A 49,299-nucleotide genomic window follows, 5' to 3' on the forward strand; every position below is an offset into this window, starting at 1 on the left:
TCCCTCAAGTGGCCTGGGCGCCCGTGACCCTGGGCCGCCTTTCTTGATCTCGCCCTCGCCAGTGCCCCTCTCTCGGGCTCCCACGATCACTCTCGTGCCCTGCAGCAGGTACTGACGTCTATGGGAATGGAACTGGCAGGCCAGCCCATCGTCCTAGACGGCTGCACCGTGGACCGAGGAGCGTGGTACTCGTGAACGACATGATCAGGGACGCGGCACGCGGGATGGCGGTGAGCAGCGACGCCACGGCGCAGTGGCCTACCCTCGCTGCCCGTGCTCGGGAGCGACCTGCGGGCGCCGACACCCGTCACCTTCGCGTTCGGCGCTGGCACCTCGGCCAGGCCGGCTGCTCATGGAGGATCCGACCGGCCTGGCCGATCTGGCCCCGCGGGTGGCACCCCTCCTGGCCAGGCCCAACGCTAATATCCTGCGCCCAGGCGAGTGGATACGGTACTGGCCCGACGGCGCCGACGGCAGCGCCCGCTACCAGCCCGGCGGCCATGTCGTCCTGACCGGGGCGCTGCTGGAAGCCAGCGCCCAGGCCGTGTCCGACGCCGCGCTCGCGGCACCGGCCTGGGTTGACGGGATCGACCGGGCGCTCCCGCCGGCGTTGTCCGGCGCGCCTGACGGGACGCCGGATCTCGCGGCCCGGGACGCGGCCGCCGGAACGCCTCCGCGACTGGGCGCGGTCCTGCTTCGGCCCCTCACTGCCCGCACTGACGCTCGGCCCGCACGCCGTGATCGCTCTCAACGACGCCGGCCTGTGGGGAGACCTCGTCGCCAACCTGCACTGGGCCCTGGGGCACCTCATGCTGGCCGACGACCCGCAGCGGGGGCTGGCCCGCCTGCTGCTGGTGCTCTGGACTTGTGACGCACCCGGCGGGAACGGGTGATGGCCGTCGTGCCGCTGCCGGACAGGATGGGCGTCCACTACGTGGAGATCCCGATCGACGACCGGCCCCACCGCATCCGGCTCAGGGGAGAGGTCCTGCAGGTGACCATGACCGCGGCCGGGAACACGATGCGCCTGTGGACCGCCGCCCACGCCGCCGGGCCCGAGCGTGAGCGCACCTTCCAGGTCTACCTCTATCCTGCCGGCCTGCTCGGGCGGCAGCAGGAACTGCCTGGCGACGCGGTGCTGCGTGGCGACCCGGGGCTTCGGCGCGACGGGTGGCGTTGGTGCCTGTACGAACTGGTGGACGGCCGATGACCGGAACCGGCCACCCGCATCAGCGACGGCTGCGCCCTGCGCCAGTACGTCGCATGACTGCGGGCCCGGCACGGCGGCGACGCCATCGGCGGCCGAACTCCTCTGGGCGGGGACGCACCAGCCGTCTCCCACGCGCAGGCATGGCCGTCCCCGAGGGCTGAGCCCCATCGGCTTCCGCTCGGTCGCCGAAAATCCCGGATGATGGACCGATGGACCTTCCCCCACGGAGGCGAGTGTGACCGGCACCGACGAGAGCGCGCCGTGTCAGGTCTGCGGCGATCCGTTCGATCCTGCGCAGATCCGCGTGATCCCGGACCGGCAGCCCGACCGGGGCGTGTCCCACCAGGCGGCGCCTGGTGGGACACGCTCGTGCAGCGTGGTTGGCTGGAGATGCCCGCCCCCGGCACGACGCCCATGCGCTACCTGGTCAGCCAGGCCGGCTGCGATGTCCTTTTGGCCGCCCGCCGTGCTGGGCGGCTGCGCCACCGGTCGCCGGGCACCTCACGCGATGGCACCGAGACGTCGACGCAGCCCCCGCACATCAGCGAATCGGCGGCACCGCGGCGCGGGGAGGGCCTGCCGCGTGCGGCATTGCCTGGGGCGTCTGCCCCGAGCACGGGGTGACGCTCGCGGTCAGCGGCAAGAGCACCCGATGCCAGGAGTGCGGCCGCGCCTGGCCGGGCGACCGGCTGAACCAGCGTGCTCGTGCCCACCGCGGTGTGGCATCCCGGAGCCAGCCCCCAGCCCCCAGCGCCCGAGCACCGCGACGCTCGCGGGCTCGGGCGGGGACGGTGGCAGGCATGGTGGCGGGGGGAGCGGTCGGCGCGTTCGGGCGGGGGGCCGAGCCGCTGCCGCCGCCCGCGCCGCTGGTGGACTCGGTCGGCGACATCGCCGGGCTCGTGACGGCGGCGAGGTGCCCGGTACCGACGTCGACCTCATCGACACACTGCCGCGTACCGACGACGAACCGCTACCCGGCCAGCTGGCCGACGGTGGCGGTCTGGCTGCGCGCGGGCAAGAGCGCCGCCACCCCGCTGTGCCCGGCTGAGCGACCTGGCCAAACATGAAGCGACCTTCTTTGGTGTCCAATCAAAGTTCTCAGTGAGGGAGACGACCTTGATGCGGCGCTCGCGCAGTTCAGTCACCACGGTCAGAAGTTCGTGCGCTGGTGGCCCGCCACCGCGCCGGGCGCCGGGCGGCGTTTGGCGGCGGGGATTCCCCTCGGACTGCCGCTCGGCGCGCAGTTCCAGCTCATACTCGGCGGCCGCGGCCAGGACCGCGTAGGGCTTGTCCCCCAGCCGCCCGCAAAGGGGCGAGGTCGCCGCCCACGTCGGCAGCCGGCGGCGTCGTGTCCTGGCGTGGTGATCGTGCGCATGTCAGGGTGCGCACGGCAGAGGCTCGGGAGCGTCTTCCCGTTCTGCCCGTGCTCACCCGCACCGCCGCCGAGCGCAAGACCGCGACGGGCGGCCAGCTGCAGGCCGCCGTGGCGACACCGCCCGGGGGGATCATCGAGGGCACCGACGGAACGCTCCGCCGGGCCGTGGCGCCCAAGGCCAACGGCAGGCACGTGTGGGCGGAGGACACCGCCACCGGCAGGCGCCGCAACCTGTCCTATGAGGAAGAAGAAGCGTTCTGGGCCTTCGCCGCGATCGAGGTGCTGAGGCTGACAGGCATCCGCTGCGAGGAGCTCCTGGAGCTCACCCACCACAGCATCACCGAGTACCGCCTGCCCACTACCGGCGAGCTCGTCCCGCTCCTGCAGATCGCCCCGAGCAAGACCGACACGGAAAGACTTCTCCTGGTCAGCCCCGAGCTCGCCGACGTCTTGTCCGCGATCATCAGCCGACTCCGCGGACCCGGTGGCACCGTCCCGCTGACCGTCTCCTACGACGTCCGGGAACGGGTCTGGAACCCGCCCATGCCGCTGTTGTTCCAGCGCTCCATCGGCAGCGAGACCCGGGCACACACGCCCAACGCAATCCGCAACCTGCTCATCAACGCACTCGCCGCGACCGGCCTCACCGACGCCGCCGGCGACCCGCTGCATTACACGCCGCACGACTTCCGGCGCATCTTCGTGACCGACGCCATCATGAACGGCCTGCCACCACACATCGCCCAGATCATCTGCGGCCACAAGAACATCGACACCACGATCGGATACAAGGCCATCTATCCGGTCGAGACGATCGAGGCGCACAGGGCGTTCATCGCCCGCCGCCGAGCCACCCGACCCAGCGAAGAGTACCGCACCCCCACCGAACAGGAGTGGGACGCCTTCCTCGCGCACTTCGAGAAACGCAAGGTGTCCATCGGCACCTGCGGCCGCGCCTTCTCCACCCCTTGTATTCATGAGCACGCTTGTGTCAGATGTTCACTCCTCAGGCCGGACCCTGCCCAACGCATCCGCATCGAGGAGATTCGCGACAACCTCATCGCCCGCATTGCCGAGGCCGAACGCGAAGGCTGGCTCGGCGAGGTTGAAGGACTCCAGGTCAGCCTGGCTGGCGCCGAGGAGAAGCTCTGCCAAATCGATCGGGGCCACGGGCAGCATACGGCCGTGGACCTTGGCATCCCCACCACGCGCGGTGATCGATGAACCCCACGAAGGTGGGCTGCCGCATGGCCCTCAACCAAGATCGAGAACAAGTTCAAGAAGTGTGCATCAAACGCCCTTCAGGACACGATCAAGTGCCGCCCGGCCTGCAGGCCCCCAGTGCGGCTTCCCGCCGGGAAGTCCCCGATCTCCGTTCTGCCCCATGAGCATCAGGAAGAGGCTCTTCAAGACTGCCAGCCCGCGGGCGCGCCGGATCGCCGCCTCGTTCGCGTGCGCGTACGCGTCGAAGAACCGTGCGGCCGCGCCCGCGGGGAGCAGCACCCATGCGGCGGCGAGGTCCCACGCGGGATCGCCGGCGAACAAGACACCGAAATCGATCACGCCCGAGAGCGTTCCGTCCGAGACGACGACATTCGAGGGATGGAGGTCGCCGTGCACCCACACCGACGGGCCCTCCCATTCGGGGGCCGCGACGGCATCGGCCCAGACGGCCCGGACGGCGCCGACATCGCCGACGGCGTCGGGGTCAATGCCCTGCAAGAACTGCTCGAAGCCGTCCGTGCACCTCTTGGGGTGAGCGCCGAAGTTCGAGCTGGTCGGGGCCTCGGCGGGCGCCTCCACATGGAGCGCCCGCAGGAAGCCCGCCAGCGTGTCGGCCGCGTGGGCGCCGCGGCTGATCGAGCTGTGGTCCAGCGGCTCGCCGGGAACCCACGTCATCACGGTCCAGTGCTTGGGGAAGCGCTCGGACGGTTCGCCGAACCGCACCGGGGTCGGCACCGGGAGCGGCAGGCGCGGGGCCAGCACGGGTAACCACCGCCGCTCTTTGAGCTGGAGCTCCGGGGTGGGGTCCATGCGCTGCATGCGCACGGCCAACTCGTCCCCGAGGCGCCACATGTGGTTGCCCCAGCCGCCCGCCACCTCGCGGATGGCCAGCCCTGCAAGGTCTGGATGTTGCTCCTGCAGCAGATCGCGGACCAGGTCTGCGGTGATCTCAATCTCGGTGTCGGTCATGCGAAGTCACAGTACTGAGGCGGCAGGCGGAGCGGCTCTCGCTCTCCGGAGTATCTCGCTGTGATTCCTCTGGCATCGCCGATTCGGTTTCAGAGAGCTGCAGATCAGAGGCTTTGGGGACGGACCGGCCCCAAGTTCAGAGAAGACTGCACCAACTGCGACAAGTTCGTCCTGTCCGGCGCCGACCTGCTCTACTGGCGGCGCAAGCAGGAGCAATGGCGCTCCATCGGACGAGATGGCCGACTGGCTGCACCAGGCCTTTGAACCCACCGCCCGCGCCATCCAGAGGCTCGAGAAGGCCCTGTCCGGGCTTGGACTCCTCGACCAGGCGCTCGCCCTGGATCTGCGCCGGCCTCAGGACTACTTCCAGCGGATCTGGAGCATGAACTTCCGAGCCAACGACCTGGCCGGCCTCATCGACCAGGAGAGTTCCGCATGAACAGCGACGAGGCCCGCACTCAGGCCGCCCTCCAGGCCCGGCGCGACAACACCGAACGGATGCTTCAACGTGTCCGCGACACACTCCGCCAGATGGGCCGCGACAAGCTCCCGATCAAAACGGCTATAGTCGCGCGCTGGGCCGATGTCTCTCGGACGTTCCTCTATCAGAACGCGGAGGCCAAGAAGCTCCTCGCCGAAGCCGCCGCTGCGGGCGAGCCCATCTCAACAGCCACCAACCGGGGGCAGCCTGCAGAACAGGCCAGCCCCTGGAAGGACCGCGCGCTCAACGCCGAAGGCGCTCTTGAGAGCCCTCAAGATCGACCTGGACGGACAGGTGACCGAGGTCCACTTCCACCTGCCCAAACGAGGTCGGACCGGCGCGGCGATCCGCGGCCTCATCGCTGCCGCGGCGGTCGAGCCGCTGGCTGTCACTAACCGCTGGGATATGTGGGTGGATGAGAACGGGCGCGCCAACAACCAGCCCCTCAATCCCTACGCCACCGCCCTCGCCCAGCAGCACGGCGTTCGTTTCGGCCTGTTCGGGCCCGTCGTCATCACCGGACCGGCCTCGCCGACAGACGGCGCAACTGGACTCACCCCAGAGAACATCACCGCGATCCGGCAGCAGGTCGCGAGTCTCGTCAGCTCGGCATCGTGATCGGCCGCACCCGGCCTTTCACCCTGCCGATAATGAGACCAGCACGACAGCCCTCAATGACAGCGACCAACTCGCCACGAATTCGCGTGCAATTACCGCCAGATCGCCCGGCAAAGGCGAAGATATCGGCGTGAACAGACGCAAGATCGGCTGGCGAGTCCTCTTCGCCGCGCTAACGGCCCTGGCGGCAGGCACGGTGGTAGCTGGGGTCTGGCGGGTCTTGGATCCAGAAGACCCGGTCAACCGGGCCGATCTTGCCGCCGTGATGCTAGCGGCCGCCACACTGGCGGGCACAGTGGTGGTCTGGGCCCGCCGCTCCGCAACCATCCGCGCCGATGCCAGCACCGACACGCGCAGCGCCGTGGACACCGCCGCGCACGTGCTGGCCGGTCTGGTGGAGCAGCAGTGGCGCACCGAAGCCCGCCACCGGCTGCTGGACGACCCTGAACCGATCCCGGTGCGCTGGCAGCTCATCGCCGACGAGACGGTGATGAGCCAGCCCCGCCTGATCACCACCGAGGCCAAGCTGACCCTGACCGGCCGCAGCGACGACACCGCGGCCCTGGCTGACGCCTTCCGTGCTCTGGCCAGGCGGCGGCTGGTCATCACCGGCGGCGCGGGCATGGGCAAGACCACCTTGGCAATCCAGCTGCTGCTGCAGCTGCTGGCCACTCGCGCGGCCGACCAAGCCGCCGCCGGTGAACGGGAGGTCGTGCCAGTGCCGGTGCTGCTGCCGGTCTCCGGCTGGGACACCAGTGCCCATCCCCGGCTGCAGGACTGGCTCGCCATCCGCCTGACCCAGGACTACCCGGCCCTGAAAGCCTCCCAGCTCGGCCCAGGCGCCGCCGCCGCGCTGACCGACGGCGGCCACATCCTGCCCGTTCTGGACGGCCTGGACGAAATCCCCGCCCCCGCCCGCGCCCAGGTGATCGCCGCGCTCAACGCCTCGCTCACCGCCCAAGACCAGCTCATCCTCACCAGCCGCCGCACCGAGTTCACCACCGCCATCCACGAAACCGGCCGACCGCTCACCGCCGCTGCGGTCATCGTCCCCCAACCCCTTCCCCCGCGCACCGCCGCTGACTACCTGACCGCCTGCCTGCCCGCCTCCCCGACCCAGGCCTGGACGCAGACCCTGGCCGCGCTGCGCTCCGACACCGTGCCTGGCCTGACCCGGCTCGCCGCCACCCCGCTGGGACTGTGGCTGATCCGCACCGTCTACGTCACCCCCGGCACCGACCCCGCCCCCCTGACCGGCCCGCTCGGCGCCGAGGCCGACGCGCTACGCACCCACCTGCTCGACCACGTCATCCCCGCCGTCATCGCCGCCCGCCCCCCCAGCACCGACCCCGCCGACCACTTCCGGCCCCGGCACCGGCTCGACCCCGACACCACACGTCGCCACCTCACCTACCTGGCCCACGCCTTTCCCCCCGCCACCACCCGCGACATCACCTGGTGGCACATCGCCCGCACCACACCCCACATCCAGTCAGCAGTGGGGCTCGCGGTTGGGATCGCATATGGGATCACGTTCGGGCTCACGTTCTGGCTCACGTTCGGGCTCGCGTTCGGGCTCGAGGCCGGGATCACGTTCTGGCTCACAGACGTGTTCGGGCTCGTGTTCGGGCTCGTGTTCGGGCTTGTGCGCGCCAGGTCCTGGGTCAACGAAAAACCCGGCTATGCAGCCCTGCGCCTGCGCGGACGAACATCCTCTTTCTTCCGCTCTATTAAAGGCACCCTCGTGTTCAGACTCACGGTCGGGCTCACGGTCGGGCTCACGGTCGGGCTCGTGTTCGGGATCACGTTCCCTGCCGTGACCGGGCTCACGCTCGGAATCACCGCCTGGCTCGGGAGCATACTGGCATCCGGGCTGATCACCTGGGCGGAACAACCCACGCTCGAATCGATCAGCACACCCCGCTCCAGTTGGCGAGCCGACAGAGCACTCGCCCTTCTGCGAATGCTTGTGTTCGGGCTCGGAGGCGGGCTCATGTTCTGGCTCATGTTCTCGCTCGTGTTCGGGCTCGTAGACGGGCTCGGAGGCGTGCTCGTGCTCGGGCTCGTGTTCGGGCTCGGGGCCGGGGTCGTGATGGGCAACCACCATGCGTGGCTGGTCTGCACCATCGCGATCGCCCGGCTAGCCCTCCAACGCCGGCTTCCCTGGCGCATCATGGACTTCCTCGACGACGCCCACCGCTTGGGGCTGCTGCGTGCCGTCGGCCCCGTTCATCAGTTCCGCCACGCAGCCCTGCACGACCACCTCGCCGCCGCCGCGGACATGTCCCGTGGGGGCTTCTCAACGGATCGGACACAACTTGTGAGCTGACGTCGCAGACATGCTCGCGACGTGAAGCCCCAGGTCGGGACGATTCTTACACCGCGATCGTTCGGCAAAATGTATGCGCAGCAGGAAGCCCCGCGTGGTGAACGCGCGGACCTCGGCGGCGGAGTCACGTTCGGCCAGCAGCCTGCCGACGATCCATTTGCGGCGGCGCACCGGAATCAGGGCGTACTCGGTGGTGTAGCGCATGCGGGCGGCGCGGACCGCGGCCCACGCATCAGGCAGGACGGCCAGCATCAGGAGCGGCAGCAGGACAGGATGCAGCACGCCCAGGACCCCGGCCACGGCAACGAGCCCGATGGCGGCGGTCAGCACGTCGATCGCGGAGGTGACCACGGTGGAGGCGATGTACATGCCGCGCGAGGTGGCGCGCTCGAGAGCGTCGTGGAAGTCGGGATCGATGGTCACAGCGCTATGACCACCTGCGCGAGGTCACCCGGGAGGACGTTCTGGCCGCCCTGGACGACCTGACCGGCTCACATCGGATCCGACTGCTGATCTCGCTGCGCTCGCTGTTCACCTTCTGCAGGAAGACCGGGAAGATCTTCCGCAACCCCACCCGCGGCATCAAAGTCGGCCAGCAGCCCTACCGCCTCGCGCAGCCACTCACCCCGGACGACGTCGACCAGGCTGTCCAAGCGGCCACCACCCTGGCGGCCCGGCTCGCCCTCATGCTCGCCGCCGTCCACGCCGCCCGCCCCGGCGCGATCCGCGCCCTGCTGCTGGAGGACGTCAACCTGGGCAACCGCCGGCTCACCATCGCCGGACGCCCCCGGCCGATCGACGACTTCACCCACCAGATCCTGCTCGAATGGCTGAAGTTCCGCCGCACCCGCTGGCCCAGCACCGCCAACCCGCACCTGCTCATCAACCAGATGAGCGCCCACGGAACGGGCCCGATCAGCACCATCCACTTCGCCAAGACCCGGCTACGTGGCCAGGCCGTGACCCTCGAACGCCTACGCGTCGACCGACAACTCGAAGAAACCCTCACGCACGGCCCCGACCCGCTCCACCTCGCCGCCGTCTTCGGCCTGGACCCCAAGACCGCCATCCGCTACGCCGAGAACGCCCGAGCCCTCCTCGCGACCATGATCGAGGAACAAGACCCCGCCAGTCGAGACGAACCCAAGGATCCAGACGCCCTATGAAAGCTGAAGACCCATAGGTTCATCCTGAAGACCCTTCAGTTCGCCTGAACTCTGGGAAATCCGCGGGTCCCCGTAGCAAACGGCGGAAATCCAGCGGACTCAGGTCTGACCTGTGGCTACTTGGGTTCCGGTGAGACGGTGCGTTCCGGGAACCTCGCGGTTGGCGGAGTCGTTGCGGCCCCCGCCTGCCGGTGACTGTCGCCCAAGGGTGGGTGGAGACGAAGCGGGCGCGGGACCAGCCGTTGTCCGCAACTATTCATTGAACGTATAGTCGCGATCATGTCGACCGGTCATGTGCTACTCGGCTTCCTCGCCGAGCGCCCGAAGCACGGTTACGAGCTCAAGAAGGAGCACGATCACCGTCTCGCCGGCGCCAAGCCGCTGGCGTACGGACAGGTCTATGCCACGCTGCAACGCCTGGAACGCGACGGCCTGGCAGAGGTCGCCGAGACACAGCAGGAGGGCGGACCCGAGCGCACCCTGTACGCGATCACCGACAGCGGCCAGGCGGAGCTGGAGCAGTGGCTGAACACCGTCGAGCCGTCGGCGCCATACGTCGCCAGCCCGCTGTTCGCCCGGGTCGCCGTCGCGGGGAGGGCCGCCGACGGCTATCTCCTGCGGCAACGCGAGGCGCACCTGGCCCGCATGCGGGAGCTGACCGCCGAGAAGGCATCCGGCGCGCCCGCCCAGGTGCTGGCGGCCGACTACGCGCTGCAGCACCTTGACGCCGACCTGCGCTGGATCGAGACTGCGCTCGCCCGGATGAAGGAGGACAGCAATGCTTGAGGCCAGGGGCCTGGGCAAATCGTTCGGCCAGACCAGGGCGTTGACCGGTGTCTGCCTGGAGATCGCGGAGGGTGAGATCGTCGCCATTACGGGACCGAGCGGCGCGGGCAAGTCAACGCTGCTGCACTGCCTGGCAGGGGTCCTGCGGCCGGAGTCCGGCGAGGTCGTCCTGGACGGCCGGCGGATCGACACGCTTGCCGAGGCGGAGCTGACCAGATTACGGCGCGAGAGCTTCGGCGTCGTCTTCCAGTTCGGTGAGCTGGTGCCCGAGCTGACCGCGGTGGAGAACGTCGCGTTGCCGATGCTGTTCAACCGGCACGGCAGGCAGGAGGCGATGACCGCCGCGGCGCAGTGGCTGGCCCGGCTGGAGGTGTCCGACTGCGCCGACCAGCGCACCGGTGAGCTGTCCGGGGGGCAGCGGCAGCGGGTGGCCGTCGCGCGGGCGCTGGTGACCGGTCCGCGCGTGGTCTTCGCCGACGAACCCACCGGAGCGCTGGACACGCTCGGTGGCGAGCAGGTGATGAGCGCACTGCTCGGCGCGGCGCGCGCCAGCCGTACCGCCGTCGTCCTGGTCACCCACGACAACCGAGTGGCTGCCTACGCCGACCGGGAGATCGTTCTGCGCGACGGAGCGGTGCTGGCAGGGGCGAACCGGTGATCGCCGTATTGCGGATGTTGAACAGGGGACGCTCGCGGGCTGAGCGGGTACGCGCCAGGCTGGTCGTCGCGGGCGCGGCGGTGGCGACGTTCCTGGTCTGCACGGCCGTCAGCCTGGCGGATTACCGGGACGAGGGCGGCTCGCTGACCGGGCTCGGCCTGGCCCTGCTGGCCGTGCCGGTCGCAGGTCTGGTCCACCAGGCCAACCGGCTGGCCTCGGCCACCAGGGAGCGGCGGCTGGCCGTCTTGCGGCTGGCGGGGGCGACGCCGGCTGACGTGCGAGTGCTGGGCGCTCTGGAAGGAGGCTTGCTGGCACTGGGCGGGTCTCTCGTCGGCAGCGCGCTCTACGTGGTCACCCATCTTGCCGGGCCGCTACCTCAGGTGCCGGTGGTGATGGCTTTGGTGACGCTCGGCGGGGTCTTGTCGGGGGCGCGCGCCGGTCGGCACGTCGTCGCCTCGCCGCTCGGAGTGGTCCGTCGGACACGCGTGCGGGGGCCACGCGTGCGAGACCTGCTCCTCCTCGTGGCAGGGGTCGGCTTCTTCGTTCTCGGCGCCGTGGTGAAGGGCAGTTTCCCGGTCGTCGGCAAGTACGGCTCTGCGGTCGCCATGGCAGCGGGGCTGGTGCTGCTGCTGTTCGGCGTGACTTTGGCCGCGACCTGGCTGATCAGGGTGTACGCCCGCCGCGCCGGCCGGCGGGCCCGGTCACCTGAGACACTGCTGGCGGCACGCCTGGTCGAGGCCGACCCGCGGGCGTGGGCCAGAGCCCTGTCCGTGGTGAGCCTGACCGTGTTCTTCGGCGCGGGAGCCGGCGCCCAGCAGGCCAGTGTCGGCTACTCCCAAGCCCACGCGCTGGTGGACGTCGCGCTCCTGGTCGCCCTGGTGACCTCGGCGGCCGCTCTGGTGGTGCACCAGGCGGAGGAGCTGATCGACCTTCGCCGCTCGTTCGCCGCGCTGGCCGCCTCCGGCGTACCGGAGCGGGCGCTGGGCGGGGTGCTCGTGCGACAGGCGGTCATTGCCGCGCTGCCGGTCTGCGTGGTGGCGGCCGTCTCCGGTGTCGCGGTGGTGATCTCGACCGGGTCGGACGTCTACCAGGTCCAGTGGCTCGGTTGGGCGGTTGCCAGGGCCGTGGCCATGGCAGGCGTCGGAGTGCTCACCGCGGCGCTCGTCGCCCTGGCGGCCTGCCCCCTGCTGCGCGGCGCACTCCGTTTCGAGACGCGGACATGACTACGATCCCGTAGAAGACCGTGGGAACGTGCCAGTCGAACGGCGGCTTGCTCGGCTGTGCCGGCGCGGAAATACCGAGCCGAGGTGTCGAGGAAGCGTGGCCGAGAAGGGCCTGGACCTGAGCGACGTCGGCACCGCCTTCGCGCAGCCGGGTGGCGTAGATATGGCGGAGCCGATGGGGGCGCAGGCCGGGGAGCTGGCGTCGTCGCCGACGGCCAGCACAACCTGCACGATCCCGGAGATGGTCAAGGGCTCCGCGCTGGCCGGTCCACGACGGACCGGGTTGGCGCCGCGGATGTCGAGCCAGGCTGAGATACGGGCCCGGGCGGTCGGTGGGATCGGGACCGTGCGCACTTGGTCGCCCTTGCCGTGCAGGCGGACCGTGCCGGTGCGGGCGGTGATCGCGATATCGTCGACCTCCACCCGCGCGCACTCCTCCTCGCAGGCTCCGGCGTACAGTAGGACGGCGATGATCGCCGCGTCGCGGACGCCGCGGCGGGCGGCGGCGCGTTCGACGGCGCCCTGCTCGGCGGTGGTGAGGGCGTCGGGTTCACCGGTTTGCGGACGGTGGCGCGTTTGACGTCGATGCGCAGCCATATTTGGGCGTACATGAGGGTGAGCGCGGCGATCCCCTGGTTGATGGTGTCGGGCGCGGCCCGGCCGTCGATCAGGTGCCGCCGCCAGGCGGTGACCGCGGCCTCGGCGAGCGGCTGCCGACGGGCAGCAGGGCGCCGGTCTGCCCCACCTGCAAGTCCTCCTTCCTGCAGGTCGCCTACACCGGCCCGGTCGTGCACGCCCTGGTCAAGCCCGCCGACCCGGCCAGCGGCGCGCAGGACGTCGGCGTCGAGCCCCACGTCGCCCAGTTGGCGGTGGTTATCTAGGGTTGGAGGACCCTTCCAGCAGGTCAGAGGACGATGATCTCTTCTTCCACGTAGGCCAAGTTGACCGAACGCAGCCCGGACCCAAGAAGAGCCGAGCGTGCGGAGAGCGCCTGGAGGTCGTCAAGGGCGCGTCGCAGCACTCCGACCTCTGGCGTTTAAGTGATCTTGCTGGTGGGGGGCGGAGGTGAACCGTGGCCCCGCCCTTGGCGGGGCCACGGTGGCGCGCTTGTGGTCAAGCCTTGATCGGTGCGGCCGCCCTGGCGGCCAGTTCGATCTTCGCGCGGTAGGCTGCACGGGCTTCCTCGTCGATCTGCTTCTCGTGTTCGGCGCGCAACCCGGTCCGGCCGTCGAGGCCCTCGCGCAGGATATCGGCGTGCCCGGCATGCCGGATGGTCTCGCCGAGGACATGGACCATGATGGCGAACAGGTTCGTGTCGGCATAAGGCTCCGGCCACCACGGCACGTGGCCGAGGGCGTCGAGGGGAAGATCGTTGATCATCGCGTCCGAGTGTCCCCACGTGCGCCGGTAGAACCCGGTGATCTGATCGCGGGTCTCGTCCGCGGCCGCCCACAGATCGCTGCCGTCGGAGTCCTGCCACCGGGGCAGCGGTTCCGGGGAAGGGCGGTCGAAGACCTCGCCGAAGTATCTGGCCTCGACGGTGGCCACGTGTTTGACCAGGCCGAGGAGGTTGGTCCCGGTCGCTGTCAAAGGTCGGCGGGCGTCGTGTTCGGACAAGCCGTCGAGCTTCCAGAGCAGCGCCTTGCGGTCCCGCCGCAGTCTCCCGTGCAGGTTGTCTTTCGCGAAATCGTCGATCATGGGTCACGATTCTGTCAGGCTGCGCCGGTGGGCTCAGATTGCGAGCTGCCTGGCGTCGGCTCCGCCAACCATCGCTCACAGCCACACTGCTTGCCGAGGTCCTCGCAGCGATCGTCGCAGAGGACGGGATCAGGCTCCCCGCGGTGCCGAGCGCTCTTCGGTCCTTCATGGGCAGGTCCTGAAACAGGGCGATCAGAGGGTTCAGCACCGCCATCGACGCCTCGGGCGTGATGACGTCGTCGTCGCTGAGGTCGAGCTGGATGACGATCTCGTTGAGGGCTTCGCAAGGGTGCGTTCGAGAACGGTCACGATGAGAGCTCCTAGCCAGTTTGCCGCGAGGGGCGTCTTTCCTGGTCAGTCTGTGGGTTTCAGTGAGACGAGCTAACAGGGCGGCGATCATCTGAGCGACCAGGCCGGTGTTCTCCTGCTTGACCACCTGGGAGCCGATCTTGTCGATGCCGGAGACCTTGGTGATGCACTCGTCGACGGCCGGGCCATCGTGCCGAACTCCTGGCGGGCGATCGACTTGTCGTTGCCGGCCCTGAAGGTGGTGGCGCGGTGCATGTCCTTCATCGCGGACATCGCGTCGCGGGCGCCGAACTCATCGCCCGCCGCAGGCGGGCGCCATCCTTGATGCCGACGCCTTAACTGTCCGTCACCGGCCATCTTGGGCAGGGAGGAACTGGCTCCGCCAGCTCCACCAGTGGACGTTACCGGTCGCGGCGCGGTTGCATGGTGACCATGATGCGCAGAAGGTCGTTCGTCGCCGTCGCCGTCGCCGTCGCCGTCGCCGTCGCCGTCGCCGTCGCCGTGGCCGTCGCGGTCGTGTTCGCCGCTCTCACATCGTGTTCCTCGGATTCTTCGAATGTGTTTCCCGCCGAGGACCAGCCCCGTAGGTCCGGCTCCGGGTCGCCGGCGTCCGACCCCGCGCCGACTTCCACAGAGACGGCCACGCCATCGCCCTCGCCGACCGGGCCGTGCGCTGACGGGACGTGCGAGATCAAGGTCGCCGTGGGGGACATCGTGACAGTGCCGAAAGAGTACGGCCTCGGGCCGATCAGGGTGACGGCGATCGCTCGCGGTGAGGTGGAGATGGTCGCGCCGCTGACAGGGCCGGGCTTCAGCATTTCGGGCTGTAATGGTGGCGGTGGCGTGTCGTCGGAGGGCGGCGGCGGTGTCCGGTTGAGTTGCTCCCGGGGAACCATGGCGACCATCAACGACGCCATGAGCCTGAGGGTCGTCAAGATCCTCGACACCGCTGCCGTCCTCCGTATCCAACCCGCCAAGTGACGAGCAGTCCGGGCCTGGTATCTACGCGCGCGCGGCCATCGATGCGGCCTTCAGTGCCGGTCAGCGACCTCGCGGCGGAGATACGGGAGGACCTGAAGCACGAGGGCCGCGGGTGGCCAAGCTGCTCACCGACCAGACGGCCCTGACCTCCTACCTGCTGGGCCACACCCACGCCGCCCTGGGCCGCCTGCTGGAGGTCCGCGGTATGTCCGGACGCTTCGACGCCCGCCACGGTCGACCCCGGCTCGCGGCCGTACGCCTGGGCGCCATGTTCCACCTGGCCTTCGACGGCGGCCTGCTGCAGCTGCCCGCCCAGGGAGACGCTCCCCGCTCGGCGAGGTAGGCGCCGGCGACACCCCGGTTCAGGCGGCCGCAGCAGTCGTGCACGTGCACGTGCTTGCGCGCGCCTGCCCGCGTACAAGGCGCCCCGCAGCAGAAGATCTCACATGCCGGTCAGGTTATCCGGTGCCACCAGCACCGGGGTCGGCCAGCGTGGCCATCGTCTCGAGCAGCGTCGTGTATACAGGGCCGGGTTCAGCGGATTCCTCCCAGCTCGACTCGTCCTCGGCCGCCGGACTGGTTTCCGCCGCCGGAAAGAACAGCCACCACAGGTTGTGCCAAGGGTCGAGGAACCGGGCGATGCCGTACCCGCCGTAGAAGGGAGACGCCGGAGTGACGACGGTCGCACCGCGTTCGACCGCTCTGCGCATCGTCTCCTCGGGTTCGGCGACGTACACCTGGGTCAGGGCCGGGGTGAACGGCCAGCCGGCCTTACGGTCAGCGACCATGAGCAGCGAGTTGCCGATTTTGACTTCGGCGTGGATCAGCGTTCCGTCTCCGGCGTAGAAGTCAGGGGTGCGGGCTTCCTCCCGCTCAGTCGCATCAAAGACAGCGACGAGGAAGTCGATGAAAGGCGCGGCTCCGTCAACGACAACGAATCCGTTAACGGTGTTCTCACCCCGGGGTTCGGGATCTTGCTTGTTAGTCATCTCCATGCCGCGAGGCTAGAGATAATCGCGGTCAGCTTCCTTCCGCAATAGCGGCCCATGGACGCCCTGCCGGGTCCAGCTCGTTGGCTTGGGCTGTCTCTATGGCGGGCGGGCGAGGGAAGAGCCGGGGAGCCCTACGTGGGCCGGGGGCATTTCGGGCGGATGAGCAGCTGGTCCTTGGTGTGCCAGTGGCACTCCAGGGCGAAGATCGGGTCGCGCTTCATGCCGTACCCGTCGCCCCAGCCCACGTTGCCGTGTCCGGCGCTCGTGATGATCTCGTCGTATACGGCCTTGGGATCGTTCTCGCTGGCGACGTGGACGATGATCGGCGCGTCGTCGGGCAGGTCGGCCAGGGCGGCCGCAAGGCCTCGCCGGCAACGAGCTCGGCGCCGACGCCATGCCGCTGAGCTGCGGGATCGCCTATTGACAGCAACGGCTCTCAGCGTGCCAACGCTGAGAGCTGGGCGCTTGGAACACCGTTGTGTTCAGGTGCCCTGAGGCGGAACCCGTCGATGCCGGCCGCGACCGGGTCGGGGGCGAGCGCGAGGTACTCGGCGACAGCCCGGCGGCAGGTGGCGGACGATGAGGTCCGTCCAGGGCGTGACGGACGGCGGTGCGCTCAGGGTCCTCGGGAAGGCGCGGTAGGCGTGGCCGGTGGGGCCGACGCGGCGGGCTGAGAGCAGCACGTCCAGGGACTGTCGACGGGAAGGCCGGAGAGCGGTACCCTCCGGCCTCTCGTGACGAGATCCACTTCCACTGGACTCGCCCAACTGTTCGGCCGCAAGGCGGCCGCCGCGCCCGCTGGACCGCCACCGACGACGAGCACATCCCGCAGCTCTGCCACGTATCGCCCCTAACCGGCCAGGTGCCGGAAATCGCGTCCGGGAATTGAGTACGGGGTACTCATGCCGTTCCACTGTTCCCGTCATGTACTGAGTCCAGAGCAAATCATCTGGGTAGGAGCGTCATGAATAACCTGAAACGTCCTCGCGCAATGGCCGTCGCCGCGGCCGTTCTCACCGCGGCGGGCATCATGCTGCCGACGGGCGCCACCGCCGACGCGGCTCAGCAGGCGAAGTCGGCCGACTGCTACGTGAATCTGGGCACCCTCACCTTCGGCGCGGGCGGCCGGAACATCGGCGGATACCCTCCTCGATACGAGTTCGACGCCAGCCCCTATTTGGGCGCCATCTACGATTCATGCGCCGGCACTATGAAGGTGTACTACGGCGGGTATAAATCGACTCATTACAATATCCGCGGCTACGGGAATCAGCGGGAGGTCCCTGGTGGATTGAAGCGGGTCACGACGTGGCGCGTTTCGGGCTCCGAGCCGCGGGCCTATCCCTTCACCGTCCAGGCCTGCAACCGCGGCAGCGGGCTTGGCAGGTCCAGGTGCACCCAGTGGTCGCCGACCGTCTGGCTGCAGGTCAACGCGGAAGTGGTGCGGTAACTCCCGCACCACGAAAGCCCACCGCCAGCCCGCCTCAACGGCGATGATCTCTGTCGCACGGGGCCGGCAGTGTCCCTGAAAAGGGATGAGTGTCGGTGTTGCCGGATGGGAAGTGAGCCTTGATGCTCACTTCCCATCGGTGGGCATGTTTCCGATCAGTAGGCAGTGTCCGGCCGAACGGCTGTGGGCAGAGCCGTCACCGGGGCCAGGGGCTGGCTTTGCGGACGTTGATGCCGCATGCGCAGCCACCGCCACGCGGTGATCCATGCCTGCAGATCTTCGTGCGAGCCTGTACAGGCCCAGACGAAGGCTCGGACCAGTTTCTCCGGGGGCAGGTGCGTGGACTTCAGTGCCTCGCACAGCGTGCTGGCGCCGAAGGCGTTGCGGGCGCGTTTGACGAGTTCCCGGTAGCTCGGCTCGCCCGCCCAGATCCGGTAGAGCCTCATCAGCTCCACGAACTCGGCCGCGGTCTGTGCGGTCAGCGGATCCGGCTTCAGAAGGTAGCCATCGGCGTCGTCGGGTGGTTGGAAGGGCAGTTCGGGCGGGAGCTCCTGTCGTCGGGTGGCCCGCGGGTGGTGAAGCTCGTCTTCCTGCCGCTGCTCGCGGTGCCGGAGAGCCTGGGCCGTTTCGCGACGGGCTTGCGTCGGCTTCGCCACGACCCTTATGCCTTTCCCGGCCGGGGGGTGAGGTGCCGGTGTGCCTGGACGGCCACCGCCACGGCGCCTGCGATCAGGGTGAGCACGACTTCTGGTTCATAACCGAGACGGAGCAGGGTCACCGTGACGACGATGACGATGATCAGCGTGCCGGTGCCGGTGCCGGCGCTGGGTGCGGAGATACGAAGGCGAAGCATGGGTGGACCACCTACCTGTGTCGATCTCGACCACGGAACACGCCCGCCGAAAGCCGGTTCCGGCCGGCGCCAACCGTGCCGTAACCGCGGGCGTTAGGCACCATGATGGGCCGATATTTCGTGTCCTTCCAGGTCCGTGTAGGGGGCAGCGGACGCCTTGGCGCTCGCCGTCGTGCGCCGGCGTTCGGTTCGGTTCGCAGGTGTTCGGCTCGTGACGTCCTCGTGTGGGATCGGACGGATCTGGCGCACGGCCTGGAAGCAGTCCTCTGGATCGGCTTCAATGGGAGGGAAACGAACACAAGGATTGTTGAACAATTCGACCTGGAGTTTCGTCTCGACCACGGAACACCACCTCGGGCCCGCTGCGCCAACAGCGGGCCCGGCCCGTCAACGGGTGTCGCACCACGCACGCTGACCCGGGCGTGTGGCTGACCAGTGTCGGCGTACTGGCTCAAGTGCAGAGGCGAGTACGAGTGAACGCGCAGAGATGATCAGCGCGTCGGTCGCAGTGGCGAGTCGTTTGAGCGGGAAGCCTTGCCCGGGGTGGTGCTGATCATTTCGGAGCGGCTCCGAGGTTCCTCCTCCCCGGCGATGCCCCCGTTCACGACTGGGCGGCCGCGCTGGGTGGCCGGGACCCGAGATGGCGTGCAATCTCCTCCTCCCACGACTGCAGGAAGTTCGGATAGCGCTCGGCGAACTCGTGCAGAGGCCCCTGGCCCTCTGGCGTGAGTGCGGTCAGAGCGTACGTGACCCGTATCGTGCTGCCGCCCTGCCCATCCACGTCCACCTCGACGGTGACGGTCCCGGCCCGGGAACCGGGTGTGACCCTGGCGTATGAGACGCGCCGTCCTGGCTCGCGCTCGACCACCACCCAGATGGTCCGCTCGCTGTGCGCGCCGGTTTCGAAGACCGTGCCGGGGGCGGAGTCGTCATTGGTCTTCACCGGGAAACGGGGCCGCCACCCGGCCACCCACTGCTCCTCGCCGCGCGGCGTGAACAGCGTAAATGCTTCCACGGGCGGCAGCGCGACCGCCAGCCGTCCGGTGAGCGTGTATTGCGCGCCACTCATCGCTCGGTCAGCCGATGCGCGTCGGCGGATGTCAGCGTCAAGCCGTACACGGCCTTGAGTTGCTCGATCTTTTCCAGGGTTGCGGGCGTGAATGGCGCCTTGCCGTCGAAGGAGTGCAGCACGATTCCCTCCACCAGATCGCCCAGCGAGATGTCGAGGTATTCGGCCAGGCCCTTGAGTACCTTGAGCACGTTCTTCTCGAGCCGCAGGCCTGTCTGCGTGCGTTCTACTGTTACCACGGTAACAATATACAACTTATCTGACGACGCAGTGCGGCAGGCTCCTGCGATCCCCTGAGGGAGGCCGCGATGCGCTGCGGATCGTCGCCAAGCGCAGCGCTTCTGACAGCTCTGCACGTTTCTCGTACTCGCCTCTGCGCATCAGGGAGTACGCCGACAACCAGCCCAACATCTCACCCCGGCCCGTTGGCTCGCTGGCGTGCAGGGCCGCGAGGATGGCCTGCTCCACGCTGCGATGCACGGTCAGCACAGGCCTGGCCCCGGTAGTGGTCAGCAGGCGGGCCGCGGGCGGCTCCTGCAGGCAGGCCAGGTGCAGGTCGCCACTGTGCCGGCGGGTCTTGGCTCGGACGTTGAGCAGCACGCGCAGGCCGGAATGGGCCCACGAGCGGCACTTCGCCCAGGTCGAGCACCACATGATCGCCCGGGCGCCGGCGCGCGCGGGAGATGAAGGTGTCCAGCCGGTCGGCGTTAGCCGCCTCCAGATCCCCGGCCACCGAGATCACGGTGACTCGCTGTCGTGAAGCACCCCGAGGCGCCTGATCGCGCGGCTGATCGCTCGGTGAAGCGTCCCAGGCCGGCCGGGATCGCCGGGACCCGGCTGCGGTGGCTGTGTGGCCGGCTGAGGCTGAAGGGCCGGACTCGCCGTGGATGGAGCCGCTGGAGACGTCCGGTTCCCACCCGGTCACCGTGCGGCCGGTCAGGTCCTCGACGGCGGTCGTCGCGGCGGCCTGGGCTGCTCCACCCTCCCCAACTCCTGATCTCGAGCTGGGCTGTCGTGAGCCGCCGACCGGCCTCTGAGCCCGTCATGGACGCCCTCCCGCCGGCCGCCGGGGGCGGTCACGCCGGGACGACGTGGCCGACGCGGAAGAACCCGTCCGGGTCGTAGGCCCGCTTGACCGCCCGCAGCCGACCGAGGTCGGCCGCCGTGTACGCCGCCGCGGTCCGCGAGGTGTCCGCGAGGAAGTTCAGGAACGTCCCCCCGTTGGCGTACGGCCGCAGCTCCCCGGCCAGCTCCGGCAGCACTGTGTCCACGATCACCGACAGCTTCGTGGAGCGGTGCGTGACCGGCCCCGCGTCCGGGCCCGGACGGCCCATGGCGCCGCCCCAGTGCCGGATCTCGATGGTCTGCGCGTGCTCGGCCGCCCGCACCAGCGCGCCGACCACCGAGTCGGTCACCGTGTCGAGCAGGTCCAGCTGGCGGGCCGGCGTGCCGCCCATGGCGGTGGCCGCGTACGTGGTGGTCCGGGTCTCGTCCAGCAGCGCCGGGCCCGCCGCCCGCCACAGCGGCGCGAGCAGCCGCCTGGCCTGATCCGCCGTCCCGGCGTGCACGACCTTGAGCTGCACGACGTGCCTGCCGCGCACCGCCGCCGGCACCTGCTCGTCGTCGGGCATCCGCTTGAGCACGAGCGCGGTGCTGATCTCGTCGGGGGCGTCGTCGATCCAGCTCCGGTACGCCGCCAGCATCGGGGCCGCCGCCTCGATCGGGAAGTACGCGAACCCCGAGAACACCTCGGCCACCGGGTACAGCCGGAACTCCAGCGAGGTCACCACGCCGAACCCGCCCCCGCCGCCCCGCAGCGCCCAGAACAGCTCGGGGTGGCTGTCCGCGCTGGCCGTGACATGCCGGCCGTCCGCCAGCAGCACCTCGGCCCGCAGCACGCTGTCGGAGGCGAAGCCGTGCTTGCGCGCGAGCCAGCCCAGCCCGCCGCCGAGCGTGTAACCGGTGACGCCGACCGTGGGGGACGAGCCCGACAGCGGCGCCAGGCCGAACGGCGCGGCGGCGGCGATCACCTCGCCCCAGCGCGCGCCGGGCCCCACGCGGGCGATCCTTCGGGCCGGGTCCACCAGCACCGACGCCATCGGGGAGGTCCTGACCAGGATGCCGTCGTCGCACGCGGCGTGCGTGCCGTGCCCGGTGGCCTGCACCGCGAACGGCACCCCGTGCCCGCGCGCCGCCAGCAGCGCGGCCCGTACGTCGCCGGCCCCGTACGCCTCGGCGACCAGCGCCGGGCGGGCGTCCACGGAGGGGTTCATGGACCGGCGGCCCTCGTCGTAACCGGCCTCGCCCGGCAGGTGCACGGTCCCGGTGAACCCGGGGAGGCGGATCTCGTCCTGCATGCTGTACGGCTGGCTCATCTCTTCGGCCCTTCTCTGCGGTGATCTCGTGTGATCACTGTGCTCGAGGGCGCTTACGGCCGCGTTCCCGTCGACTTACGTCGCCCCTTAAGTCTCTTGAGGGCTCCAGCATCCGGGCGGGACGCGGGTTCCCGAATCCGCCGTCCGTCGCCGCCCCGCCTACCCCCGGGGTCGTACGGCGACGGCAGGGGTCTACCCCAGGGGGACATCATGGTTAGGTAAGGCTAAGCTAATCGCCGAACGACGACGGCAAAGCATGTGCAAAGAGGAGAATCCATGGCCACAGTCCCGCGACACGCCCTTGTCGCCCTCGGCGCCGCCGCCCTGCTCGGCGTCAGTGCCTGTGGCGGGACGGCCGCGCCGCCCGCCGCCGGGTCGTCCGCGACGGCCGCCGCCTCCGGCTCCGCGCCGGCGCAGGGCACCTGGACCTGGAGCGACGACCGTGGCAAGAATGTCTCGCTCCCGCAGCGGCCGCAGCGCGTCGTCGCCCAGTCGGCCGCGGCCGCCGCGCTCTGGGACTTCGGCGTGCAGCCGGTCGCCGTGTTCGGCCCGCACAAGCTCAAGGACGGCGGCCGCGACCCGGAGGTCGGCGAGGTCGACATCTCCAAGGTGGAGTCGATCGGGAATGTGTGGGGCGAGTTCAACGTCGAGAAGTACGCCGCGGTGCAGCCTGACCTGCTGGTGTCGGGCATGTACCTGAAGAACACCCTCTGGTACGTCCCCGAGCAGTCGCTCGAGGCGGTCGAGGCGGTCGCCCCGACGGTCGGCGTACAGCTCAGCGGCAAGCCGCTGGTGCAGATCATCGAGAAGTACGGCCGGCTCGCCGCCGCCCTCGGCGCGGACCCCAAGGCCCCGGCCGTGGTCGAGGCCAAGAACCGCTTCGACGCCGCGGGCGCCGCGCTGAAGACCCTCGCCGCCGAGAAGCCGGACCTCAAGGTCATGATCGTCACCGCCACCCCCGAGTCCCTGTACGTCGCGTACCTGCCGGACCACCCCGACCTCAAGTACTGGGGCGAGCTCGGCCTGAACATCGTCCATCCCGAGCGGCCGACGGAGAGTGAGGGCGGCTTCTGGGAGGTGCTGAGCTGGGAGAATGCCGACAAGTACCAGGCCGACGTGATCCTGGTGGACGCCCGCTCCCAGTCGATGAAGATCGAGGAGATGGCCAAGAAGCCCACTTGGGCCAAGCTGCCCGCGGTCAAGGCCGGCCAGCTCTACCCGTGGCACGCGGCCGAGCGCTACAGCTACCTCGGGTACGCCAAGGTCATGGAGGAACTGAAGACCAACCTCGACAAGTCCCGCGACGACGTCGTCAAGTAGGCCGCCGTCAGGTAACGGGCACGATCTCGGCCCGCGTCAGGATGCCCCGCTCGATGGTGAGCAGCCCCACCGTGCCGTGCGGCTGGCGGCGGCGGTCGGTCGGGGAGCCCGGATTGAAGATCCGCAGCCCCTCACCCGACTCGTCGAGCGGGATGTGCGAGTGACCGAACACCACCAGATCCGCGTGCGGGAAACGGCGCCGCATGCGGGCCAGGCGCCCCTTGGCCGGGCCGCTGTCGTGGATCATGCCGACCCGCAGCCCGTCCAGCGTCAGCTCCAGCGTCTCCGGCGCCACCACGTCGGGCCCGTCGTTGTTCCCCTTCACGACGTGCACGGGCGCGTACGCGGCCAGCTCCTCCAGGACGGACGGCACGCAGACGTCACCGGCGTGCAGGATGGCGTCCGCACCCCGCAACCGCTCGGCGACCCTGGGCGGGCACGACCGCCACCGCCTGGGCGCATGCGTGTCGGACAAGGCGACGACTCTCACCCCGTCACTCCTGCCCGCTCCGCGCACCACCCATCCCGGCCCCGGGCGGCCCGGCGTAATAGCCGGGCGGGGCGATGAACACCGACTGGAAGTGGCGGGCGAGCCCGTCGTCGTCGCAGTCGTCGCCGCCCTCACGGTCCAGGCCGATCGACGCCTCGGGCAGCAGCGGATGCCACCGGTCCGCGAGGTCTACCGGCTGCCCCAGCTCCGCCAGCCGGGCCAGGACGAGATCGGCGGGGGTGGCGAAGACCGGGATGCCGTACAGGCGCACCTCGATCGAGCTCGCGTCGTCCGGCCGCCAGATCTCGAGGGTGAACAGCAGGCCGTCGGCCGTGAAGGAGGCGTACACCGAGAACGAGGCGTCGGGCCCCCGCGTGCGAAGGCAGAGCGCGCCTCCGGGAGCCGTCGCGTCCACGACCTCCCCGTAAGCGGCCAGCCCGGCTCTCACCTGCGTTTCGTCCATGCCGAACCGCAGGCCGTCCAGCCCCGAGCCGACCCGGACGTCGAGCTTCACGGCACCTCCTCCTTGAGCAACGAGCCGACCCAGGCGTCCACCCGGACACCCCGATGCCGGAGCCGCTTCCTGAGCGTCCCCTCGATCAGGAAGCCCGCCCGCTCCGCGACCCGGCGCGAGGCCACGTTGCCGACCTCGGCCCGCCACTCGATCAGCTCCAGACCCTGGGTCGCGAAGGCCCACCGGCAGGCGGCGCGGACCGCGTCCGTCGCCACGCCGCGCCCGCGGGCCCGGGGGTCGACCCAGTAGCCGATCTCGGCCGTGCCGTCGCCCCGCGGGCCAAGGCCCACGCGGCCGAGCCGCTCGCCGGTGGCGGCGTCCGCGGCCAGGAACTCCAGCCGCGACCCGCCGAGAGCGAGCTCCTCGACGAAGTACGCGGCGTGCTCCGGCAGGTAGGGCGTGGGCACGCCCACGAAGTGCCGAAGCGCCGGGTCCTGCGACACCTCGAACACCCACGGGATGTCGGCCGCCGTGAAGCGGCGCAGGGTCAGCCGGCCCGCCGAGATCATGCGTACAGGTCCGCCAGCCACGCCCGCCACGCCGGCCCCTGGTCGTCCGCGCCCGCGAACAGCAGGTGGGAGGCGATCATGGAGCCGCCGAACCCCTGGAGGAAGCGGTACATCGCGTCGCCGGAGCGGATGCCGACCGTCTGGGAGTTGCGGTGGTAGACGACGCCCTCGAAACGGTCGCCGGGCCCGAAACGGACCCGGTCGCCGGGGGAGGGCGGCCCGCCCAGGGCCGCGTTCAGCCGCTTCCACGCATCCGGCCAGTCCGTGACCGGCGGGCCGAACTCCGTCAGCGGCGTCGCCGCCCGCCCCGCGAAGTGGCCGAGGTATTCGGCCAGGGTCGCCACGTACAGCTCCAGGCCCCTGGACATGGCCTCGAACTCGTCCTGCCAGTCGTCGCCGGGCAGGAAACCGCTGGTCACCATGCGAATCAGCGTGCTGCCCCGCTCCCGGCCCTCGATCATGAACTCGTAGGCCACGAAGCGCCCGTCGTCGCCCTTGTCGCTGGAGTGCGCGAAGCGCCGCAGCGGCTCTGCGCCGGTCACGGTCGACGGCGGCATCTCGAACGGGCCGAACGCGGTGCGTACGACGCCGTCGGCCACCTCGTTGCGCCCCATGAACCAGGAGTCGATGCCCGGCCCGGTCGAGATCGCCTCCCAGACCTCCTCCGGCGTCGCCCCGACCGTCGCCTCCTGGGGGAGCTCGAACTCGTACCCCACGTCAGCGCTCCTTCACGGTGGGGTGGACGGCCACGATCAGCCGATGCTCGCGCCCGCCCTCAGCGGACTCGTCATGATATTTGCTGACCAGGGAGGTCACACACTGCGCCAGCTCCTCCGCGAACGCCGCCCGGTCGGCCGCGGACGCGAAGCGCACGTCGCCGTCGATGGCGAACGTCGCCACCCGCTTCTGCGCCTTCGCTGCCCCGGTGATCAGGGTGCCGACATCGCGGACGAGCCGCGCGGCCAGCGCCAGCAGCCAGCGCGCCGACAGCCGGTCCGGCGACCTGGCGGGGTCGGGCTGCACGGAGGCCAGCGCGACGGGGGAGATCACGAAGGACGCGGCCGTGGCCTGCATCACGCGCTCGGTGACGTTGCCCTTCCTGCGCTCCTCGACCAGCTCCACCAGGCCGTGCCGCTCCAGCGTGCGCAGGTGGTAGTTGACCTTCTGCCTGGCCAGGCCCACCTTGGCCGCCAGCGACGTCGCCGAGCCGGGCTCCACCAGCTCCGCCAGCAGTTTCGACCGCATGGGGTCGAGCGACGCCTCGGCCGCCGCGGGGTCTTCGATCACCGCCACTTCGTACATGGGAGTACGATGGCACCGAAAAAAATCATTGTCAAGACAACCGAGCTGCTCGGTCCTCCAGGTACCGCTGCTCCGGCAGGCTGGTGGTCAGGCGGGCCGCCTCCCGGTACGCGGCCAGCGCCGCCTCCGCATCGCCCTCCATCTCCAGCAGGTGCGCGCGTACGGCGGCCAGGCGGTGATGCCCCGCCATCCGGTCGTCGCCCGCCAGGTCGTCGAGCAGGTCGAGCCCCGCCCGCGGCCCCCGCACCATGGCCGCCGCCACCGCGTGGTTGAGCCGCACCACCGGATTGTCGTCGACGCCCGCCAGCACCCCGTACAACGCCAGGATCTGCGGCCAGTCCGTCTCCTCGGCGCTCGGCGCCTCGTCGTGCACGGCCGCGATGGCCGCCTGGATCTGGTAGGGGCCGATGACCGTGGTGGACAGCGCCTTGGTGACCAGCTCGACGCCCTCCTCGATCAGCGCGCGGTCCCACAGGCCGCGATCCTGCTCGGCCAGCGGGATGAGCCGCCCGTCCCCGTCCGTACGGGCGGGGCGGCGCGCCTCCGTGAGGAGCATGAGCGCCAGCAGGCCCGAGACCTCCCCGTTCTCGGGCAGCAGCCGGTGCACGGCCCTGGCCAGCCGGATCGCCTCACCCGTCAGGTCCGCCCGGAGCAGCTCGGGCCCGGAGGTGGCGGTGTAGCCCTCGTTGAAGATCAGGTACAGCACGTGCAACACCACCCGCAGCCGGTCGGCCCGCTCGCCCTCCGGCGGCATCCGGAACTCCAGGCCGGTGGCCTTGATGCGCTGCTTGGCCCGGCTGATGCGCTGCGCCATCGTCGCCTCGGGCACCAGGAACGCGCTGGCGATCTGCGCCGTCGTCAGCCCGCCCACGGCCCGCAGCGTGAGCGCGAGCTGGGAGGGCTGCGACAGCGACGGATGGCAGCACAGGAACAGCAGCGTCAGCGTGTCGTCCTGGTCCGCCGCCCGCTCCTCGCCCGGTGCCGGGGCGGTGAACTCGTCGGCCGGCACGCTGACGGCCACGCTCTCCTCCCTGCGCCGGCGGGCGTGCTCGCTGCGCATCTGGTCGATGACCCGGCGCGCCGCGACCGTGATCAGCCAGGCCCGCGGGTTGTCCGGCAGCCCCTGCTCCGGCCACTGCTGGGAGGCGTCGAGCAGCGCCTCCTGCACGGCGTCCTCGCACGTGTCGAACTGCTCGTAACGCCGTACGAGCGCGCCCAGGACCTGCGGCGCCAGCTCCCGCAGCAGCCCCTCGACGTCGCTCACCCGCTCACCTCGTCGATGACCGGCCGCACCTCCATCGCGCACAGCCGCGCGTCCGGCCAGCGCGCGGCGATATCGGTGGCCCGGTCGAGCCCGTCGCACTCGACGACCAGATAACCGGCCAGATATTCCTTGGCCTCCGGGAAGGGGCCGTCGGTGACGGCGGGCACGCCGTCGCGCACCTTCACGGTCCTGGCGCTCGCGGGCCCGTCCAGCGCCTGCCCGCCGACGAGCTCGCCGCTCTCGACGAGCTCCGCCATCAGCGCGTCGACCTCGGCCATCACCTCGTCGCCCACCGGCGACCCGGGGTTGGCGTAGATCATCAGCATGTACTTCACACACCTCATCCTAGGGGTCCACGAACCAGTCCATCCCGGAAAGTCCCAGCTCAGCGGCCGGGCGTCCGGCTGTCCACCGGGCGGTCTAGGCTCGACCCGTGCGAGAACCGGATCTTCACGACATAGCCTCGCGGCTGGTCGCGGTCCCCGGCGTGGTGGCCGTCGTCCTGGGCGGCAGCCGGGCCCGCGGCACCCACCGTCCGGACTCCGACATCGACCTCGGCCTCTACTACCGGGGCCGGCTCGCCGTGGCGGAGCTGCGCGCGCTCGCGCGGGACGTGACGGGCGTGGACACCGAGGTGACGGAGCCCGGCGGGTGGGGGCCCTGGGTCGACGGGGGCGGCTGGCTCACCGTGGACGGGTGGCGGGTGGACTGGATCTACCGGGACCTCGACCGCGTGCACCGGGTCTGGCGGGACTGCCTCGACGGCCGCTACGAGATCGGCTTCCAGGTCGGGCACCCGCTCGGCTTCTACTCCTGCGCCTACGCGGGCGAGCTGGCGCTGTGCCGCGTGCTCGCCGACCCCGGGGGCGAGCTCACCGCCCTGCGCGAGCAGGTCGCGCACTATCCGCCCGCGTTGCGGGAGGCGCTGGTCAGAGGGCTGTGGGAGTGCGACTTCGCGCTGATGACCGCCCGGTACGGGGCCGCCGGGAACGATCCGGCGTACGCGGCGGGGGCCGTCTTCCGGGCGGTCGGGGTCGCCTGCCAGGCGTTGCACGCGGCGGACGGCGCCTGGCTGATCAACGAGAAAGGCATGATCGCCTCGGCCGACCGGCTGCCGTCGGCACCGGAGGGGTTCGGCGAGCGGGCACGGGCGCTGCTGGCCGGGGTCGGGCACACGCCGGAGGAGATCGGCCGCACCATCGACGCGGCGGCCCGGCTCGTCGCGGACGTCCGCACCGCCTGCGGCACCTGAGTCCCTGGTATGTGGAGCGCCGGCCCTGGACGCGGGGCGCAGGCCCGAATACATCAGACATCTGACGAGTCGATAGGTTCGTCACCACGAGCCTGAAGGGAGCGCGTGGTGACGGAGATGTTCGGGCTGCGGCACGGTGCCGCGGCCGTGCGGGATCGGGCTGCGGCGAGCGGGCGGGAGGCGGGCCGATGACGGTGGTCTCACGTCCCGCCGACACCGGGCCCGTACTGCGGGCTGACGGGGTGGACCTCGTTCGCGACGGCCGCCATCTGCTGCGGGAGGTCTCGCTGACCGTGCGCCCGGGCGAGCACTGGGCGCTGCTCGGGGCCAACGGCGCCGGCAAGAGCACCCTGCTCGGGCTGCTGGGCGCCGTCACCCACCCCAGCCGTGGCACGGTCGAGGTGCTCGGACGCACGATGGGCCGGGTGGACGTCCGCGAGCTGCGCTCCTACCTGGGGCACGTCAACCCGCGCCACGCCCCGGACGGGCCGCTGCGGGTGCGCGACGTGGTGCTGACCGGCCTGACGAACACCGCCGCACTCGTGCCCCGCTGGACGCCCACCCCGCTGGAGGCGCAACGGGCCGACGGGCTGATCGCCATGCTCGGGATGAGCCATCGGGCCGAGGCGACCTGGCCCACCCTGTCACAGGGCGAACGCGGGCGAGCGCTGATAGCCCGCGCCCTCATGCCGCAGCCCCGGCTCCTGCTGCTCGACGAACCGGCCACCGGGCTCGACCTGGCCGCCCGCGAGCAACTGCTGGCCAGCATCGACGCCCTGCGCGCCCGGCGCCCGTCACTGGCCACCGTCCTGGTCACCCACCACCTCGAGGAACTCCCCGCCACCACCACACACGCGATGCTGCTGCGCGGCGGCCTGTGCCTGGCCGGCGGCCCGGTGGCCGAGGTCCTGACCAGCGACCTGGTCAGCGCGTGCTTCGACCACCCGGTACGCCTCGTCCGCAGCGACGACGGCCGCTGGGCCGCCCGCGCCGAGCCCGTCCCCGTCACCATGCCCGGCGACCCGGCGGACCCGCCCCCACCGCCCCCCGTCGCGACCGGCCCCGCAGCCTGACGACCCGCGGCCGGAGTCGGGGCTCGGCCCGGGTTGCCGGAACATATTTCCATCTGGCAATATGAGCGCGTGAGCGCCTATGCAGCCCTGGCCGAGCCGCACCGCAGGCAGATTCTCGACCTGCTGCGTGACGGCGAGCGGCCCGTCGGAGAGCTGGTGAAACGCCTCGATCTCAGCCAGCCCGGCGTGTCCAAGCACCTCAAGGTGCTGCGCGAGGCCGGGCTCGTCGTGGTGCGCACGGAGGGCAAGCAGCGGATGTACGCGCTGCGCCCGGAGCCCCTCGCCGAGGTCGACCAGTGGCTGGAGCCCTACCGCGTCTACTGGTCGAGGCGCCTCGACGCCCTGGAACGACACCTGGAGGACAACCCATGATGCACGGAACCCTGGAAACGATCGACGGCCGCCCGGCGCTGCGCTTCGAGCGCACGCTCCCCTTCCCGATCGAGCGCGTGTGGCGAGCCGTCAGCGTGCCGGCAGAGCTCGAGAAGTGGTTTCCCGCAGCCGCCGACTGGACTCCGGCGCCGGGCGAGACCTTCGAGGCCGCCGGCGCGACCGGAGAGGTGACCGAGGTCGATCCACCCCACCGCCTGGCGTGGACCTTCGCCGGCCAGCTGTACAGCTTCGATCTGTCCCCGCACGAAGACGGCTGCCGCCTGGTCTTCATCCACGTCGTCGACGACCGCGACCTCTCGGCGCAGACCGCCACCGGCTGGGAGGCCTACTTCTCTCGCCTCGAACCGCACCTCGCGGGCAAGGACGTCTCCGAAGAGGATGCGCACGAGGGGTGGGCGGAGATGCACGAACGCTACGCCGAGCGTTTCGGGGTCGACCCGGCGCCGGGCCGGCGCTTCGCGGCGGCTCTGCGTGGGGGCGACGGCGCGGGCGCCGCGTCATGAGCCGCTTCTCCCGGGGGAGGGGGTGCGGGTGAGTTTCCGGCTGGCGGCGTACGGCGTGTGCATCGAGGACGGGCGGGTGTTGCTCGCTCGTCACGTGCCACCCGTGGGCGAATACAGCTGGACTCTGCCCGGCGGAGGGGTCGAGCACGGGGAGGATCCGTTCGACACGGTGATCCGGGAGGTCGCCGAGGAGACCGGCTGTGACGCTGTGGTCGAGCGCCTGCTCGGCGTGGACTCGCGGGTGATCCCCGCCGCCGTCGCCCGTGCCGGTGCCACACACCAGAACGTCGGCGTCTTCTACCGGATCCGCATCACCGGCGGCCGGCTCCGGCCCGAGCCGAACGGCGAGATCGCCGAGTCGGTGTGGACCCCGATCGCCGACGTCGCCGGCCTGCGCCGATCGTCGCTGGTCGACATCGGCCTCGCTCTGGCGCAGACCGTTCCGGCGACCGGCCACGTCGCTCCGGTCCCGGTCGGCGGCCTGATCCAGCATTGAGGGTCATACCCACGAGCGCATCAGCATCCGAGCCCACCACGCCGCGTGCGTGATCGTCTCGCCGGACACGATCGGATGAAGCCACCAGAAGTTGACCAGGACGATGAGCGCGACCGCGCCGACGACGGCGGCCCCCGCCGCTCTCCTGATCGACGCCGTTCCGCCGGGCCCGAGCACGAGCCCCGCGGCGATCACCAGCGCCAGCACCATGAAGGGCACGACGGGGAGCATGTAGAACAGGTACATGGTGCGGTTGTCCGCGACGGCGTAATAGAACCACGGCAGCCACCCCGCGCCGTATCCGAGCAGCACCGCCCCGGCTCGCCAGTCCCGGACGGCCGTGTACCGGGCGACGAGCACGACGAGGGCGAGCAGCGCGAAGTACCACAGCGCCGGCGTGCCGACGCCCAGCACCGCTTGCGAGCAGTCCTTGGCGGCGCAGGCGTCCGGTGGGCTCTCGTAGTGGAAGGCGACGGGACGCTGCAGCAGCGGCCACTGCCACGGCTCCGACATGTACGGATGCCGGGCGTCCAGGCCGGTGTGGAAGCCGAGCACCTGGAACTGGTAGCCGAGCCACGAGCGCAGCGAGTCGAGCACGAAGAAGCCGGGCCCGGACCGGGTGGCCTGCTCCCAGCCGCGTCCCCAGCCCTCCGCCCGCAGGAACCAGCCGCTCCAGCTCAGCACGTACACCGCCGCGGGGACCAGCGCGAACGCGCCCGCCAGACCCTGCAGGGCGGCCACCGGACGCGCCCGCCGGCCCAGTGCCCGCCCCGCGCCCGCGTCCCACATCAGTGAGAGGGCGGCGAAGGCGAGCAGGAAGAAGATCCCCGACCACTTGACGGCGCACGCGGCTCCCAGGCACGCCCCCGCGGCCAGCCGCCACGGCCTCATGCCCGGCCGGGGCCCGGCTGACGGGAGCCGTTGCCTGGTCCAGTCCCTGTCCGCCACGACGCAGGCGAAGGCGGCCAGCACCCAGAACATCAGGAAGACGTCCAGCAGCGCCGTCCGCGAGAGCACGAAGTGCAGGCCGTCGAGAGCGAGCAGCAGACCGGCCAGGCAGCCCAGCAACGTGGACCGGGTCATCCGCCGAGCCACTCTCGCCATGATGAGGATCGACAACGTGCCCGCCACCGCGCCGGCGAACCGCCAGCCGAAGGGCGTCATGCCGAACAACCACTCGCCGATGGCGATCATCCACTTGCCGAGGGGTGGGTGCGCGACGTACTCGGCGCATTCCTCGACGGCCGGGCACCGCCGCCAGATGCCGAGGTCGCCTGCCATGATCATCCGGTCGGCGACCGGGTCCTCGCCGGTGCCCAGCGTCATACGCTCGACACCGAACGTCAGCAGCGAATAGGCGCCCTTGATGTAGTGGGTCTCGTCGAAGACCACCGCGTGCGGTTCGCCCAGCCGGAGGAACCGCAGGGCGCCGCCGAGCACGGTGACGAAGAGCGGCCCAGCCCATCCCCACCACCCGTCGGCCGGCATGGGCGGAACCAGCCGGCGCACCGTGCTCGGGAAAGGGCTCCGGGCAGGGCTCTGGGCGAAACTCTGAGCAGGCAGGTTCACCCTTGAACCGCCGCCAGGTTGAGCACGGCCAGGTCAGGCCCGCGGCCGGGCCCGCAGGAGGACGGGCCGCAGGCCTGCCGGCTGAACACCAGCCCGGGGGAGGAGGACCCGCCGCCGTGCCAGGCGACCCCACCCGGTGACGTCTTCGGGCCGAGGTCGGTGTCCTGCCCGGTGACGAGGTCGTGCACGGTCGTGCCGAGGTCGATGAAACGATCGGCGCGAATCTGTGACGACGGAGAGAGACTGCCGCGTACGGCCCGGGGCTCGCCACCGCCCGGACCCCACACCACGGTACGGCCGTCCAGCGTGGCCACGCACCAGTTCGGGCTGCAGCGCATGCCCGTCGCCCCGCGCGGCGCCGGCAGGGAGGTGCGTTCGCCGGTTTCCAGGTTGACGAGCACGCTCTGGTTGCGGCCGGTGTCGTGCCGGCGGACGTCGGACGCCCACGGCCAGGACACCAGGTGCAGGCCGCCGGTGCCCGGCAGGGCCTGGGGTGCGCCGCCGGTGATCGGGACGGCGTACAACCCGCCCTGGCGGACCGACCAGACGACGCGGTCGCGCAGCACGCCGAGGCGTTCCACCGCCGCCGCCGGCCCGGTGAGGCGCGCCAGGAGGGCGGCCTGCCCGCCGGCGCGGGGCAGCACCCACACGTCCGAGGCCCGCTGGGCGCGTACGTCCTGGGCCCACCAGGCGACGTGCTCCGGGCCCGGCTCGACGGCCTGCGGGTGGTAGTCGCGGGTGCCGTCCGGCTGGGGCATGTCGCCGAGGACCCTGGCCCTGCCCGCCGCGGTGTCGTACACCTCCAGCCGCCCGCCCCCGCCGGAGGACGTGCCGGCGCGCAGCAGCAGCTCGGTGGCGCTCAGCGCGGTCACCGGCGTGTACGCCAAGCCGTCGGAGGCCGCGGCGGGGATGGTGGTCATCGCGGACGACCAGATGTTGCCGATGGAGGCGGCGGAGGGCGAAGGGGTGGCGGAGGCGTCGCGGCGGCCGAGGTCGGCCAGCGATCCCGTCGCCAGCACCAGCGCGGTGACGGCCGCGGCTGCCAGCGGCACCGAGGCCGTCAGAGCCCGGCGGCGGCGGCGCAGCCGGCGGCCGGCCCGCACGGCCGCGCCCACGTCCACCCCCGACGGCGGTTGCTCGTCCGGCACCAGGTTCTCGAACAGCGGCTTGAGATCCATCATCGATCCTCCTTGGTCGGCGTCACCTCGAGGAGCGCGCGCAGGGTCGCGAGCCCGCGCGCGGTCTGGCTCTTGACGGTCCCGGCCGAGCAGCCGAGCGCCGCCGCGGTCTGCTCGACACTCAGGTCGCAGTGGAAGCGCAGCACCAGGGCGGCCCGCTGGCGCGGCGGCACCAGGGCCAGCGCCCGGCGCAGGTCCATGGCCAGGTCGGCGTCCCACCCGTTCACGGCGGCCTCGGGAGGGGCGGGCTCGGGAGGGACGGCGCTCAGCCTGGTACGCGAGAACCAGCCGCCCTGCTGCTCCCTCAGGAAGATCCGGACCAGGATCACCCGTACGTACGCGTCCATATCGGCCGCCTGGCGGGCGTGGCGCCATTTGACGTACAGCCGGGTGATCGACGCCTGCACCAGATCGTCGGCGCGATGCCAGTCCTGGCACAGCGAATAGGCGATCCGGCGTAACCAGAGCAGGCGCCCGCGGACGTACGCGGTGTACTCCTCGTCCGCACTCAAGAGATCCACAACCTCCCAGATGCCGCCGCCCACCGGAAAGGTTGCATCATGCGTGGTGAATTCTCCCTTGTGCGCCGGACACCCCGGGCGCCAGCCCATGCGGGCGTCGCTGCATTCCGGGCGCCATTGCGGCACGAAACCTTCCGCATTGTCTTCTACTGTGGTCGTGCCGAAGGAGGAGGACGTGATGATCGAGCTGTCGTGGCCGCAGGTCAGTGCCAGGAGGCTGGAACGCGCCGGGCTGGCGGGATCGCCCGGCCCGGGGAGGCCGGACGAGATGGTGGCGGCCATGTGCGGGGCGCACGCCCAGGTCATGTCGGCCGCCGAGGCGTCCGTCGGGCTGCGGCTCGACGGCGTCACGCGCTCCCATGTCCGTGAGGCGCTGTGGGGCTCGCGCAGCCTGGTCAAGACGCACGGGCCGCGCGGCACCGTGCACCTGCTGCCCGCCCGTGACCTGCCGATGTGGGTGAGCGCGATGTCGTCGGTGCCGGTGGTGAACCGCGCGCCCGAGACCGTGCGGATGACCGCCGAGCAGACCGAGCAGGTGGTGGCGGCCGTCCGGGAGGCGCTCGCCGGGGCCGAGCTGACGATCGACGAGCTGAGCGAGGCGGTGGTCGAGGCCACCGGGCCCTGGGCGGGGGACCTCGTCATGCCCGCGTTCCAGGGCTGGTGGCCGCGGTGGCGGCAGGCGTTGCACCTGGCGGCGCACCGCGGCGCGCTCGTCTTCGGTCCCGTACGGGGCCGCAAGGTCACCTACACCGCCCCGCCGGACGCCCCGCCGGTGGACGACGGGCTGCACGGGCTGGTCAGGAGCTACCTGGCGGCGTACGGGCCCGCCACCCCCGCCGACTTCGCCACCTGGGCGGGCGGGCCCGTCACCTGGGCGGCGAAGGCGTTCGAGGGGGTGGAGACGGAGGAGGTGCGGTTCGCGGGGAAGCGGGCCTGGGTGCTCGCGGGCGACACGGCGGTGCCCGGGGAGCCGCCGCGCGGGGTGCGGCTGCTGCCGTACTTCGACGCGTACGTGGTGGCGGGGCGGCCCCGCGAGCTCCTGTACCCGGGTGAGGCGGCGGCGCGGGCGCTGGCCGGCGGGCAGGCGGGGAACTTCCCCGTGCTGCTCGTGGACGGGAACGTCGGCGGCGTCTGGCACCAGCGGCGCTCGGGGAACCGGATCGACGTCACGGTGGAGCCGCTGCGCGAGCTCACCTCAGCCCAGTCGCGCGAGCTGGACGAGCAGGTGCGGCGCCTGGGCGAGGTGATGGAGGGCAGGCCCCGCCTGACCATCGGCCCGGTCACCGTGGGAGCGCACGCCTGAAAGTTCCCTATCACTCCCTGGCATGGTGCATGATAGGGAGCGATATGGAGCAATACACCGTGGAGCAGGTGGCGAACCTGCTGGGCCTGCACGTCAAGACCGTGCGCAACTACGTGCGCGACGGGCGGCTGCCCGCCGTCCGGATCGGCAAGCAGTACCGGATCGCCAAGGAGGACCTCGCGGCGTTCACCGGCCGGCCGGCCGGCGCGCCCGCCCGGCCCCGGCGTGCCGAGGTGTCGAGCATCGTGCAGGTCGACGGCATCGCCAGGGCCGACCTTGACCGGGTCAGCACGATGGTCCTGGGCTCGCTGGCCGGCCGGCCGCACGGCCTGCGCGTGGAGTTCGTCTACGACGAGGAGCGCGAGCACCTCAAGGTCATCGTGCTGGGCGGGCTGGAGGACAGCGCCCAGGTCCTGCGCATCATCGACGCCCTGGTGAGGGACTGATGAGCGGGACCCACGCCTCGGCGGCGGGCGCGACAGCCTCCTCCACCCTCGCGACACTCGCCGCCGATGCACAGCTCCTGCTCCCCGCCCGGACCCGACAGATCATGGACTTCCTGGAGAACCCGCATGCTTGACCACCGCATCCACCGCTACGACCCGCGACATGGACCCCTGCGCGAGGTCCGCGACGTCCTCGACCTCATCGGCGAGGCGTGGTCGAGCAGCGCCACCTGGGTCGTCGTCCCGGCCGGCAGCCTCCCGGACGGCTTCTTCACGCTGAGCACCGGCGTGGCCGGCGAGATCGCGCAGAAGTTCGTCAACTACGGCGTCGGCCTGGCCATCGTGGGCGACATCGCCCGCCACACCGAGGCCAGCTCCGCCCTGGCCGCCTGGGTGCTCGAATGCAACCGCGGCCGCCACATCGCGTTCCTGCGGGACGAGGCGGAGCTGACGGCCCGCCACTGACGGCGGTCAGCCCGCCCGCACAGCCGCCTCGATGCCGTCCAGCAGCACGGCCAGGCCCACCGAGAACGTCTCGCTGACCCGATGCTCCAGGTAGGGCTCGCCCGCGCCGGGCCCGTCGTCGTCCGACTCGATCCACGTCACCATCGGGAACCGGTCGGCGAACCCCGGCGCCACCTCCTCCAGCAGGAACGAGCGCGCCTGCCACCACTCCTCGTCCGACACCCCGGTCTCGGACGGGGCCAGGCGCGACTCCGAGACCGTCTTCGCCGCCCCCCGTACGAAGTCGAACAGCAGCGCCACCACCCCGCGCAGCCGGCGCGGCCCGAGCCCGGTGGTGCGCAGGATCGCCACCACGCTCTCCAGCATCGCGAACTCGTTCGGCCCCAGCACCGGCCGCGCCTGCGACACCTGCAGCACCCACGGATGCCGCAGGTAGAAGGCCAGCGTGTGCTCGGCCCACGAGGCCACGGCGGGGCGCCAGCCGTCGCTCAGGTCGTAGCCGGCGGGCAGCTCGGCCAGGGCCCGGTCGTACATGAGGTCGACCAGCTCGCCCTTGCTCGGCACGTACGTGTACAGCGCCATCCCCGTGCGGCCCAGCCGCTCGCCGACCTTCCGCATGGACAGCGCCGCCATGCCCTCGCGGTCGGCCACCGCGATCGCGGCGTCGACGATGACGTCCACGCTCAGCCCGGGTTTGGGGCCCGGCCGCACCTCACCCGGCTCACCGCTGCGCCACAGCAGCGCCATCGACCGTCGCGCGTCACCCTGGCCTGCGTAGACGACCAACGCGGAAACTCCCCGTGCCGGACAATTCTTTACGGCATAAAGGCTATCAGCCTGCGGCTACTTCGCGGATCTACGGGCAGCCACGGCGGCGAGGTGCTCCCAGGCGGACTCGGGGTGGAGGGTCTCCTCCGGGTCGCCGAGGAACGGGTCGAGGACGACGGTCTCCGCGCCGAGCAGGCGGAGCTGTTGGAGGTCCTCCATGACCTGGCCGATCGTGCCCTCGCCGGCGAGCCGGTCCGGGCCCGTCACGGGCTCCCGCGTGATCCGCAGCACGATCCGCGGGGCCAGCGCCGGCGCCGGCCGCCCCTGCTCCTCGGCCAGGGCCGTCACCCGGGGCCACGTCTCGCGCAGCCACGGCACGGTGTTCCTGAGCGGGTGCCACGCCTGGCCGAACCGCACCGCCCGGCGCAGCGCCGCGTCGCTGCCGCCGCCCACCCAGATCGGCACGCCGCCGGAGCGGTAGTCGCGCTCGTCGGCCCAGGCGGCGAGGATGGCGGCCAGGTGCTCGTCGGTCAGCCGGCCACGCCGCTCGTACGCGACGCCGAGCGCCTCGAACTCCTTCCGCGCCCAGCCCACGCCGACGCCCAGCACCAGCCGGCCGCCGCTGAGGTCGTTGAGGTTGGCCGCCATGCGGGCCGTGAGCAGCGGGTGCCGGTAGGGGACGATCACCACCGTGGTACCCAGCGTGATCGTGGAGGTGGCGCCGGCCAGCCAGGCGAGGGTGGTGAACGGCTCGTAGAACGGCGCGGGATATTGCGCGGCGACGTCGGGGGTGATCACCACGTGGTCGGAGACCATGAGCAGGTCGAAGCCGAGCCCTTCGACCGTCAGGGCCCATTGCCGCAGGACGCCGGGATCGGTGCCGGGGCCGAAATTGGGGACGTTCACACCTAGTCGCACCCGGCCAGGCTATCCAGCGATCACACGGCGGGGGAAGCCCAGGCGTGGGTCGGCGGTGGAGCGGGGCGGGGAGAAGCGGCCGGGGAGGAGCGGGCCGGGGGGTGGGGGAGGACGCGCACCTGTCCCGGCGCCCGAGCGGGCACCGGGACAGGTTCATGGCGTGAGGTCAGCCGCCGACGCCCACGCCGACTCCCGGGCCGTACCCGTGGCCGACCCAGTTGCCGTTGCCGCTGTTGGGCCAGTTACCCCGCTCCCACTTCTCTACCTCGTGTCGCCCGTGATCGTGGTGTCCGCCCCACTTCCAGCCCCAGCCTGCGTGGTGGTTGCCCTTGCAGCCGTCGGCGTCGCGGGTGCCTGCGAAGACCCCGTGGTCGGTGACGTGGTGGTAGGTCGTGTCGTCGTTCACGCCGAGGGCGCAGTGCCTCGGGTACGTGTGTGTCCAGTCGATCCAGATGTCGGCGGCCGCAGTGCCGGCTGTTCCGAACAGCGCGGCCGCGGTGAGCAGCGCACCGCCGGCGGCGATGAGGCTACTTCTCATGATCTCCCCCTGTAATCACGAAGTGACATCGGCCATCACTATACGTAGCGATCTTGTGGTGGCAAGACAGCGCCACGCCCGGTTTCGTCCAACAGGCGCCCGTTGACCGGCAAACTCGCAGCTGTCACCGGTCGCGGCCGTACGCGGAGACCGGCGGCATTGGCCCCGCTTGGTGCGGAGAGACTCCGGCAGGGTGCGGTGCCGGCTCTGGCCACGTCCGCGGTGAAGGCGCGCAGGGTTCGGAAAACTCAGGACGCGAGCAGCACCTCGGCACCCATGGGGACGTACCCGGCCGCGAGGAACGCTCGTACGCTGGCCGCGTTCCCCGGCGCGACCTGCGCCCACACGGGTCCGGGGGCGAGCTGTCTGGCCGCCCCGGCCAGCAGCCGGCCCAGCCCGCGCCCGCGGCGCGATGGGTCGACCTCGACCGCCGCCTCCCACCGCCCCGCCACCCCGCGCCCCACGGCCAGCAGGCCGCCGTCCCTGGTGGTCCACACGCGGACGGCGTCGCGGTAGCGGCGGGCCCGCGCCACCCGCGGATGGTCGCTGTCCGTGACCTCCTCCAGCCCGGCCGGGGGAGGGCCGGGCAGCGGCCCGGCCAGGGCGATGAGGTCGACACCGCCGACGCGGCGCCCGGTCCGGCCGGCCAGGGCCTGGAGGAAGGGCGGGCAGAGGGGCGCGGACAGGTCGCCGGGCGGCAGCCGCTCGCGGACCCAGGCCGGCTCGACGTCGGCGAAGACCACCGTGTGCGCGGTGAAGGCGATGACGCCCACGTCGCGGGGCGAGGGCTGGGGCAGGATCGTCAGGCCGCCGTCGGCCGGGGGGAGGTGGCCGTGCTGGGCGTCGGTGAGGAGCTTCGTCAGGGATGTCATATAGATCTACAATGTAAAGGGCTCAGGTCCGCAGCGCGCGTACGGCGGCGAGGTAGACGTGGATGGCGTCGCGGTTGCGCGCCAGGCAGTCGATGCGCTGCTGGATCCGGGCCGCCTCCGCCTCCAGCAGGTCGGCCAGCTCTGGCGTGAGGCACTGCGGGTGGAGGTGGATCTCGTCGGGCCGGTCCAGGAACGGCAGGATCCGGCGGATGATCTCCGTGGTGAGGCCCGAGTCGAGCAGGCCGCGGATCTGCTGGACCCGGTAGACCGCCGACTCCGGGTAGTGGCGGTAGCCGTTGTCGGCGCGTTCGGGGTGCAGGAGGTCCTGCTCCTCGTAGTAGCGCAGCATGCGGGTGGGTACGCCCGTGCGCTGCGACAGCTGTCCGATCCTCATGGTGTGCCTCGGTCGTGCCGGGATTTGCCTTCACATTGATGTGAAGGTTTCAGCATGGTCGCATGTCTGATGTGGCGATCGCCAGTCCGGCCCGGGTGCGCGCGACGATGCCCTGGCCGGGGCTGCTGGCACTGTTCTCGGCGGCGTTCGCGGCGGTGATGACGGAGTTGCTCCCGGCGGGGCTGCTGCCGCAGATCGCGGGCGCCCTGGGGGTGTCCGAGGGGCGGGCCGGGTTCCTGGTGACGGCGTACGCGGTGGCGTCGTTCCTGGCGGCCATCCCGGTGACGGCGGTGTTGCGCGGCCTCGACCGGCGGCCGGTGCTGGTCGGGGTGCTGGCCGGGTTCGCCGTGCTGAACGCGGTGACCGCGGTGTCGTCGTCGTACGCGGTGACGTTCGGGGCGCGGGTGCTGGCCGGGGTCATGGGCGGGGTGTTGTGGGCCATGCTGGTCGGATACGCCGCCCGGATGGTGCCGGCCGAGCGGCGGGGCCGCGCGATCGCGATCGTCTCGGCGGGCATCACGGTGGCGTTGTGCGCGGGGATCCCGGCGGGGGCGGCGCTGGCGTCGGTGTCCGGGTGGCGCTGGGCGTTCTGCGGGCTGGCGGGGGCGGCGCTCGTCCTGATCGGGTGGGTGTGGTGGCAGGTGCCGAACTTCCCCGGTGAGAAGGCGGCGGCGCGGGTGCCGTTGCGGCGGGTGGTGGTCATGCCGGGGGTGCGCACCTCGCTCGGGGTGACGTCGCTGGTGCTGGTGGGGCACCAGGCGGTGTACACGTACCTGGCGCCGCTGGCGCGGGAGCGGACGAGCGTGGTGCTGCTGGTGTTCGGGGTCGGGACGGTGGCCGGGATCTGGGTGGTCGGGGCGGTGATCGATCGGTTCCCGAGAGGGGCGCTGGTGGTGGTGCTGGGTGTCGTGGCGGGGGCGATGGCCGTCCTGGGGGCCTTCGGCGGGGCCGGGGGCGTGGTGGTCGGGGCGGCGGCGCTGTGGGGGATGGCGTTCGGGGGCGTGCCGACGTTGCTGCAGACGGCGCTGGTGAACGTCGCGGGCGCGGGGAACGCCGACGTGGCGACGTCCCTGCAGACGACCGTGTACAACGCCGGCATCGCGGCCGGGTCGCTGGCCGGCGGGGTGGTGCTGGAGGGCGCCGGGGCGGGGGCCCTGCCGTGGACGGCGTTCCCCCTGGTGGCTGCGGCCCTGGTGATCGTGGTGGGGGCGCGGCGGCACGCGTTCCCGGTCAGAGGCCGTGCCTGGCCAGGGGCTCGACCAGCTCGCGCTCCTCGTACGACAGGTGGGACAGCAGGCTGTCGGTGAGCAGGTCCACGGCGGCGCGCAGGCCGGTCAGGCCGGCCGGGTCCGTGACGAAGGCGACCAGGGCGCGGTCGACCTGTTCGAGGACCTTGTGGATGGCGTGGTGCTCCTCCCGGAGGCGGTCGAGGACGGGGGCGAGGCCGGGCTCCGTGCGGCGCAGCTGGGGGAAGAGCATCGCGTCCTCGGCGGAGTGGTGCATCGTGACCAGGCGGCAGTAGGTCTCGCAGTAGGCGCCCAGGGTCCAGTTGTTCTGGCGCATCGTCATGGTGCTGATGTGCGAGCGGGCCGCGCCCGGGTCGAGCACCCCGGCGGCGACCTGGTCGGCGAGGTCGCGCAGCTGGGCCAGCTCGGCGCGCAGGTGGTCGTGGACGTCGATGAGGTGCCGGCCGTTGGCCCGCTCCCTGGCGGTGTAGGGCCTGCCGGGGTCGGGGCGGGGGGCGGTGGGGCGGGTGCTCTCGTCCCAGACGCGGACGTCGGTCAGCCGTACGCCGTCGTCCGGCGTGGGGATGATGCCCAGCGCGGTGCCCTCAGGGAGTGGGGAGTCCTGGAGGCCGGCGGGCGTGCCCCCGGCTCGCGGGTCGGCCGCGGCGCGTGCGGCGGCCGGAGCGCCAGGGATTGCCGGGGCGCGTCCGGCGGGAGCGGTGGGGACGGCAGGGGCGCGTTCGGCGGCGACGAGCTCGCGTACGGCGGGGGCGGTCTCCGCGGCGAAGCGCTCGATGCGGCGCGGATCGTCGGCCATCAGCGTGAAGACGCTGATCCCGTGCCGCAGGGCGAGCTCGGCGAGCTGCTCGGGCGGCAGCTCCTCGGCCAGGTTGAGCAGGCGGCGGATGGCGGCGGGCGAGCGGCCCGCCTCGGCGGCGGCCTCGTCGACGATGGCGTTGCCCGCGGCGATCTCGTCGAAGCTCCGGAAGCGGGGCAGCGAGGGGAGCCACCCGTCGGCGAGCCGGCCGGTGAGGCGGAGCATGCGCGGCTTGTACGCGCCCAGCCAGATGCCGATGTCGTGGGCCGGCCGCGGGCCCCGTCCGGCGCCGTCCACCCGGTAGTGCTCGCCGTGGTGCCGGATGCCGCCGGGGGCGCCGGTGTCCCACGCGGCGCGGATGATCTGGATGCCCTCCTCGAGCGCGTCCACGGCCTGGCCCGGGCTCAGGCGGGGCGCGCCCATGGAGGCGATGGCGTCCCAGTAGCCGCCGGCGCCCAGGGCCAGCTCGAAGCGCCCGTGGCTGAGCAGGTCCAGGCTGGCGGCGGCCTGCGCGAGCATCGCGGGCGGCCGCAGCGGCAGCGGGTGGACGTTGCCCGCCAGCCGGATCGCCTCGGTGGCGGCGGCGACGTAGCTGAGCAGCGTCCAGGTGTCCAGCAGGGCCGGCTGGTACGGGTGGTCCTGGAAAGTGACGAGGTCGAGCCCGGCGCGCTCGGCGAGCCGGGCCCGGGCCACGACGTCGTCCGCCTGCCGGGCGACGGGCACCAGGTTGGCGCTGAAGAGCAGATCGTGGCCGTAGTCGGGCACGGGTGGCTCCCATTAGTTTGTATTGCGAACAGTTGGTTGTACGAAGAAATTAGTTCGTCTCGCGAACAACTGTCAACTAGACTCGGGCCCGTGGTCACCACGAAAGAACCGGTCCTGCCGTTCACCGACGCGCTCGTACGGCTGGCGCACCTGGTGCAGCAGGTGTTCGGGGAGGTCAGCCGCGAGCACGACCTGACGCCGCAGCAGGCGCAGCTGCTCTGCCTGCTGGTGGACGGGCCGGTGGGGATGGGCGAGCTGAGCCGTGCGCTGCACCTGGAGAAGTCGAGCCTGACCGGGCTCGTGGACCGGGCCGAGAAACGGGGGCTGGTGGCGCGCACGCGTGACCCCGGCGACCGCCGCGTCTGCCTGATCGAGCTGACCCCGGACGGGACGCGGGTCGGGGTGCTGGCGCACGGGGACGTGGCGCGGCGGCTGGAGACGCTGGCGGGCGACCTGCCCCACGAGCACCGGGACCTGCTGGCCGCGGCCATCGACGGCCTCCTGACCGCGCACGCCACGCGGGACGGCGGGGCGTCCTAGCCGGAGGGTTCGCCTGCCTCGGCGGCCCTCCGCATCCTCGGTCCTGAACGCGGAGAGCCGCCCACGGCGGTCAGGGACCGAAGACGTCCGCCAGGAAGTGCGTCAGCGCCCGCGTCACCTCGGCGGGACGCTCCACGGGCGGCAGGTGCCCGGTCTCGGGCAGATCGATCCGGCGGGCGCCCGGGATCCCCGCCGCGAGCAGGCCGGAGACCTCCTGGATGCCGGGCACGTCCGCCAGCCCGTTGATCACCAGCGTGGGGGCGGCGACCTCGTGCAGCCGGCCGGCGGCGAGCGGGTCGAGGAGGCGTTCGGCGGACCTGGGGCCGGTCCAGGAGCGTTCGAACACCAGCCGGCACATCTCCACCGCCGCCGCCCACACCTCGCCGGAGAGCGCCTCGCGGCCGCGATCGGGGCCCGCGACCTGCCACAGCGTGTGCGCCTCGGCCATCGCCCGCACGTCGGCGGGATCCACGTGCCCGGCCGTGCCCGCGCGGTAGCGGGCCAGGCGGTCGGCGGGCACCGAGGAGTGCACGCGCTCGGCGGCCTGCTCCAGCATCTCGCGCGGCCACTGGTGACCGGCCAGGCCGGAGCAGATCAGGGCGAGCCCGGCGACCCGGGACGGCGCGGCGAGGGCGGCCTCGACGGCGTAGGCCCCGCCCATCGAGCAGCCTGCCAGCACCGCCCGCTCCACCCCCAGCGCGTCCATGACCGCCAGCAGGTCCTCGTGGTGGCACACCTCGCCCTCCGCGTCACCGGACAGGCCGTGGCCGCGCCAGTCGTAGCGGATCACCCGGTAACGCCGCGCCAGCGCCCTGAACTGGTGCTCCCACATGCGCATGTCGGCCACCCCGGCGTGCACGAACACCACGGTGCCCGGCGGTGTCCCGGGCCCCGCGTCCTCGTACACGATCTTGATGTCGTCCACGATCGGCATGTCCCGAACGCTAGTGCGGCGGCGGGCCGCGCGGCCCACCTGTTCGCCAGGGGCACAGCTCCGGCGGGGGAGGGGGCTCCCCCGTGCGGGGGAATCGGGAGGGTGCGGGCCGGTGACAGGGTCGAAGCGTGAAGATCGCGGACGCGGGCATCGCGTGGACCGGACTGTACGTGGCCTCGAAGGTCGTCTTCGCCCTGGAGGGGCGGCTGGGGGTGACCGGCGGGCCGAGGGTGTCGCCGGACGCCTACCTGGCCTACGGGCCGGGGGAGGTGGCGTGGGCCCAGTGGGGCAACGCGGGTGCCGGGGTGCTGGTCATGGCGATTCTGCTGGCCGGGCGGCCCCGGGTCCGGCGGCGGTGGCCGTACGCGGGGGTGCTGGCCGCGCACTGGCTCTGCGCGGCCGTGGCCGCGGCCGGGGCGGCGGGCATGCTCGGCGGCGCGGTGCTCACGGACCGCGGGGGCGCGGCCTTCGGCGCGTACTGCGCCGGGTGGGCCGCGCTGCTCTTCCTCGCGGCCCGTGACCTGCGGCGCAGAGGTGCCACGCGCGCTCCGCTGCGGCACAGAGGCGCTACGGCGTGAACGGGAGCCGCCGCCCAGGGGTGTTACGGCGCGATCGGAAGCCGCGGCGCACGCGTGTCACGGCGTGAACCGGAGCCGCGGCGCTGGGGTGTCACGCGTAGTCCGGCGTCATGACGGCGGCCAGGGTGAGGTGGGAGGCGGCCTCCTCGTGCCGGCCCTGCCGCTGCAGCGTGCGGCCCAGGAGGTGGCGGGCGTAGGAGTCGTCCGGTGACTCGGCCACCAGCGACTCCAGCGCCGCGCGCGCCCGGTTGAGCTGGGCCGAGGCGAAGTACGCCCGCGCCGCCAGCAGCCGCACGCCCCGGTCGTCCCCGTGCTCGGCCACCAGGGGCCGCAGCAGCGTGAGAGCGCCCAGGGGGTCGCGCTGGTCGAGCAGCGACTCGGCCCGGCGCAACCGCTCCACCTCCGCGGGCAGGCGGCGCGGAGCGTGCCGGCTCGCCTCCTCCAGGAACTCCCTGATCGTCTCCGGCGGCTGCGCGCCCTCCAGCGCCAGGTCACCGACCACGATCGTGGGCGAGGTCCGCACGCCCTTGGCCTTGCCGACGAGCAGCAGCTCCCGCACCAGCTCGGCCCCGGGCAGCGTCTGGCGCGCGGGATCCGGCTCGCCGGTGTAGCCCGCCTCCTCCGCCAGATCCGCCTCGGCGGCGATCGCGGTCAGCACGGCGAGGTCGCTGATGTCCTGGAAGTCCACGAAGTGGGCCCGCAGCACCCGCTCCACGACCCGGTCCTGCAGCTCGGCGCCGCCCTTCTCGTACGCCAGCGCGATCAGCCGGTGCGCCTCCAGCGTGCTCGCCCGCCACTCGGAGCCCCACTGCGGCCCCAGCCCCTCGGCGGCGGCCACCTCGGCCACGCGCTCCCGGTTCTCAGCCGGGGACAGCCCGGGCGAGCAGGTGCGCAGCGCCTCGTCGGCAACGGGGTCGAGCAGCACCTGCGCCATCGGCACCGCCCGCGCGGGCGCGGACGGGTCGATCTGGTACGGCCGCCAGACCACCTCGACCGGCTCCCCCTCCCAGGAGGCGAGCGCCTTCTCCAGCCGCCGCTTGCCGATGTGGGCCCACCCGCAGACGACATCCGCCCAGATCTCGATTCGCATGCCATCAAAGTATGCGACAAATGTCTATTAGTCAACACATGTCGTATATGCAATGAATGTCGTATAGTTGCGGGTGTGAACTCGGACGATCCGCGCGCGCAGCGCACCCGCACCCGGCTGAAGGCGGCGGTGCTGGAGCTGGCCGCGCAGCAGGAGCTCGCGACCATCACGATGTCCGCGCTGGCCAAGCGCGCGGAGGTGAACCGGGCAACGGTCTACCTGCACTACCCCGACGTGGACTCGCTGATCACCGACGCGATGGAAGACGCCGTCGCCGCGGTCGCCAGGGCGGCCGCCCTGTGCCCCCTCGACGCCCCCCGCGACCGGGCCCCCGACCCGCTGGGCGAGCTGTTCGAGCACGTGGCCGGCAACGCCACCATGTACGCGCGCATGCTCGGCCCCCACGGCAGCGCCCGCTTCGCCGCGCGCATGCGCGAACGCCTCACCGCCGAGCTGTCCGGCCGCTTCGCCGGCGGCAGCCGCCCCGCCGGGTGGGACGACGTCCCCGTGGACGTGCACGCCGCCTACCTGGCCGGGGCCCTCGTCGGCGTGATCGCGCACTGGGTGGCCGGGGAGCGGCCCGAGCGCACCGACGAAGCGGCGCTGGCGTTCTGGCGGCTCTTCCGCAACGGCTGCCATGCCGTCCAGGGGGGATGACGGCCGGTCTGTCCTGGAGGGGGCGGCCGTCCATGGGGATGGCCGCGGTCCTACCATTTGTGCTGTCGAATGTCCGATAATGTCCCCGATTGACATCGCAATTGATGGGGGTTCGTATGCGCCTCGCCAAGGTCCGTGCCGCCGCTTCCGGGCGAGGGCGTACCACGTCGTAGCAGGTCGCCGTCGGGATCGTGCCGGCGGGCCAATGCTCCTCGCCTGAAGCGGTCGCTCGCGTAACCGACCGTTTCTCCCCTTACTCCTGCGAGGAGCTCTTTTGCGTGCCTCCATGTCCGCGCTTCTCGGCGCGGACTTCTCCAAGCTGTGGACGGCCTCGGCCGTGTCCAATCTCGGCGACGGCATCACCATGGCCGCCGGGCCCCTGCTCGTCGCCTCCCTCACCGCCGACCCCGCGCTGGTGGCTGGCGCCGCGTTCGCGCAGCAGCTCCCGTGGCTGCTGTTCGCGCTGGTCAGCGGCGCGTACGTGGACCGGCTCGACCGCCGCCGGCTCATCGTGGCCGTCAACCTGCTGCGCGGCCTGGTGCTCGGCGCCCTGGCCGTCTCCGTGGTCACCGGCTCGACCGGCATTCCGGTCATCTACCTGGCGTTCTTCCTGCTCGGGGTGGGCGAGACGCTGGCCGACACCGCCTCGGCGGCCCTGCTGCCCGCCATTGTCGCGCCGGAGCGGCTGGCCTCGGCCAACGCGCGGCTGATGGCCACGTTCACGGTCGTCAACCAGTTCCTGGCCAAGCCCGTGGGCGCCGGGCTGTTCGCGGTGTCGGCGGCGCTGCCGTTCGGGGTGGACGCGGTGTCGTTCGCGGTGGCCGCGGCGCTGGTGGCGACCGTACGGCCGGCGCCCGCGCAGCCGTACGAGCGGGGCGGCAGTCTGCGTGCCGAGATCGCGGCCGGGCTGCGCTGGTTGTGGCGGCACCGGCTCATGCGCACACTTGCACTCGCCATGGGGCTGGCCAACGTCGTGTTCTGCGCCGCGTTCGCCGTCTTCGTGCTCTACGCGCGCGAGCGGCTGGGACTGTCCGAGATCGGGTACGGGGTGCTGCTCACCACGTTCGGCGTGGGCGGGCTCGTCGGGACGGGGCTCGCGGCCCGGCTGGAGGCCCGGCTCGGGGCGACGGTCCTGCTGCGGGCCGGGCTCGTCATCGAGGCCGTCACCCACGGCGTGCTGGCCGCCACCACCGTGCCGCTCGTGGCCGGGGCGGTGCTGGTCGTGTTCGGGATCCACACCATGGTGTGGGGCGTGATCGTCACCACCTTGCGGCAGCGGATCGTGCCGGGCGGGCTGCTGGGGCGGGTGGCGAGCGTGAGCGCGCTGTTCGACTACGGCGGCGCGGCCATCGGGTCGCTGCTGGGCGGCCTGCTCGCGCGCACGTGGACGATCACGGCACCGTACTGGCTGGCCTGCGCCGCGACGGCGGCCGTCGCGGCGGCCGCCTGGCGCCCGCTCGCCCTGGCGCGCCCGGCATGATCGCCTCCACCCGCCCCGGCCCGCCCGGCACGGTCGCGCCCGCCCGCCGCGGCCGGTGCCGGGTGATCCCGCCTGCGCGCCACGGCCCGCGCCGGGTGATCCCGTCCGCACGGCTCGTCCCGCGCCGGGTGATCCCGTCCGGACGGTTCGCCCCGCGCCGGGTGACCTCGTCCGGACGGTTCGCCCCGCGCCGGGTGACCTCGTCCGGACGGTTCGCCCCGCGCGCCGGGTGATCGAGCCCGCCCCGCCCTACCTTCCCCTTTGTCCACGTCAAGGTGAATTCAGCCATGCTTCCCGATGCCCTCAGAACGGCCCTCGACCAGACCCTGGCCCGTTTCTCGCCGCAGGAACTGTCCGACTCCGCGGCCAAGCTCACCGAGCGCTACCGCACCGGCGCCGCCACCGGCCTGTCCACCGGCGGCAACCATTTGCGTACGCGCGCCGACATCGCCGCGTACGCCGCCTACCGCATGCCCGCCACCTACGCCGCCGCCGGCACGGCCATGCGCCAGGCGGCCGCGCTGACCCCCGGCTTCGAACCGCGCAGCCACCTCGACGCCGGCGGCGGCACCGGGGCGGCGATCTGGGCGGCGGGCGAGATCTGGCCGTCCCTCGAGAAGGTGACGGTCGTCGAACACGACCCCGACATCATCGACCTGGGCCGGCGCCTGGCCCGCGGCTCGGCGGCCCTGCGGGACACGACCTGGCGGCGCGCCTCCATCACCCCCGGCCTCGACCGGCCTTCGGCCGACCTGGTCACCATGTCGTACGCCCTGGGCGAGCTCCCCGAGAGCGAACGCCCCGACGTCGTACGCTGGCTGGCCGAGGACGCCGCCATGGTGATCATCATCGAGCCAGGCACCCCGGCCGGCTGGGCCACCGTCTCCGCCGCCCGCGACGTCCTGGCCGCCCGCGGCCTGACCATCGTCGCCCCCTGCCCCCATGACGGCCGCTGCCCGATCGAGCCGGGCCGCGACTGGTGCCACTTCTCCGTACGCCTGCCCAGAACCGCCCTGCACCGCCGCGTCAAGGCGGGCACCCTCAGCTTCGAGGACGAGAAGTTCTCGTACGTGGCCGCCACCGCCACCGCCTGGCCCCGGCCCGCCGCACGGGTCCTGCGCCATCCGCAGAAGCGCAAGGGCCTGGTCTCCCTGCGCCTGTGCACGGAGGGCGACGGCATCCGCGACGTGCTGGTCTCCAAGCGGCAGGGCGACTTCTACCGCCGCGCCAGGGACGTGGACTGGGGCGACGACTGGCCCGGCACCGCCTCGTAGCCGGCCCCGCCCGGATGGCCGGGAACGCGGACGTGGGGGTGAGTTTTTGCGGCGGCGGGGCCAACGACGCGACCCACCGGCACG

General features: G+C 71.7%; 63 protein-coding genes. 32 read left to right on the plus strand and 31 right to left on the minus strand.

Going from position 1 to position 49,299, the window contains the following annotated elements:
- The first annotated feature begins 578 nt into the window (after positions 1 to 578).
- From AB0J69_RS50065 to AB0J69_RS50080, 4 genes are all read left to right on the plus strand, one after another.
- Positions 579 to 893, plus strand: a complete 315-nt coding sequence (locus AB0J69_RS50065; protein ID WP_364133327.1) for a hypothetical protein — start codon at positions 579 to 581, stop codon at positions 891 to 893.
- Positions 893 to 1,210: a hypothetical protein gene (locus tag AB0J69_RS50070; RefSeq protein ID WP_364133330.1), complete on the plus strand. Its 318-nt coding sequence runs from the start codon at positions 893 to 895 to the stop codon at positions 1,208 to 1,210. Before AB0J69_RS50065 ends, AB0J69_RS50070 begins: the two co-directional genes overlap by 1 nt.
- Positions 1,211 to 2,010: 800 nt before the next feature.
- Positions 2,011 to 2,277 carry a hypothetical protein gene (locus tag AB0J69_RS50075; protein ID WP_364133332.1) on the plus strand — a complete coding sequence of 89 codons (267 nt, stop codon included), beginning with the start codon at positions 2,011 to 2,013 and terminating at the stop codon, positions 2,275 to 2,277.
- Between the two features lie 356 nt (positions 2,278 to 2,633).
- Complete coding sequence (locus AB0J69_RS50080) at positions 2,634 to 3,809, plus strand: site-specific integrase (RefSeq protein ID WP_364133333.1); 1,176 nt, start codon at positions 2,634 to 2,636, stop codon at positions 3,807 to 3,809.
- Positions 3,810 to 3,875: 66 nt separating this feature from the next.
- On the opposite strand, the gene AB0J69_RS50085 is transcribed toward AB0J69_RS50080, so the two are convergent.
- Positions 3,876 to 4,778, minus strand: a complete 903-nt coding sequence (locus tag AB0J69_RS50085) for an aminoglycoside phosphotransferase family protein (RefSeq protein WP_364133335.1) — start codon at positions 4,776 to 4,778, stop codon at positions 3,876 to 3,878.
- A 235-nt stretch (positions 4,779 to 5,013) separates the two neighbouring features.
- On the opposite strand from AB0J69_RS50085, the gene AB0J69_RS50090 reads away from it, so the two are divergent.
- The 3 genes from AB0J69_RS50090 to AB0J69_RS50100 all read left to right on the plus strand — a co-directional run bounded on the left by AB0J69_RS50090 (position 5,014) and on the right by AB0J69_RS50100 (position 8,206).
- Entirely contained in the window at positions 5,014 to 5,217 is a 204-nt protein-coding gene (locus tag AB0J69_RS50090) for a hypothetical protein (protein WP_364133337.1), read from the plus strand.
- Positions 5,218 to 5,520: 303 nt separating this feature from the next.
- Positions 5,521 to 5,877, plus strand: a complete 357-nt coding sequence (locus AB0J69_RS50095) for a hypothetical protein (protein WP_364133339.1) — start codon at positions 5,521 to 5,523, stop codon at positions 5,875 to 5,877.
- A gap of 130 nt (positions 5,878 to 6,007) precedes the next feature.
- Positions 6,008 to 8,206, plus strand: coding sequence for an NACHT domain-containing protein (locus tag AB0J69_RS50100; RefSeq protein WP_364133341.1), 2,199 nt, complete (start codon positions 6,008 to 6,010; stop codon positions 8,204 to 8,206).
- Here the strand turns inward: AB0J69_RS50100 and AB0J69_RS50105 are convergent.
- Together AB0J69_RS50105 and AB0J69_RS50110 are read right to left on the minus strand one after the other, a co-directional pair.
- Complete coding sequence (locus AB0J69_RS50105; RefSeq protein WP_364133344.1) at positions 8,177 to 8,629, minus strand: hypothetical protein; 453 nt, start codon at positions 8,627 to 8,629, stop codon at positions 8,177 to 8,179. The two genes, AB0J69_RS50100 and AB0J69_RS50105, sit on opposite strands and share 30 nt — an antisense overlap.
- A gap of 68 nt (positions 8,630 to 8,697) precedes the next feature.
- The gene (locus AB0J69_RS50110) at positions 8,698 to 8,859 is read right to left on the minus strand and encodes a hypothetical protein (protein WP_364133346.1); all 162 of its coding nucleotides are present in this window, start codon (positions 8,857 to 8,859) and stop codon (positions 8,698 to 8,700) included.
- A gap of 33 nt (positions 8,860 to 8,892) precedes the next feature.
- Between AB0J69_RS50110 and AB0J69_RS50115 the strand changes: the two genes are divergently transcribed.
- From AB0J69_RS50115 to AB0J69_RS50130, 4 genes are all read left to right on the plus strand, one after another.
- A complete protein-coding gene (locus tag AB0J69_RS50115; RefSeq protein WP_364133349.1) occupies positions 8,893 to 9,372 on the plus strand; it encodes a hypothetical protein in 480 nt (159 codons plus the stop codon).
- Between the two features lie 279 nt (positions 9,373 to 9,651).
- Positions 9,652 to 10,158 (plus strand): PadR family transcriptional regulator, encoded by a 507-nt coding sequence (locus tag AB0J69_RS50120; RefSeq protein WP_364133350.1) that lies wholly within the window; start codon positions 9,652 to 9,654, stop codon positions 10,156 to 10,158.
- Positions 10,151 to 10,816, plus strand: a complete 666-nt coding sequence (locus AB0J69_RS50125; protein ID WP_364133352.1) for an ABC transporter ATP-binding protein — start codon at positions 10,151 to 10,153, stop codon at positions 10,814 to 10,816. Before AB0J69_RS50120 ends, AB0J69_RS50125 begins: the two co-directional genes overlap by 8 nt.
- 14 nt (positions 10,817 to 10,830) lie before the next feature.
- Complete coding sequence (locus tag AB0J69_RS50130) at positions 10,831 to 12,039, plus strand: hypothetical protein (RefSeq protein WP_364133353.1); 1,209 nt, start codon at positions 10,831 to 10,833, stop codon at positions 12,037 to 12,039.
- Here the strand turns inward: AB0J69_RS50130 and AB0J69_RS50135 are convergent.
- On the minus strand, positions 11,966 to 12,472 hold the full coding sequence (locus AB0J69_RS50135) for a tyrosine-type recombinase/integrase (RefSeq protein ID WP_364133354.1): 507 nt from the start codon (positions 12,470 to 12,472) through the stop codon (positions 11,966 to 11,968). The two genes, AB0J69_RS50130 and AB0J69_RS50135, sit on opposite strands and share 74 nt — an antisense overlap.
- A 166-nt stretch (positions 12,473 to 12,638) precedes the next feature.
- On the opposite strand from AB0J69_RS50135, the gene AB0J69_RS50140 reads away from it, so the two are divergent.
- Positions 12,639 to 12,920 carry a hypothetical protein gene (locus AB0J69_RS50140; protein WP_364133356.1) on the plus strand — a complete coding sequence of 94 codons (282 nt, stop codon included), beginning with the start codon at positions 12,639 to 12,641 and terminating at the stop codon, positions 12,918 to 12,920.
- A 232-nt stretch (positions 12,921 to 13,152) separates the two neighbouring features.
- Here the strand turns inward: AB0J69_RS50140 and AB0J69_RS50145 are convergent, their stop codons facing one another.
- Entirely contained in the window at positions 13,153 to 13,737 is a 585-nt protein-coding gene (locus AB0J69_RS50145; RefSeq protein ID WP_364133358.1) for a DinB family protein, read from the minus strand.
- Between the two features lie 732 nt (positions 13,738 to 14,469).
- Between AB0J69_RS50145 and AB0J69_RS50150 the strand changes: the two genes are divergently transcribed.
- Both AB0J69_RS50150 and AB0J69_RS50155 read left to right on the plus strand, forming a co-directional pair.
- Positions 14,470 to 15,027, plus strand: coding sequence for a hypothetical protein (locus AB0J69_RS50150; protein WP_364133360.1), 558 nt, complete (start codon positions 14,470 to 14,472; stop codon positions 15,025 to 15,027).
- Positions 15,028 to 15,139: 112 nt separating this feature from the next.
- Positions 15,140 to 15,370, plus strand: coding sequence for a hypothetical protein (locus AB0J69_RS50155; protein ID WP_364133362.1), 231 nt, complete (start codon positions 15,140 to 15,142; stop codon positions 15,368 to 15,370).
- A gap of 115 nt (positions 15,371 to 15,485) precedes the next feature.
- Here the strand turns inward: AB0J69_RS50155 and AB0J69_RS50160 are convergent, their stop codons facing one another.
- Together AB0J69_RS50160 and AB0J69_RS50165 are read right to left on the minus strand one after the other, a co-directional pair.
- On the minus strand, positions 15,486 to 16,022 hold the full coding sequence (locus AB0J69_RS50160; RefSeq protein WP_364133364.1) for a VOC family protein: 537 nt from the start codon (positions 16,020 to 16,022) through the stop codon (positions 15,486 to 15,488).
- 128 nt (positions 16,023 to 16,150) lie between these two features.
- Complete coding sequence (locus tag AB0J69_RS50165; protein WP_364133472.1) at positions 16,151 to 16,459, minus strand: DUF6225 family protein; 309 nt, start codon at positions 16,457 to 16,459, stop codon at positions 16,151 to 16,153.
- Between the two features lie 524 nt (positions 16,460 to 16,983).
- On the opposite strand from AB0J69_RS50165, the gene AB0J69_RS50170 reads away from it, so the two are divergent.
- Positions 16,984 to 17,469 carry a hypothetical protein gene (locus AB0J69_RS50170; protein WP_364133365.1) on the plus strand — a complete coding sequence of 162 codons (486 nt, stop codon included), beginning with the start codon at positions 16,984 to 16,986 and terminating at the stop codon, positions 17,467 to 17,469.
- A 155-nt stretch (positions 17,470 to 17,624) separates the two neighbouring features.
- Here AB0J69_RS50170 and AB0J69_RS50175 read toward each other — a convergent pair whose 3' ends face one another.
- The 6 genes from AB0J69_RS50175 to AB0J69_RS50200 all read right to left on the minus strand — a co-directional run bounded on the left by AB0J69_RS50175 (position 17,625) and on the right by AB0J69_RS50200 (position 21,766).
- A complete protein-coding gene (locus AB0J69_RS50175) occupies positions 17,625 to 18,125 on the minus strand; it encodes a hypothetical protein (protein WP_364133368.1) in 501 nt (166 codons plus the stop codon).
- A 5-nt stretch (positions 18,126 to 18,130) separates the two neighbouring features.
- Positions 18,131 to 18,322, minus strand: a complete 192-nt coding sequence (locus tag AB0J69_RS50180) for a hypothetical protein (protein WP_364133371.1) — start codon at positions 18,320 to 18,322, stop codon at positions 18,131 to 18,133.
- 601 nt (positions 18,323 to 18,923) lie between these two features.
- A complete protein-coding gene (locus AB0J69_RS50185; protein ID WP_364133373.1) occupies positions 18,924 to 19,391 on the minus strand; it encodes an SRPBCC family protein in 468 nt (155 codons plus the stop codon).
- The gene (locus AB0J69_RS50190) at positions 19,388 to 19,630 is read right to left on the minus strand and encodes a hypothetical protein (RefSeq protein ID WP_364133375.1); all 243 of its coding nucleotides are present in this window, start codon (positions 19,628 to 19,630) and stop codon (positions 19,388 to 19,390) included. The genes AB0J69_RS50185 and AB0J69_RS50190 overlap by 4 nt, the downstream gene beginning before the upstream one ends.
- 16 nt (positions 19,631 to 19,646) lie before the next feature.
- Positions 19,647 to 20,045: a hypothetical protein gene (locus AB0J69_RS50195; protein ID WP_364133377.1), complete on the minus strand. Its 399-nt coding sequence runs from the start codon at positions 20,043 to 20,045 to the stop codon at positions 19,647 to 19,649.
- A 422-nt stretch (positions 20,046 to 20,467) separates the two neighbouring features.
- On the minus strand, positions 20,468 to 21,766 hold the full coding sequence (locus AB0J69_RS50200) for an FAD-binding oxidoreductase (protein WP_364133379.1): 1,299 nt from the start codon (positions 21,764 to 21,766) through the stop codon (positions 20,468 to 20,470).
- A gap of 276 nt (positions 21,767 to 22,042) precedes the next feature.
- On the opposite strand from AB0J69_RS50200, the gene AB0J69_RS50205 reads away from it, so the two are divergent.
- Positions 22,043 to 23,086 (plus strand): ABC transporter substrate-binding protein, encoded by a 1,044-nt coding sequence (locus tag AB0J69_RS50205; protein ID WP_364133381.1) that lies wholly within the window; start codon positions 22,043 to 22,045, stop codon positions 23,084 to 23,086.
- A gap of 7 nt (positions 23,087 to 23,093) precedes the next feature.
- Here AB0J69_RS50205 and AB0J69_RS50210 read toward each other — a convergent pair whose 3' ends face one another.
- From AB0J69_RS50210 to AB0J69_RS50240, 7 genes are read right to left on the minus strand one after another with little or no spacing between them, the layout of a single operon-like run.
- Positions 23,094 to 23,576 carry a metallophosphoesterase family protein gene (locus AB0J69_RS50210; RefSeq protein WP_364133384.1) on the minus strand — a complete coding sequence of 161 codons (483 nt, stop codon included), beginning with the start codon at positions 23,574 to 23,576 and terminating at the stop codon, positions 23,094 to 23,096.
- A 4-nt stretch (positions 23,577 to 23,580) separates the two neighbouring features.
- On the minus strand, positions 23,581 to 24,090 hold the full coding sequence (locus AB0J69_RS50215; protein WP_364133387.1) for a hypothetical protein: 510 nt from the start codon (positions 24,088 to 24,090) through the stop codon (positions 23,581 to 23,583).
- On the minus strand, positions 24,087 to 24,599 hold the full coding sequence (locus AB0J69_RS50220; RefSeq protein WP_364133390.1) for a GNAT family N-acetyltransferase: 513 nt from the start codon (positions 24,597 to 24,599) through the stop codon (positions 24,087 to 24,089). The genes AB0J69_RS50215 and AB0J69_RS50220 overlap by 4 nt, the downstream gene beginning before the upstream one ends.
- Entirely contained in the window at positions 24,596 to 25,315 is a 720-nt protein-coding gene (locus tag AB0J69_RS50225; protein ID WP_364133392.1) for an SRPBCC domain-containing protein, read from the minus strand. Before AB0J69_RS50225 ends, AB0J69_RS50220 begins: the two co-directional genes overlap by 4 nt.
- A gap of 1 nt (position 25,316) precedes the next feature.
- The gene (locus AB0J69_RS50230) at positions 25,317 to 25,901 is read right to left on the minus strand and encodes a helix-turn-helix domain-containing protein (RefSeq protein ID WP_364133395.1); all 585 of its coding nucleotides are present in this window, start codon (positions 25,899 to 25,901) and stop codon (positions 25,317 to 25,319) included.
- A gap of 31 nt (positions 25,902 to 25,932) precedes the next feature.
- On the minus strand, positions 25,933 to 27,165 hold the full coding sequence (locus tag AB0J69_RS50235; RefSeq protein ID WP_364133397.1) for a sigma-70 family RNA polymerase sigma factor: 1,233 nt from the start codon (positions 27,163 to 27,165) through the stop codon (positions 25,933 to 25,935).
- Positions 27,162 to 27,491: a YciI family protein gene (locus tag AB0J69_RS50240; RefSeq protein WP_364133475.1), complete on the minus strand. Its 330-nt coding sequence runs from the start codon at positions 27,489 to 27,491 to the stop codon at positions 27,162 to 27,164. The genes AB0J69_RS50235 and AB0J69_RS50240 overlap by 4 nt, the downstream gene beginning before the upstream one ends.
- A 107-nt stretch (positions 27,492 to 27,598) precedes the next feature.
- On the opposite strand from AB0J69_RS50240, the gene AB0J69_RS50245 reads away from it, so the two are divergent.
- The 5 genes from AB0J69_RS50245 (at position 27,599) to AB0J69_RS50265 (ending at position 30,882) form a co-directional block, all read left to right on the plus strand.
- Complete coding sequence (locus tag AB0J69_RS50245; protein ID WP_364133400.1) at positions 27,599 to 28,417, plus strand: nucleotidyltransferase domain-containing protein; 819 nt, start codon at positions 27,599 to 27,601, stop codon at positions 28,415 to 28,417.
- Between the two features lie 188 nt (positions 28,418 to 28,605).
- A complete protein-coding gene (locus AB0J69_RS50250; protein ID WP_364133403.1) occupies positions 28,606 to 29,490 on the plus strand; it encodes an ATP-binding cassette domain-containing protein in 885 nt (294 codons plus the stop codon).
- Between the two features lie 69 nt (positions 29,491 to 29,559).
- Positions 29,560 to 29,862 (plus strand): metalloregulator ArsR/SmtB family transcription factor, encoded by a 303-nt coding sequence (locus tag AB0J69_RS50255; protein ID WP_364133405.1) that lies wholly within the window; start codon positions 29,560 to 29,562, stop codon positions 29,860 to 29,862.
- The gene (locus tag AB0J69_RS50260) at positions 29,859 to 30,386 is read left to right on the plus strand and encodes an SRPBCC domain-containing protein (protein WP_364133408.1); all 528 of its coding nucleotides are present in this window, start codon (positions 29,859 to 29,861) and stop codon (positions 30,384 to 30,386) included. Before AB0J69_RS50255 ends, AB0J69_RS50260 begins: the two co-directional genes overlap by 4 nt.
- Positions 30,387 to 30,414: 28 nt before the next feature.
- Complete coding sequence (locus AB0J69_RS50265) at positions 30,415 to 30,882, plus strand: NUDIX hydrolase (RefSeq protein ID WP_364133410.1); 468 nt, start codon at positions 30,415 to 30,417, stop codon at positions 30,880 to 30,882.
- A gap of 3 nt (positions 30,883 to 30,885) precedes the next feature.
- On the opposite strand, the gene AB0J69_RS50270 is transcribed toward AB0J69_RS50265, so the two are convergent.
- The 3 genes from AB0J69_RS50270 to AB0J69_RS50280 form a co-directional block, all read right to left on the minus strand.
- Entirely contained in the window at positions 30,886 to 32,370 is a 1,485-nt protein-coding gene (locus AB0J69_RS50270; RefSeq protein ID WP_364133413.1) for a phospholipid carrier-dependent glycosyltransferase, read from the minus strand.
- Between the two features lie 77 nt (positions 32,371 to 32,447).
- Entirely contained in the window at positions 32,448 to 33,632 is a 1,185-nt protein-coding gene (locus AB0J69_RS50275; protein WP_364133416.1) for a hypothetical protein, read from the minus strand.
- Positions 33,629 to 34,150, minus strand: coding sequence for a SigE family RNA polymerase sigma factor (locus tag AB0J69_RS50280; RefSeq protein ID WP_364133419.1), 522 nt, complete (start codon positions 34,148 to 34,150; stop codon positions 33,629 to 33,631). The genes AB0J69_RS50275 and AB0J69_RS50280 overlap by 4 nt, the downstream gene beginning before the upstream one ends.
- Before the next feature lie 157 nt (positions 34,151 to 34,307).
- Between AB0J69_RS50280 and AB0J69_RS50285 the strand changes: the two genes are divergently transcribed.
- Genes AB0J69_RS50285 through AB0J69_RS50300 form a run of 4 tightly spaced genes read left to right on the plus strand, consistent with a single transcriptional unit; the run spans position 34,308 to position 36,364 of the window.
- On the plus strand, positions 34,308 to 35,453 hold the full coding sequence (locus AB0J69_RS50285; RefSeq protein WP_364133422.1) for a winged helix DNA-binding domain-containing protein: 1,146 nt from the start codon (positions 34,308 to 34,310) through the stop codon (positions 35,451 to 35,453).
- A gap of 44 nt (positions 35,454 to 35,497) precedes the next feature.
- Positions 35,498 to 35,899, plus strand: coding sequence for a helix-turn-helix domain-containing protein (locus tag AB0J69_RS50290; protein ID WP_364133425.1), 402 nt, complete (start codon positions 35,498 to 35,500; stop codon positions 35,897 to 35,899).
- Positions 35,899 to 36,033, plus strand: coding sequence for a hypothetical protein (locus AB0J69_RS50295; RefSeq protein ID WP_364133428.1), 135 nt, complete (start codon positions 35,899 to 35,901; stop codon positions 36,031 to 36,033). Before AB0J69_RS50290 ends, AB0J69_RS50295 begins: the two co-directional genes overlap by 1 nt.
- Positions 36,026 to 36,364, plus strand: a complete 339-nt coding sequence (locus tag AB0J69_RS50300) for a DUF4180 domain-containing protein (RefSeq protein WP_364133431.1) — start codon at positions 36,026 to 36,028, stop codon at positions 36,362 to 36,364. Before AB0J69_RS50295 ends, AB0J69_RS50300 begins: the two co-directional genes overlap by 8 nt.
- A gap of 6 nt (positions 36,365 to 36,370) precedes the next feature.
- On the opposite strand, the gene AB0J69_RS50305 is transcribed toward AB0J69_RS50300, so the two are convergent.
- From AB0J69_RS50305 to AB0J69_RS50325, 5 genes are all read right to left on the minus strand, one after another.
- Entirely contained in the window at positions 36,371 to 37,150 is a 780-nt protein-coding gene (locus AB0J69_RS50305) for a TetR/AcrR family transcriptional regulator (protein WP_364133434.1), read from the minus strand.
- A gap of 57 nt (positions 37,151 to 37,207) precedes the next feature.
- Positions 37,208 to 38,050, minus strand: coding sequence for an LLM class flavin-dependent oxidoreductase (locus AB0J69_RS50310; RefSeq protein WP_364133436.1), 843 nt, complete (start codon positions 38,048 to 38,050; stop codon positions 37,208 to 37,210).
- A gap of 166 nt (positions 38,051 to 38,216) precedes the next feature.
- Positions 38,217 to 38,588, minus strand: coding sequence for a hypothetical protein (locus AB0J69_RS50315; RefSeq protein WP_364133438.1), 372 nt, complete (start codon positions 38,586 to 38,588; stop codon positions 38,217 to 38,219).
- A gap of 248 nt (positions 38,589 to 38,836) precedes the next feature.
- Entirely contained in the window at positions 38,837 to 39,460 is a 624-nt protein-coding gene (locus AB0J69_RS50320; protein ID WP_364133440.1) for a GNAT family N-acetyltransferase, read from the minus strand.
- Positions 39,461 to 39,482: 22 nt separating this feature from the next.
- Complete coding sequence (locus AB0J69_RS50325) at positions 39,483 to 39,854, minus strand: MerR family transcriptional regulator (RefSeq protein WP_364133443.1); 372 nt, start codon at positions 39,852 to 39,854, stop codon at positions 39,483 to 39,485.
- A gap of 62 nt (positions 39,855 to 39,916) precedes the next feature.
- Here AB0J69_RS50325 and AB0J69_RS50330 point away from each other — a divergent pair, with 62 nt between their 5' ends.
- Entirely contained in the window at positions 39,917 to 41,161 is a 1,245-nt protein-coding gene (locus tag AB0J69_RS50330) for an MFS transporter (protein WP_364133446.1), read from the plus strand.
- Here the strand turns inward: AB0J69_RS50330 and AB0J69_RS50335 are convergent.
- Complete coding sequence (locus AB0J69_RS50335) at positions 41,085 to 42,662, minus strand: LLM class flavin-dependent oxidoreductase (protein WP_364133448.1); 1,578 nt, start codon at positions 42,660 to 42,662, stop codon at positions 41,085 to 41,087. The two genes, AB0J69_RS50330 and AB0J69_RS50335, sit on opposite strands and share 77 nt — an antisense overlap.
- Positions 42,663 to 42,752: 90 nt before the next feature.
- Between AB0J69_RS50335 and AB0J69_RS50340 the strand changes: the two genes are divergently transcribed.
- Positions 42,753 to 43,202, plus strand: coding sequence for a MarR family transcriptional regulator (locus AB0J69_RS50340; RefSeq protein ID WP_364133451.1), 450 nt, complete (start codon positions 42,753 to 42,755; stop codon positions 43,200 to 43,202).
- Between the two features lie 70 nt (positions 43,203 to 43,272).
- Here AB0J69_RS50340 and AB0J69_RS50345 read toward each other — a convergent pair whose 3' ends face one another.
- On the minus strand, positions 43,273 to 44,136 hold the full coding sequence (locus AB0J69_RS50345; RefSeq protein ID WP_364133454.1) for an alpha/beta fold hydrolase: 864 nt from the start codon (positions 44,134 to 44,136) through the stop codon (positions 43,273 to 43,275).
- Positions 44,137 to 44,264: 128 nt separating this feature from the next.
- On the opposite strand from AB0J69_RS50345, the gene AB0J69_RS50350 reads away from it, so the two are divergent.
- On the plus strand, positions 44,265 to 44,714 hold the full coding sequence (locus AB0J69_RS50350; RefSeq protein ID WP_364133457.1) for a hypothetical protein: 450 nt from the start codon (positions 44,265 to 44,267) through the stop codon (positions 44,712 to 44,714).
- 91 nt (positions 44,715 to 44,805) lie between these two features.
- On the opposite strand, the gene AB0J69_RS50355 is transcribed toward AB0J69_RS50350, so the two are convergent.
- A complete protein-coding gene (locus AB0J69_RS50355; RefSeq protein WP_364133460.1) occupies positions 44,806 to 45,804 on the minus strand; it encodes a DsbA family protein in 999 nt (332 codons plus the stop codon).
- Between the two features lie 75 nt (positions 45,805 to 45,879).
- Here AB0J69_RS50355 and AB0J69_RS50360 point away from each other — a divergent pair, with 75 nt between their 5' ends.
- The 4 genes from AB0J69_RS50360 to AB0J69_RS50375 all read left to right on the plus strand — a co-directional run bounded on the left by AB0J69_RS50360 (position 45,880) and on the right by AB0J69_RS50375 (position 49,215).
- Entirely contained in the window at positions 45,880 to 46,461 is a 582-nt protein-coding gene (locus AB0J69_RS50360) for a TetR/AcrR family transcriptional regulator (protein WP_364133462.1), read from the plus strand.
- 286 nt (positions 46,462 to 46,747) lie between these two features.
- Positions 46,748 to 47,941 (plus strand): MFS transporter, encoded by a 1,194-nt coding sequence (locus AB0J69_RS50365; RefSeq protein WP_364133464.1) that lies wholly within the window; start codon positions 46,748 to 46,750, stop codon positions 47,939 to 47,941.
- Positions 47,938 to 48,174 carry a hypothetical protein gene (locus tag AB0J69_RS50370; protein WP_364133467.1) on the plus strand — a complete coding sequence of 79 codons (237 nt, stop codon included), beginning with the start codon at positions 47,938 to 47,940 and terminating at the stop codon, positions 48,172 to 48,174. Before AB0J69_RS50365 ends, AB0J69_RS50370 begins: the two co-directional genes overlap by 4 nt.
- Positions 48,175 to 48,228: 54 nt before the next feature.
- The gene (locus tag AB0J69_RS50375) at positions 48,229 to 49,215 is read left to right on the plus strand and encodes a small ribosomal subunit Rsm22 family protein (RefSeq protein ID WP_364133469.1); all 987 of its coding nucleotides are present in this window, start codon (positions 48,229 to 48,231) and stop codon (positions 49,213 to 49,215) included.
- Positions 49,216 to 49,299 lie beyond the last annotated feature (84 nt).

Origin of the sequence: Nonomuraea sp. NPDC049709 (genome assembly GCF_040674815.1) — a bacterium.
Lineage (GTDB): Bacteria > Actinomycetota > Actinomycetes > Streptosporangiales > Streptosporangiaceae > Nonomuraea.

Excerpts from the sequence above, each read along its gene's own strand:
- AB0J69_RS50070 (WP_364133330.1), top strand. The coding sequence starts at position 893 with ATGGCCGTCGTGCCGCTGCCGGACAGGATGGGCGTCCACTACGTGGAG.
- AB0J69_RS50075 (WP_364133332.1), top strand. The coding sequence starts at position 2,011 with ATGGTGGCGGGGGGAGCGGTCGGCGCGTTCGGGCGGGGGGCCGAGCCG.
- AB0J69_RS50085 (WP_364133335.1), bottom strand. The coding sequence starts at position 4,778 with ATGACCGACACCGAGATTGAGATCACCGCAGACCTGGTCCGCGATCTG.
- AB0J69_RS50090 (WP_364133337.1), top strand. The coding sequence starts at position 5,014 with ATGGCCGACTGGCTGCACCAGGCCTTTGAACCCACCGCCCGCGCCATC.
- AB0J69_RS50115 (WP_364133349.1), top strand. The coding sequence starts at position 8,893 with ATGCTCGCCGCCGTCCACGCCGCCCGCCCCGGCGCGATCCGCGCCCTG.
- AB0J69_RS50120 (WP_364133350.1), top strand. The coding sequence starts at position 9,652 with ATGTCGACCGGTCATGTGCTACTCGGCTTCCTCGCCGAGCGCCCGAAG.
- AB0J69_RS50125 (WP_364133352.1), top strand. The coding sequence starts at position 10,151 with ATGCTTGAGGCCAGGGGCCTGGGCAAATCGTTCGGCCAGACCAGGGCG.
- AB0J69_RS50130 (WP_364133353.1), top strand. The coding sequence starts at position 10,831 with ATGTTGAACAGGGGACGCTCGCGGGCTGAGCGGGTACGCGCCAGGCTG.
- AB0J69_RS50145 (WP_364133358.1), bottom strand. The coding sequence starts at position 13,737 with ATGATCGACGATTTCGCGAAAGACAACCTGCACGGGAGACTGCGGCGG.
- AB0J69_RS50150 (WP_364133360.1), top strand. The coding sequence starts at position 14,470 with ATGGTGACCATGATGCGCAGAAGGTCGTTCGTCGCCGTCGCCGTCGCC.
- AB0J69_RS50160 (WP_364133364.1), bottom strand. The coding sequence starts at position 16,022 with ATGGAGATGACTAACAAGCAAGATCCCGAACCCCGGGGTGAGAACACC.
- AB0J69_RS50170 (WP_364133365.1), top strand. The coding sequence starts at position 16,984 with ATGAATAACCTGAAACGTCCTCGCGCAATGGCCGTCGCCGCGGCCGTT.
- AB0J69_RS50180 (WP_364133371.1), bottom strand. The coding sequence starts at position 18,322 with ATGCTTCGCCTTCGTATCTCCGCACCCAGCGCCGGCACCGGCACCGGC.
- AB0J69_RS50185 (WP_364133373.1), bottom strand. The coding sequence starts at position 19,391 with ATGAGTGGCGCGCAATACACGCTCACCGGACGGCTGGCGGTCGCGCTG.
- AB0J69_RS50195 (WP_364133377.1), bottom strand. The coding sequence starts at position 20,045 with ATGTGGTGCTCGACCTGGGCGAAGTGCCGCTCGTGGGCCCATTCCGGC.
- AB0J69_RS50200 (WP_364133379.1), bottom strand. The coding sequence starts at position 21,766 with ATGAGCCAGCCGTACAGCATGCAGGACGAGATCCGCCTCCCCGGGTTC.
- AB0J69_RS50205 (WP_364133381.1), top strand. The coding sequence starts at position 22,043 with ATGGCCACAGTCCCGCGACACGCCCTTGTCGCCCTCGGCGCCGCCGCC.
- AB0J69_RS50220 (WP_364133390.1), bottom strand. The coding sequence starts at position 24,599 with ATGATCTCGGCGGGCCGGCTGACCCTGCGCCGCTTCACGGCGGCCGAC.
- AB0J69_RS50230 (WP_364133395.1), bottom strand. The coding sequence starts at position 25,901 with ATGTACGAAGTGGCGGTGATCGAAGACCCCGCGGCGGCCGAGGCGTCG.
- AB0J69_RS50240 (WP_364133475.1), bottom strand. The coding sequence starts at position 27,491 with ATGCTGATGATCTACGCCAACCCCGGGTCGCCGGTGGGCGACGAGGTG.
- AB0J69_RS50250 (WP_364133403.1), top strand. The coding sequence starts at position 28,606 with ATGACGGTGGTCTCACGTCCCGCCGACACCGGGCCCGTACTGCGGGCT.
- AB0J69_RS50260 (WP_364133408.1), top strand. The coding sequence starts at position 29,859 with ATGATGCACGGAACCCTGGAAACGATCGACGGCCGCCCGGCGCTGCGC.
- AB0J69_RS50270 (WP_364133413.1), bottom strand. The coding sequence starts at position 32,370 with ATGCCGGCCGACGGGTGGTGGGGATGGGCTGGGCCGCTCTTCGTCACC.
- AB0J69_RS50275 (WP_364133416.1), bottom strand. The coding sequence starts at position 33,632 with ATGATGGATCTCAAGCCGCTGTTCGAGAACCTGGTGCCGGACGAGCAA.
- AB0J69_RS50290 (WP_364133425.1), top strand. The coding sequence starts at position 35,498 with ATGGAGCAATACACCGTGGAGCAGGTGGCGAACCTGCTGGGCCTGCAC.
- AB0J69_RS50295 (WP_364133428.1), top strand. The coding sequence starts at position 35,899 with ATGAGCGGGACCCACGCCTCGGCGGCGGGCGCGACAGCCTCCTCCACC.
- AB0J69_RS50300 (WP_364133431.1), top strand. The coding sequence starts at position 36,026 with ATGCTTGACCACCGCATCCACCGCTACGACCCGCGACATGGACCCCTG.
- AB0J69_RS50315 (WP_364133438.1), bottom strand. The coding sequence starts at position 38,588 with ATGAGAAGTAGCCTCATCGCCGCCGGCGGTGCGCTGCTCACCGCGGCC.
- AB0J69_RS50320 (WP_364133440.1), bottom strand. The coding sequence starts at position 39,460 with ATGACATCCCTGACGAAGCTCCTCACCGACGCCCAGCACGGCCACCTC.
- AB0J69_RS50325 (WP_364133443.1), bottom strand. The coding sequence starts at position 39,854 with ATGAGGATCGGACAGCTGTCGCAGCGCACGGGCGTACCCACCCGCATG.
- AB0J69_RS50330 (WP_364133446.1), top strand. The coding sequence starts at position 39,917 with ATGTCTGATGTGGCGATCGCCAGTCCGGCCCGGGTGCGCGCGACGATG.
- AB0J69_RS50345 (WP_364133454.1), bottom strand. The coding sequence starts at position 44,136 with ATGCCGATCGTGGACGACATCAAGATCGTGTACGAGGACGCGGGGCCC.
- AB0J69_RS50355 (WP_364133460.1), bottom strand. The coding sequence starts at position 45,804 with ATGCGAATCGAGATCTGGGCGGATGTCGTCTGCGGGTGGGCCCACATC.
- AB0J69_RS50365 (WP_364133464.1), top strand. The coding sequence starts at position 46,748 with ATGTCCGCGCTTCTCGGCGCGGACTTCTCCAAGCTGTGGACGGCCTCG.
- AB0J69_RS50370 (WP_364133467.1), top strand. The coding sequence starts at position 47,938 with ATGATCGCCTCCACCCGCCCCGGCCCGCCCGGCACGGTCGCGCCCGCC.
- AB0J69_RS50375 (WP_364133469.1), top strand. The coding sequence starts at position 48,229 with ATGCTTCCCGATGCCCTCAGAACGGCCCTCGACCAGACCCTGGCCCGT.